The organism is Pseudomonas lactucae (genome assembly GCF_016937615.1).
GTDB classification, from domain to species: domain Bacteria; phylum Pseudomonadota; class Gammaproteobacteria; order Pseudomonadales; family Pseudomonadaceae; genus Aquipseudomonas; species Aquipseudomonas lactucae.
Genome location: NZ_JAFHKI010000099.1, coordinates 1 through 45,555, shown reverse-complemented (window position 1 = coordinate 45,555; position 45,555 = coordinate 1). Strand labels below are relative to the sequence as shown.

Genomic DNA, 45,555 nt, shown 5'->3' with positions numbered 1-45,555 from the left:
AGCGAACCACCTGGCACCATGAAGCCAAGCATCGCCGGTGTGACCGTCGGCGGTAGCGTCAATTTATCGGTTTTCATGGCGTATACCGCGATCACATAGTTGTGGGTTTGCCCTTCGGGAGGGCAGGCACCCAGATAGCCGGGCATACCGTTGTCACCGCGTATCTGCAGCGTACCGGCGGGTAATGTACCACCGACGCTACCTGTGCCTTCCTTCAGTTCATTCACCGTTGCAGGCACGTTAGCCAGCACCCAATGCCACCAGCCCGAGCCCGTCGGTGCGTCTGGATCATACAGGGTCACTACAAAGCTCTGGGTGTCCGGCGGGGCACCGCTCCAGGAAATTTCAGGGGAGAGGTTCTTGCCGGTGCAGCCGAACACATTGGCAAATTGACGCTGTTGAAAATGCCCGTCCTGGACACTGCTGCTTTGCACCGTGAACGACTGGGCTTGTGCAGTGGCAGCGATGAGTGAAAGGGCAAAAAGGCCCGCGGCGACACATGGGTTTTTCATACCGACTCCTCTTGGTTTGGAGTGGTTAGTCTGGCGTGCCTGGTCAGCCAAGACTGTTTGTCAGCGCTCGATTTTCGTCGCAATCCAGTCAATATGCCTGGATCGTATGGGGTTTCAAGGGTGGTCGAGCGCGTCATCATCCGCTACCTCCCTGCACAAAAACGGGCAGTCGTTGTGCCATTTGGTAGCACATGGCTCTATCTGCACCGCGTATCTCGTCTGCACGTAAACGAAAGATCACATTGGAATCAGCCAGTTAACCCTGAAACAAGCCCGTTGGCACACATTCTGCTTTGTTGCATTCGTGGATAATTGGATACAAAAATACAAAGAGGCTGCCAATGCAATTTGCTCCCGCTTACGTTGACCGCCAGCCCCTCACTGCCGAGGAGGAGGCCTACAATTTTCTGCTCGATGCCATCTGCGGCGGTCGCTACCGCAAAGGCGATCGCTTGATTGCCGAAGATATCGCCAGCGAGATCGGCATGAGCCGCATGCCGGTGCGCGAAGCGTTTCGCCGCCTGGATGCCCAGGGGTTGGTGACACTAAGGCCTAACCGTGGCGCAGTCGTGAGCGGTCTGGATATCGACGAGCTGCACGAGGTGTTCGAGATGCGTAGCGCGCTTGAGGGCCTGGCCGTGCGCGTCGCGGTCAGCCGCATCGGCGAGCGCCAGATGGCGGCTCTGGAGCGGCTGCTGGACGAGATGGATGACTACCGCGACGAGAGCGCCGCGTGGGTCCGTCGCCACCGCGCCTTTCATGAATACCTGTGCAGCCTCAGCGGTCGCCCGCGCTTGATGAAGCAGATTTCAGCGTTGTATTCGCTGGTGGAAGCGCCCATGCGCTTGTGGTTGCAGCACAGCGAAAAACCCCTCAGCGCGCGCCAGGAACACGCGGTGATCCTCGACGCGATCCGCGCCGGTGACGCCGCCCGTGCAGAGGCGGTGGTGCGCGAGCACATCGAAGGCACCGTACCGGCGTTGAGTCACTTTCTGCGCTCGAAAAAATAATAGAGACGGGTCCGAACCCGTCCATGTTTTGACTTTAGTCCTGCCCCGTTATTCAACGAAGTGGAGTGTCTGGTCATGCATAAACAACGCCGCGCCTTGCTGGTGGCTGTAACCCTGGGTCTGTGCACACAATGGGCGCTTGCCGCGCCCCAAGTGCCGGAGCGCCTGCAAAAGGTCGACAAACTCACCTACTGCTCGGGGATGGATTCACCGCCCCTGGTGTCCTTCGACGAAGCCCAGAAACCGCGCGGCCTCACCGTCGACCTGGGCCTGGAAATCGCCAAGCGTCTGGGCGACAAACAGGTGCAATGGCGGGTGATTCCGTTCTCCGGCCTGGTGCCGGCGCTGCTCGCCCAGCAGTGCGACATGATCGTCGACCAACTGTTCGACAAACCCGAGCGCCGCCAGGTGATCGACATCGTCAACTACATGTATTCCAGCCAGTCGGTGGTGGTGCCCAAGGGCAACCCTAAAGGCATCAAAACGTTGGATGACCTGTCCGCACACAAGGTCGCGGTACTTAACGGCTCCACCATCAAGACCCTGCTCGATACCCAGAACGAAAACCTCGCCAAGGTCGGCAAGCCCCCGATGAAACTGGTGGTTTACAACACCGACACCGATGCCTTCCAGGCCCTGCGCATCAGCCAGGTCGACGCCTACGGCACCACCGTGGAAACCGCCGGTTACTACGCTGCGATGGCGCCGGAGCTGTTCCAGGAAGGCGTCCCGGCATTCAACCGCATCCTTACCGGCCTGGGCATGCGCAAGGATGATCCGCAACTGACCGCCGCCGTGCAGCAGATCATCAGTGACATGCGCAGCGACGGCAGCTACGTGCAATTGCTCAACAAATGGCATGTCAGCAGCGACACACTCGACTGAGGCAAAACGGCGATGAATTTCAATTGGGATGTGTTCTGGCAGTACCTGCTGCAGCCCAGCGGGGTGTACCTCACCGGGCTTTGGCTGACCTGCCTGATCAGCGTGCTGGCGATGCTGCTCGGCTGTGCGCTGGGGTTGGCGGCGGCGCTGTTGCGTCTGTCGAAGAACCCGCTGCTGCACCTGCCTGTACGCTTTTACGTGTGGCTGATGCGCGGCACGCCGTTGCTGGTACAGATCGTGTTTCTGTACACCGCACTGGCGGCGGGCGGGATCTTTCGCTTCGAGGACATCGAGCTGTTCGGCCTGATCGTTCCCGGCAATATCCAGGCGGCGATCATAGCGCTGGGCCTGAATGAAGGTGCGTACATGGCCGAGATCATCCGCGCCGGTATCGGCGCGGTGGACAAGGGCCAGTACGAAGCCGGACGTTCCCTGGGCATGGGCTTCGGCAAGCTGATGCGGCGTATCGTGCTGCCCCAGGCGTTCCGGGTGATCGTGCCGCCGCTGGGCAATGAGTTCAACGTCATGCTCAAGAACACCACGCTGGTCAGCGTGATCGGGGTGCAGGAGCTGCTGCTCAGCACCCAGATGATTACGTCGGCGACCTTCCGCGTGTTCGAGCTGTACCTGGTGGTCGCCCTGTATTTTCTGACGCTGACTACCCTGTGGGGCTTTTTCCAACACTGGCTCGAAAACCGCTTTGGCCAGTCCGACCGGCCGTCGATGCCGCCGCCGGCCGCCAGCCGCATGTTCGGCCGCGGCACCCTGAAACTACTGAGGGGACGTTAACCATGGCGCACCAAAGTGAAGAACTGATCATCGAGGCGTTGGACGTCCAAAAATCGTTCGGCGCGTTGCAGATCCTCAAGGGCATCTCCCTGCAAGTGCGGCGCGGTGAAGTGGTGGTGCTGATCGGTGCTTCCGGCTCCGGCAAGACCACCTTTATCCGCTGCATCAACCTGCTCGAAGACATCCAGGGCGGACGCATCCGCGTCAACGGCCGCGCCATGGGCTATCGCGAACGCAGCGACGGCAGCCTGGTACGCGACTCGGAGCGCAACATCGCGCGTCAGCGCCGTGACATTGGCATGGTGTTCCAGCGCTTCAACCTGTTCCCCCATATGACCGCGTTGGAAAACATCATCGAAGCGCCGATCCAGGTACTCGGCGTTTCGCGTGCCGAAGCGCTGGAGCAGGCGCGTGGTTTGCTGGCGCGGGTCGGTCTGGCGGACAAGGCCGGCCACTACCCGTCGATGCTTTCCGGTGGACAGCAGCAACGGGTGGCGATTGCCCGTGCGCTGGCGATGAAGCCCCAGGCCATGCTGTTCGACGAACCCACCAGCGCCCTCGACCCGGAAACCGTCGGCGAGGTCCTGCAGGTGATGAAGGAATTGGCCGAGGAGGGCATGACCATGGTGGTGGTCACCCATGAAATGGGCTTTGCCCGCGAAGTGGCCGACCGCGTGGTGGTGCTCGATCAGGGCGAGTTGATCGAGCAGGGGCCGCCGGAGCAGATTTTCAGCCACCCCAGCCATCCACGTACCCGGGCGTTTCTCAGCCGCGTGCTATGACCTTTTTTGAAGAGCTTTTGCCATGTTGAAATTCTCCGCTCACGAGTACCCTTATCCGTCGCAACGCCAGAGCGTGTTCGCCCGTCGCGGCATGGTCGCCGCTTCGCAACCGCTGGCGGCCCAGGCCGGCATCCAGATCATGCAGAAGGGCGGCAATGCCATTGATGCCGCGATTGCCACGGCGGCGGCCCTCACTGTCGTAGAACCCACCGGCTGCGGCCTGGGCGGCGACGCGTTTGCCTTGGTGTGGTGCAGGGGCCAGTTGCATGGCCTGAATGGCAATGGCCATGCGCCGGCGGCCTTGAGTATCGAGGCGGTCAAGGCGGCGGGGCACCCACAGATGCCGCTGTACGGCTGGACCCCGGTCACGGTGCCGGGTTGCCCGTCGGCGTGGGCCGAGTTGTCGAAACGCTTCGGTAAATTGCCGTTTGCCGATGTGCTGCAACCGGCCATCAGCCTGGCGCGCGACGGGTTCCCGTTGTCGCCGGTGGTCGCCCATCAATGGCAGATATCCTTGAACGAATTCAGCCCGCACCGCGATGACGTGTTGCAGGCCTGGTTCGACACCTTCCTGATCGACGGCGCGCGCCTCAAGCGGGGGAGATCTTCCGCAACCCGGCACAGGCCCGCACGTTGGAAGAGCTGGCCGCCACCGGCTGCGAAAGCCTGTATCGCGGTGCCCTGGCCGAGCGCCTGGACGCGCATTCGCGCGCCAGCGGCGGCTACCTGCGCGCCAGTGATCTCAAGGATTACCGTGCGCAGTGGGTCGAGCCGATCCATATCAATTACCGTGGCGTGGATGTCTGGGAAATCCCGCCCAGCGGCCAGGGCCTGGTCGCCCTGATGGCGCTGAAGATTCTTGAGGGATTCAGCTTCGATCATCGCGACAGCCAGCAGACCTGGCACCGCCAGCTGGAGGCGATGAAGCTCGCCTACAGCGACGGCCTGCACTACATCACCGACCCGGCGCACATGCGCGTGGCAGTGGCCGACCTGCTCAGCGACGACTACAGTACCCGCCGCCGTGGCCAGATCGGCGAGCAGGCCCAGCCGCCCAAACCCGGCGATCCCCATGCCAGCGGTACGGTGTACCTGGCCACGGCGGACGCCGAAGGCAATATGGTTTCGTTTATCCAGAGCAACTATCACGGCTTCGGCTCCGGCGTGGTGCTGCCCGACAGCGGCATTGCCCTGCAAAATCGTGGGCAGGAATTCAGCCTCGATGAGGCCCACGCCAACTGCCTGGCACCGGGCAAGAAAACCTTCCACACCATCATCCCGGGTTTTCTCAGCAAAGATGGCAAGGCTCTTGGACCGTTCGGCGTGATGGGCGGCTATATGCAGCCCCAGGGTCACGTGCAGATGGTGATGAACCTGGTGGACTTCGGCCTCAACCCGCAGGCGGCGTTGGACGCGCCGCGCTGGCAATGGTTGGGCGACATGAAGGTCGGCATCGAACATGGCGCGTCACGGGACTTGGTCAATGCGTTGGCGCGGCGCGGGCACAAGGTGCGGACCGACAGCGACCTGACCGACTATGGGCGAGGGCAGATCATCCTGCGTGACCCGGTCACCGGTGTGTTGTGCGGCGGCACTGAGCCACGGGCGGATTCGCATATCGCGGCTTGGTAGGCGCCTGCCCATCCGAAGGCGATGGCCGCGCAGAGCGGCCATTCATTTTTACTTGTCAAACACGCCGAGGTTCGCCCTCGGCCATTTCGCGCATCAGGCTCAGGTAACGCCGCGCGCCCAGCCCTAGCGGACGGTTTTTTACCCAGATGATATCGACCCATAACCGCATCTGACTCGGCATGTAGTCAAACACCACCTCCGTCAATGCGCCCGACGTGAGAAGAGGTTGTACCAGCGGCTGTGGAAGATAAGCCCAACCCAATCCTTGCTGCACCAGGTCCAGAGTGGCCAGGTAATTGTCGCTGTGCCAGATCCGCCGCGACAGCACAACACGTGGGTCAGAGTCTGCTGGTCCTCCGGTCGCAACGATGATCTGCCGAACATTGACCAGTTGCTCCTCACTCAAGGGGCTTTTTTGGCCGGCGGCCGCGGGATGATCTGGAGCAGCCACCGCGACTAACAACTGGCTCCCCGCCTCAAGAAACGTCTCGCGCTCGTCAAGCCCTGGTCGTTCGAACCCAAGCGCCAATTGCACACGCCCTTCATGGAGCATGCGCATCGCCTCGGGGTGCGACGCGGAGCGAATCTCGATCTCCAGCGTGGGAAACTCCCTGGCGATAATGGACAGCGGACGATTCCAGATGCCTGTTTGCAACTCCGGCGCCATCGCAAGGACCAGGCGCCCCTCCAACCCCTGATGAAGCTGCAGCGCATGGGCGTCCAGCAGGTTCAACTGGCTGGCGACCTGTCGTGCCTGTGGCTCGAGTGCCTTGGCGGCTGGCGTAGGAATGGCTTTGCGGGTTGATCGGTCAAAAAGCAACAAATCCAGCTCGGCTTCAAGCTGCGACACCGCCATGTTGATGGCCGAGGGGACCCGGCCTAATTTTCGAGCCGCGGCGGAAAAAGAGCCGCTGTCCATGACGCAGAGGAAGAGCTTAAGGGACTCACTGGTAAACGCCATGGTGGTCGTCAGTTTTTCTGATAATGGTCGTCTTTATTTATCAGGTTTATTGGCCTAGTTTCCACTCTCTTTCAAATTAAATACGTGGGACACACCATGTTGGGTCAAGAATTGAAGGGGCATGTGGCACTTGTCAGTGGTGCCGGGAGTGACTCCGGGATCGGTATGGCTATTGCTCGCAGACTCGGTGCATCCGGGGCGAAGTTGATCATCACTGCCAGTAGCAAGCGCATCGCGGACCGGGTTGAAGAACTGCGTCATGAAGGGTTTGAAGTTGAAGGCCGGCCAACTGATCTCACCGATCAAAGTCAGGTGCGTGACTTCAGCCTATGGGCCGTGTCAGTCTGGGGGCGGGTCGATATTCTGGTGAACAATGCGGGCATGTCCATGCAGGGCAGCCCTGAGATTTTCTCGGAATTGGCGACGATGGAACTGCATGACTGGAACCTTTCACTGGCCAGAAACCTGACCACTGCCTTTCTGCTGACCCGAGCCGTGTTGCCCGGTATGAAGGCGCGAAATTATGGGCGCATCGTCAACATCAGTTCCACTACGGGAACCCGCGGCAGCAATCCAGGCGAAGCTGCTTACAGCGCCGCCAAGGCCGCAATGATAGGCATGAACATGGGGCTTGCACTGGAAGTCGCCAGGCAAGGGGTGACTGTAAACAGCGTGGCGCCCGGATGGATCACCACCGGCTCGACGACGCCCGTTGAAGCGCAGGCGGGGCGCTTCACGCCGATGGGGCGGGCGGGCAATCCTCGAGAAGTGGCCGCGGCGGTTGCCTTTTTGGCATCGCCTGAATCCAGTTACATCACCGGTGAAGTTATTGTGGTGGATGGCGGCAACTGCCTGATCGAGAACAAAGCCCCTCAAGCCGCCTATTAAGTTTGCATACGCACCCACACGATTAACGAAAGTTCCTGGCGAGGCGCGGCTATAACCACGCTTTATGAAAGTGCGACCTATCAAAAAATAGGTAAGTTCACTCAAGCGTATTCGGCTGCCCGTCAATCATCGATGTTTAATTGATTTGATAACTGACATAGGGTTTTGATCATGTTGAAAAGTGGAATTAGTGAATCAGCAATTGCTGCTTTTACCGCCTCCGAACGTGCCCGTTTTATACAAAACAACCCAACGTCCATGGCGCTGGCCAAGCGTGCGAAGACGAATCTGCTCAACGGTGTGCCCATGCACTGGATGAGCGATTGGTCGATGCCTTCGCCGCTCTTCGTCAAGCGTGCCAAAGGGGCACGCTTCACTGATGTTGACGGTCATGAATACATAGACTTTTGCCTGGGCGACACCGGCACCATGTTTGGCCATTCACCTGATCCTATCGTCCGCGCCATCACCGAACAGGCCAATAACGGCTTGACCACGATGCTGCCGGGCGAAGACGCGGTGGTCTGTGGCGAGTTGCTGGCGCAGCGATTCGAGCTGCCTTACTGGCAGGTGACCGCTACTGCGACTGATGCCAACCGTTATGTGTTGCGCTGGGCGCGGGCTATCACTCAACGCAATGTCTTGCTGGTGTTCGACGGCTGCTATCACGGCACCGTGGATGACGTCATGGTGCGCTGCCGCAACGGCAAAACAGTGCACCGTTCAGGCCTTGTGGGCCAAGCCTACGACTTGACCCAATACAGTCGATCCATCCCCTTCAACGATGTTGCCGCGCTGGAGGCTGCTCTAGCCCAGGGCGATGTATGCGCGCTGATGTGCGAGCCGGCGATGACGAACATTGGCATGGTCCTGCCCGATCCGGGTTTCATGCAAAAGTGCCGAGAGCTGACCCGTCAATATGGCAGCCTGCTGATCATTGATGAAACCCACACAATTTCCACCGGCATCGGTGGATGCACGCGCCAATGGGCGTTGGATCCCGACTTTTTCGTGGTGGGCAAGCCCATCGCAGGTGGCGTGCCTTGCGCTGTGTTCGGCATGACCGAGCACGTTGCCTCGGCCATGCAAGACGCGCAGAAGACCGTCAGCGCAGACGGCGGTGGGCATGGCCACAGCGGTATGGGAACGACGCTGTCCGCCAATGCACTGGCGATGCGTTGCATGCGCGCCAGCCTCGAAGAGGTCATGACAGCGTCGGCCTACCAGCACATGCTGCCCCTGGCCTCGCGCCTGGCGCAGGGGTTTCGAGCGCTGTTCCAACGGCACCAGTTGAACTGGTCCGTCACCGAGTTGGGCGCGCGTTGTGAGTTTCAATTCTGTGCCACTTCGCCCAGGACCGGTGCGCAAGCCGAGGCGGCGTTTCATGACAGCCTTCAAATGGCCCTGCATCTCTACTTGATCAATCGCGGCATCCTGATCACGCCTTTTCACAACATGACCCTGTGCTGTCCACAAACAAGTGATGCCGATATCGACAGGCTGATCGGTGAGTTGGATAGCGCGCTGACTGCGTTGCTTGCTCTACCGGGCGCTCGGCTTATCCCTTCTTGACTGGGCGTCTGACGCTCCCACCGTTCTCAAATACAACAAGTCGCTTGAATGAGCGCTAAGAGGTTTGACATGCAATTTGCCGATAAAAAAGAAGCCCAGGATTATCTGGCCGCCCACCCTGAAGTGCTGAGCATCGAGCTGTTCCTAATCGATGCGAACGGTGTTCCACGGGGCAAGCTGTTGCATCGCGACGAGCTACTGGCGATCTATGAGAATGGTCGGCCACTGCCAAGTTCCATTCTCGCCTTGACCGTGCAGGGCGAGGACGTAGACGAGACCGGCCTGGTCTGGGATGTCGCTGATGCGGATTGCTGGACTTACCCCTTGCCGGGAAGCCTGACCCTGCAACCCTGGCGCAGCCATCCCACCGGTCAGGTGCAGGTGAGCCTGCACCCGACCCAAGGTCTTCCCGCCGCGCCCGCCGACCCGCGCCATGTCCTGGTGAACACCATCGAGCGGCTGAAAGCCGATGGATTCCATCCGGTCATGGCGGTTGAGTTGGAGTTTTACCTGCTGGACCGGCAACGCGACGTCAACGGTCGGCCGCAGCCGGCGCTGCAAACCAATGGCGTTCGCCCGGTTGCTCCGCAGGTGTATGGCGTCTACGAACTGGAGCAGGTTCAACCGTTTCTTGATGACCTCTACGCGGCGTGCGCGCTGCAAGGGTTGCCGGTACGTACGGCGATCTCCGAGTACGCTCCGGGCCAGCTCGAGTTGACGCTGGAACATCGTTTCGATGCACTCCAGGCCATCGATGAAGGCGTACGCTACAAGCGCCTGGTCAAAGGGGTGGCCAACAAACATGGGCTGCAAGCGTGCTTCATGGCCAAGCCATTCAGCGATCAGGCCGGTAGCGGCATGCATCTGCACGTCAGCCTGGCGGACGAGGAGGGGAACAACCTGTATGCGAGCGAAGACCCACAGGGCACGCCGCTGTTGCGGCACTCCATCGGTGGGATGATGGCAACCTTGTTTGACGCGCTGGCGATATTTTGCCCGCATGCCAACTCCTATCGCCGGTTTCAGAGCGGCAGTTACGCGCCACTGGCCAAAAGTTGGGGCGTCAATAATCGTACGGTGTCGTTCCGTGTGCCCGGCGGCCCCGCGATCAGTCGGCATATCGAACACCGCATTTGCGGCGCCGATGCCAACCCCTATCTCGCCGCCGCCGCGGTGCTCGCGGGCATTCACCACGGAATCACTCATCAAAGCGATCCCGGCGCGGCGATTGAGGGCAATGGCTACGAACAGGCGACTGATTTCCTCCCCACCGACTGGCTGACAGCGTTGCAGGCACTGCAACGTTCAACCTGGGCACATGAGGCGCTGGGTGCCGAATTCCTGAAGGTGTTTTTGGCGATCAAGTGGCGCGAGTTCCGTCAGTTCAATGCTGAAGTCGGGGAGCAGGACTGGCGTTGGTATCTCACGCACGCATGAATGGTGGCCCGTCAGCGGGCGTTGAAATACACCGCTGACGGCACCGGCTGCTGTGTATTCGACATGATAACTCCGCAAAGATAAGCGACACGCTGCGGCTGTGAACAACATCCTGGGCAAGTGAGCAGGCAAGTAAGCTAGTCTGTTCGCGCGATAGGCCGTCGGTATTCGCCGGCTTGAAAACAAAGGCGTTATCAATGTCGAAGCATTTGCTGTTGGGTTGGACCCGTTCCTTGTGCGTGCTTGCTGCCTTGAGCGGCGCGGCCACCATGGCAGTTGCTGTTGCGCCTGAAAATACCGCTACGGCGGCATCGGACGCGCGATCGGTGTCCCTGGCAGGCGGCAAGCTGAAGTTCGTGCTGAAAGGCGTCGAGGCCCGTACCTTGAACAGCGAGCACGGCGGCACGATGTACTTCGATCCGACAAGCGAGCGGGCCATCATCGTTACCGAAGGTCCGGCAACGACTGCGGGCACCACCCCGGACGCCGCGTTTCGCCTTGCCGTGGATACCTTGAAGGAAAAGCAGCAGGCCGCGTCACCCAACTTTCGCATGACCGGAGAGAAGACCATTCAAGTGAACGGCTTGAAGATGTACCGCCTGGACGGCACCGACGATTTTAACGGCCTGAAACTACTGGTGGCCTCGTTGATGACGATGAGCGATCAGAACATCACCATCATCGAAGTGATGTCCAGCGTAAACGACCCGGCCGGCCATACCGCTGCGTTGAAAAACATTCTGGGCAAGTAAACCGCAGGTTTCCGGATAGTAGGCTGTCGGCTCCCGACGGTCTGTCCATCACAAGGAGCCGGCATGAGCTCGTGCAAAGCCCCGGAATCACTACGTGGACTACGCGTAAATCTGCGCGTGCCAAGATGAAGCAAACGGCGGCAACGGCGCCGTCAACATGTCGCGTCATCTGTCTGAGATCCAACCGCCAGACCAGGCAATTTCTGTCGAGTATTCGGAAAGCACAGTCATCGCGAAAAACTCCGGGATTCTGACAAATCAGTTGTGTGATTGAAGAGAGCTGAGCGCCAACGTTACGTTGTATTACTCAAGCTGAGCGGCACCGGAGTTTCGAAGCCTATCGAGGTATCCGGGTTGCATGCATGTCTTTCCCGCGAAAGCAGTGGCGATTGCATCCATGAATATCCGCGTCCGTTTGGCTACCAGTCTGGGCACCGAATATAGTAGGTGGACTTCAGCAGTGGGAAGCGGATGACAGGGAAGCAGCGCCTTCACGCGACCTGCGCGAAGATATTCTTCAAAGATCCAGACGGGAGCAAGGCCGATGCCGATACCCTGGCATACGGCGCTCACAATTGCCTCGTGGTTGTTGAGGCGGTACCGACCCGTTATGTTGATCTCGTTGCCAACGAAAGGCCAGAGACCTCCGTTGGGCAAACGGGTGTTGAGTATGCACTCATGGTTCATCAAGTCTTGTGGAGTGTGAGGCTCGCCATGACGTTCGAGGTATTCGGTGCTGGCGAAAACGGCGCGCTCGGATACGCCGACCTGTCGTGCAATGAGCATGTTGCTCTTCAGGTTACTCACGCGCACGGCCAAGTCGAAGCGCTCTGCGAGTAGATCGACGTATTTGTCGGACAGATGCAATTCAACATTCAGATGCGGGTACCGCTGCACATGCAGAAAACCGACGACCATCTAGCAATTCACGCGCATCAAATCACGGAGCTCGTTTTCGCCGGACCACCGATTCGGCCTCGTCGATGGCGTCAAGAACACGAAGGGCTTCGATGTAGTAGCGCTTCCCTTCGGTCGTCATCGATAGCTTGCCTGTAGTTCGGTGCAACAGGCGCAGGGCCATCTGTCGCAACCGGCGACACCAGGCCCAAAGCTTTCTTCAGTTCGGCATGATGTTGGTGCCGCTACTGAGGGTGGGGCCGGCGGAGTGTAAGCGTCCGGCCAAGTCATCTATCCAGACCCGCAGTCAATACGTGGGTTGAGATCTAGTCGCTGCGCCAAACAGCTCGTCATTGCCTAGATGGGGAAACCACATCTTGCCAGCCATCTATTAATTCCATATTTTGCGCAACGAGCCGGCAGGGATTGCCAGTCGCCTTGCGACAATTGCTAAGGGCCTGCTGTCGCGCTATTTGAGTGAGCGCGCGCCGTAGTACCAATAAATGCTGCTACTCTCCTTGGACATTGCCATGGCTTTCTCGGTAACGCTTTGAAGATAAGCCTCAGCGCCCGCACGGTCTTCGGGCACCAGCTTCGAAAGCAGCGGCATTAGTGCGCTGTCGTCCATGGCAGGAAACCAATTGCTAGCTACATGGCTTTGAAAATCCGTACGGTGACAGCAGCAGATGCAGAAGCCATACAGCGCATTTATGCCGTCATAGTTTCGAACACGGCGATCTCCTTCGAAGAGACCCCGCCAAGCGTTGAGGAGATTTCTCAGCGGATAGCGACGACACTTCAGACATATCCCTACCTTGTGGCTGAAGAGGGTGGTGAGATCAAGGGCTACGCATACGCAAGCCAGCATGTGCACGTGCAGCCTACCGATGGGCTGTTGACGTGACGGTGTACATAGCCGAATCGGTTCGCCATCAGGATGTTGGCCGCAAACTTTATAAGTCTCTGCTTCCGATACTTGAGAGTCAGCGGTTTCGCGCCGCTTACGCTGGAATTGCGCAGCCCAATGAAAGCAGCGTGGGGCTGCACGAATCGCTAGGGTTCACCCACATCGGCACATATCCAGAGGTAGGGTTCAAGCTTGGAAAATGGCACGACGTCGGCTACTGGCGGCTCGGCCTTTGCCAGGCGACTCTATTCTCTTCCCGAGCTTGGAGTCGCATCACTGTAGGCTCACTCGACTGTTCAGGGCGCGCTATCAGACTCCGCCTGTGAGATACGTTTGCACTTGCTTGACTACATCTCGAGCGGTGCGGGTTACTCCGATCAATGTCGCAGAGGCGAGCCCCGTCCAATCGCCGTATCCCAACAGCCACAGATTGGGTGAAGCAACACTCCGGTTTTCGTTCACAGCCACTTTGCCATCCTGGCCTACAATGCCCAGGCTGTTCAGGTGGTCGAGCGCTGGAGAAAACCCAGTGCACCAGATGACGACATCCACCGCTGTTTCGTCTCCTGATGACCAAACAACGCCTGTTGAAGTGAAGTGCGTGAATGGCCGTACTGCGCTCAATACACCGCGTTCACGAGCGTCCTTCACCGATGGCACCATTACGATGTCGCCCAGCCCCCCAGCGGGTTGTTCAGGCTCGACACCTTCCTGTTGCGCCTTCAATCGAGCAGTAGCTCGTTCGAACAGGACGCGCCCATCAACCTCATCAGGTAGAAACTTTGGGGCCTCTTGAGTTACCCAGATTGCCTGAGCCACTTTAGAAACCTCGGCGTAAATCTGGGCTCCCGAGTTGCCACCACCCACGACAAGGACGGTTTTCCCCTCAAACTCATCCGGCCCAACGTAATGAGCGGAATGAAGCTGCTGCCCTACGAACAACTCCTGTCCGGCATAGCTAGGGGTAAATGGCCGGCTCCAGGTGCCTGTTGCACTGATAACCGCCTTGGCATCCCAGTTTCCATCCCCGGAGACAACCCGTAATCCTTCTTCGATTTTTTCGACACGGGTCACCCTGGTGGATCGGATGATGGGGAAGTCATATCGACGCTCGTACAGAGTCAGATAGTCGATAACATCGTCACGGTGAGGCGTTTCTTCTGATACGGCAGGCATCGGCCAGCCCGCAATCGAGCTCCATGCCGATGGAGAGAAGAGTCGCAGCGAATCCCAGCCGTGCCGCCAGGCACCTCCTGGTGCAGACTCCGCATCGAGCAGCACGTAAGACAAGCCTGACCGCTTCAAAAAATAGGCGACTGTCAGCGCGGATTGTCCACCGCCAATGACCACAACATCAAGTTTCGAATTTTGACTCACCAGCATCCTCCAGGCTCAATTGCGGCATCTCACCGTTGTCGTATCAGACTCTGCGACCGTGCTCATCAATGACCACTTGGCCGTCCTCTTTGACGAAACTCCCACGCTGCTCTTGCGGTAACAACTCGAGCACAGCTTCTGACGGACGACACAAACGCGTCCCCAAAGGCGTCACGACGATGGGGCGATTGATTAGGATAGGGTGAGCCATCATGGCATCGATGAGCTGTTCGTTCGTCAGCGATGCATCGCCCAATCCCAGCTCTTCGTACGGAGTGCCTTTGATACGCAAAAGAGCCCGCACCCCGATACCCGTATCCCCGATGAGCCTGGCAAGTGTGGTGCGATCAGGCGGGGTCTTCAGGTACTCGATAACCGTCGGTTCTTCCCCGCTATTACGGATCAGCTCCAAGGTATTTCGAGAAGTGCTGCATTCGGGGTTGTGGTAAATCGTGATCTGGCTCATATCGCTTCCTCGTGCTGACGTTAGATGGAGCGCTGGTTGACGCGCTTGGAAAGCTCTTCGGCGGACTCTTTACGCTCGGAGTACCGATCAACCAAATAATCCTGGCGATCCCGCAACAGCAGCGTGAACTTCATCAACTCCTCCATCACGTCCACCAGTCGGTCGTAGTACGAGGACGGTTTCATACGGCCTGCTTCATCGAACTCGGTGAACGCCTTGGCCACGGAAGACTGGTTAGGGATGGTAAACATCCGCATCCACCGTCCAAGTACCCGCAGTTGGTTAACCACGTTGAAGGATTGGGAGCCGCCACAGACCTGCATCACAGCTAGGGTTTTGCCCTGCGTAGGTCGTACAGCACCTATCGCCAGCGGAACCCAGTCAATTTGGGCTTTGAATACTGCGCTCATGGAGCCGTGACGCTCAGGGGAGCACCACACCTGTCCCTCAGACCATTGCATCAGCTCGCGCAGCTCAGAGACCTTTGGATGTGTATCGGGAGCGTCATCCGGAAGCGGCAGACCCGATGGGTCAAAGATCTTGGTTTCAGCACCAAACTCATTCAACAGGCGTGCCGCCTCTTGCGTGACTAATCGGCTAAATGAGCGCTCTCGCGTTGATCCATACAGCAGAAGAATGCGAGGTTTATGGAGCGAAGGCGTGCGAGGCGACAGTTGCTCCAGCGACGGAATGTCGATCAGGTCGGCGTGTACGTTCGGCAATGCGTCTTGCATATAAACTCCTACGGCGGCGCCTGGTTGGGTGCCGCCTCGGTTGATCTTTAAAGCGAACCGATGCGGTTCAGTTCAGCTTTCAACTGTTCAGCGCTGATGGTCTTCAGTGGCAGCGCAAGAAATGCGCTCACGCGCTCGTGAATTTTGGCGAGTGTAGTTTTAAAAGCTGCGCTGATCTCGGCTTCCGAACCGCTAGCGTCAGACGGGTCGGCCAGACCCCAATGCGCCTTCAAAGCTGGCCCAAAGAAGATTGGGCATGCCTCACCCGCAGCCCGGTCACAGACAGTGATCACAATGTCGGGAGGCGAGCCTTCAAAAGCATCCGAAGCCTTGCTGCTCAAGCCCGCCGTGGAGATACCCGTCGCCTCCAGCGTTTGCAATGCCCGTTGATTCACCCGGCCACTGGGAAAGCTTCCTGAGCTGACGGCTTCTATACCCTCAGGCGCCAAGTGGTTGAAAAGCGCCTCGGACAGAATGCTGCGGCAGCTGTTGTGGGTGCACATGAACAAGACTTTCATCAGACGATTCCTTGATTCAAAAACTGAGGCGCAGTGCCAGGGCGGACAATGTGGCGACGAGGATGGGCACGGTCAGCACGATCCCGGTCTTGAAGTAGTAACTCCAGCTGATCGTTATATTTTTCCGGGCGAGCACGTGCAGCCACAACAGAGTTGCCAAGCTCCCAATTGGGGTGATCTTCGGGCCCAAATCGCAGCCGATGATGTTGGCGTAAATCATCGCTTGCTGGACTACACCATCGACTTCGGCGGCATGAATGGATAAGGCGCCTACCAGAACGGTGGGCATGTTGTTCATGATCGAAGACAGCAACGCTGTCAGCAGACCTGTACCAAGGGACGCACCCCAAACGCCATAACCGGCGAACACGTTCAGGATCTGCGCGATGTGGTCGGTCAGGCCGGCGTTCTTCAGGCCATAAACAACCAGGTACATACCCAAAGAAAAAATCACCACCTGCCATGGCGCCTCTTTGAGCACCTTGCCTGTGTTGATGGCGTGACCACGAGCCGCGATGACGTAAAGAATGAATGCACAGACCGCTGCAATGGCGCTGATTGGCACCCCCAATGGCTCAATGACAAAGAACCCGATCAGCAGTAGTGCCAGCACCCACCAACCAGCTACAAAAGTGGCCCGGTCGTGGATCGCCTCGTCCGGATTGTCCAGTTGGTTGAGGTCATAGGTCTTTGGTAAATCTTTGCGGAAAAACCACAGCAACATGGCTAATGTCGCCGCCACGCTGACGATGTTTACCGGCACCATGATCGAAGCATATTCGTTGAAGCCGATATCGAAGTAGTCGGCAGAAACGATGTTGACCAGGTTGGAAACCACCAGCGGTAAGCTCGCCGTATCGGCGATAAAACCGGCTGCCATAACGAACGCCAACGTAGCAGCAGGAGAAAAACGCAGCGCCAGCAACATCGCGATCACAATGGGTGTGAGGATCAATGCTGCTCCGTCATTGGCGAACAGGGCCGACACCACTGCGCCCAGCAGGACGATAAATGCGAACAGCTTGCGGGTGCTCCCGCCTCCCCATCGGGCCACATGCAACGCAGCCCATTTGAAAAAGCCTGCCTCATCAAGCAACAGACTAATAATAATGACCGCGATGAACGTTCCGGTAGCGTTCCAGACTATGCGCCAAACCTCTGGTATGTCGGCAAGAGTAACGACGCCTGCCAGCAACGCCACGATGGCACCCAACGTGGCACTCCAACCAACTCCGAGCCCCTTGGGCTGCCAGATAACGAGCACGATGGTGGCGATAAATATCAATACGGCAATCAGCATTTCGTTAATCCGGTTGGGCGTGAATCAGCTGCACACGGCCTGGTTGATCGGACGTTCGTTCATACCGCAGAGGCGTTTAGTCTCGGTTTCCAGCCATTGCTGATTGGCGTCTACGACTTCTTTCAAAACCGCAGTTACCCACGCAGGCAAATCGGGATTCAGGCGGTAGTACACCCACTGACCCTGGCGACGATCCATCAGCAAGCCTGCTGAACGAAGCAGCGCCAAGTGACGAGAAATTTTGGGCTGATTCATCTCAAGAGCGGCTGTCAGCTCGCAGACACATAACTCGCCTTCACTCACGACGAGCAGCGAAATTTTTGCTCGGGTGTCATCCGACAGGCACTTGAATAAAGTGGTGGGGTTCATGGGTTCTGTCATAGATCCTCCAGGTGTTTGGTCTTGACCAAAACGAAGAGCTTGATGCGCTCGTGGATGTCGTGGAGCGTATGGCGAAATGCGCCAGGATCATCGCTGGTTACTGGGTCAGGAAAATCCCAGGCAATGACTTCACCTGCGCTGGGCATTGGTAGGCATTCGCTTGCGGATTTATCACAAAGAGTGATTACGTAATCAAATCGATCAGCTTGAAACTCGCTGATGGACTTGCTGCGCAGGCCCGTTGCATCGACTCCAACCGCCTCCAATGCTTGAGTCGTGCGCAGATCAACCTCAGACGGTTCAGATCCTGCGCTGAAGGCCTCGAAGCGCGGGTCGGTGTGCCGCAGCAAAGCCTCTGCAAGCAGGGAGCGGGCTGAGTTGGCAACGCACACGAAAAGCACGTTGATAGCAGGGCTCATGGTGGAGCTCGATACATATGGAAAATCGAATATACGCTTTGGCGAATATTCGGTAAAGCGAATATGATGTCTGCTGTTTCGGCATGTGCCCTAACGCTCCATGCGTGTAGGCATAACGGAGATGAGAGGATGGAGGGGGATATGATGATCCAGGCAACGGAAATAGCCGGTGGGCAGTCGCAGCGCTTTCGCGATGCGCTGAAATCTGCTGACCTTCCAGCAGACGATATTGATCTTCCAGGCCGAACCTTTTTTGAGTTCACACTGGACAGTGAGACGGTCGCATGGGGAGGATTCGAAACGCATGGTACGGACGGGTTGTTGCGTTCTCTGGTCGTAGTGTCGACATACAGATCGAAGGGGGTCGGTGTCGCGGTGCTTCGGGTCATTGAAGCGAAAGCCGCCGAGCAGGGAATCGCTCGATTTCATTTGCTGACAACAACTGCGTCAGGCTTTTTTGAGCAGCAGGGCTATGCAGCAAATCAACGAGGCTCTGCGCCGCCTCTGATTTCTCAGACGGAGCAGTTCATGGGGCTTTGCCCTGGCTCGGCTTGCTACATGTGCAAGGCATTATCTGCGAATGCACGAAAGTAGCTGATCACCTTGGTGATGGCTTTTAGCCTCGATGCCAGCTAGATTTGGAGCTTTCTACGATCAAGGATGGATATGAAAAAGCTCATCGCAGTAATAGGGATCTGTGTCGCACTTGGCGGTTGCGCTACATCCCACTACACCGCAGGACGAGACTTTCCGTCGGCCAGTGTAGCGAGCATCACCAAAGGCAAAACGACGACTACTGAGTTGAAGTCCCTGTTTGGTGAGCCCTACGCCAAAAGCGCAGTCAGCGAGACTGACGAAAAGTGGATCTACACCTACACCAATGGCTCAGCCCATGCCCAAAGCTACGTTGTCACCATGAAGGTGACGACTACGGGCACTCAGAAAACTCTCGATGTCTTGATCCGAAATGACATAGTCATCAACTACACGTTCAGCGAAGGCCCCGCTCCAGGCACTACCACTGCGACGAACTAAGTTCAGACACACCGATGTCCTGAGCCAATTTGACCATCGGCGTTTCCCATACCTTTTAGAACAGTTCCGCAATGGTGAAGGTCACTAATGTGTACATGCAGTCTGCCATCCCAATCTATCGCGAGTTTAGGTTAACTCGGTCGGAGCGGATGTTAAATTTCAGAAAATTTTGGGCACAAGCAGTCCACTTGGCGGGCGTGTTGCGCTGGTGCTGAAAGGGCATCATCGACCAGGTCGACGTCTTCCCACCGCATCTGCACTAATTCACCAGGGCGGACCGGCAACATGACCAGCAGGCGCATCGCCGTAACAACGCTGCCGTTGCTGCATGCTGCATTCATCCAGTAGCAACAGGAACCTTCCCAGATCCGCGGGCCTTTCGATCGCTGGATTGCTGGTCACAATATGGCGGATCTTCAACTCTTCGATGTTGCTGAGCGCCACGTTGCGCGCCACCCAGCCTCGCCCTTCGGCAAAGCCCAGGACGGCACGGATGACGGTGCGCACGCGCCGCGCCATGGCCATGATGCGCTGGCGGCGCAGCTCGGTGATGATCGTGGTGATGTACTCCAGTTTGATCTCGCTGACGGGTTTTTTGCCAATGGCAGGCAAGATGTGGCTGTTAAGCGCTCCGCTAAACCCCGAGATTGATTTAGTCACCAGTTCGGCAGATTTGAACGCCAACCATTGCTCGGCCACGTACGCGAAGGTGCGCTCTTCATTGAGCAACTGTGCCTCGATCTTGGCGGTCTTTGCCTTTAGCGGGGCGGTGTGGTTAGCCACATCACGGCGTGCGCCGCGGGCAATGTCTCCATTGGATTTAGACGGACGGCTTTGGATTAAAAACAGAATAACCTATTGTTACTAAAAGCTTTTTTTGATTCTGTGGAATGCAGTTACAAACTATCGGGTCCCCGAAAAACATCTGAATCCGCGACCGCAACCACCGCTCTCCCGGGTCGTTGTCCTGCGACCCGCGCCAGGCCATGTGCAGCTCGAACGAGCGCACCGGTAAGGGTGGATCTTCCGCTCGCAAGCCGCCCGCTGAGGTCAATGCCTCGGCGGCATAGTCCGGCACGGTCGCAAGAATATCGGTGCCCGCCAGCAAGGTGCCGAGGCCGTTGAACTGCGGCACGGCCAGCACGACGTGGCGTTTGCGATCGAGCTTTTCCAGTTCTTCATCGATAAACCCGCTCAGGTCGCCGGCAAAGGACACCAAGGCATGGGGGCGGGCGCAGAAGTCGTCCAGGCTCAGGGAGCCCGGTACGCTGTCGGCGCGCAGCAATTTTGGCATGCTGCGGCGCAGCACTTTGCGTTTGGCGTTGGCCGGCAGGTCGGCGGTGTAGCTGACACCGATGGAGATTTCGCCGGAGGCCAGCAGGCCGGGCATCAGGATGTAGTTGACGCGGCGCACTACCAGCACGATGCCGGGGGCTTCGGCGCGCAGGCGTTTGAGCAGTTGCGGCAGCAAGGCGAATTCGACGTCGTCGGACAGGCCGATGCGGAACACGGCGGTGCTGGTCGCCGGGTCGAACTCGGCGGCGCGGCTGACCGCGGTGGAAATGGAATCCAGGGCCGGGGAGAGCAGGGCGAAGATCTCTACCGCACGGGCAGAGGGCTCCATGCTGCGACCGGTGCGCACGAACAGCGGGTCATCGAACAGCCCGCGCAGGCGCGACAGCGCCGCGCTGATCGCAGGCTGGCCGAGGAACAGCTTCTCGGCGGCGCGGGTCACGCTGCGCTCGTGCATCAAGGTTTCGAATACGATCAAGAGGTTAAGGTCGACACGACGCAGGTCGTTACGGTTCATCTTGTGTCCTGGAAGAGTCAGCAAACTTGACGAGAGCGGCCATATGAGAACAATGCCCGGCATGAATCTTACGGGGAAAGGCTGGTACTCTGCACAGGATAATTGAGTTTTCCTACAAGACTTGGTGTCTGTTCCTCAGAAGCTGAATCAATGACAGGCATGTCGACTATTAATGGTGACCGGTGGTCTTACCTGTAAAGCCCAGATAGAGTTCAGGGCATTAGAAGTTACTTTGACGAGGTTTGCGATGTCCCGCACGATCCGTTTTCACAAGTTTGGTCCGGCCGAGGTGCTCAAATGCGAAGAGCATGCAGCCGCGCAGCCCGCACCGGGCGAAGTGCAGGTGCGTGTCGAGGCGATTGGCATCAGTTGGTACGACATTTTGTGGCGCCAGAACCTGGCGTCCTCCCATGCGCGTTTGCCCTCAGGGCTGGGTCATGAGATGGCCGGCGTGGTCGTGGCCGTTGGCGACGGTGTGGATGATTTGGCCGTGGGCGACAAGGTGGCCAGTTTTCCGGCCGAGAGTCCCAACGATTACCCGGTATACGGCGAACGGATCGTATTGCCGCGTTCGGCGCTGACCCGTTACCCGGATGTCTTGAGCCCTATCGAAGCGAGTGTGCACTACACGCCGCTGCTGATCGCGTACTTTGCCTACATGGACCTTGCACGGGTCAAGCCTGGGCAATTTGCCCTGGTCACGGATGCCAGCCACTGCGCCGGTCCGTCCTTTGTCCAACTGGGCAAGGCCTTGGGTGTGCGGGTGATCGCGGCGACCAAGGACAGTACCGAGCGTGAGTACTTGCTGTCCCTCGGTGCCGAGAAGGTCATCGCTACCGAAGAGCAGGACTTGCTGATGCAGATCAACAAGATCACCGATAACCGCGGCGTCGATGTGGTGTTCGATGGTTTGGGTGGCCCGCAGATGTCGTTGCTCGGTGATGTGCTGGCCCCCCGTGGCAGCCTGGTGCTCTATGGCCTGCAGGGCGGCAACCAGACGCCATTCCCGGCGTGTGCGGCGTTTCAGAAAAACATTCAGTTCTTTGTGCACTGCATCGGCAACTTCACCGGCAAACCGGAACTGGGCATCATCCAGGACCATGTGGCCCTGCAGCGAGCATTGCGCGATATCAACCAGTTGACTGCCGACCGCGTGCTCGTGCCATTGAAAACCACGGTGTTCCCGTTCAACCAGTTCGTGGAAGCGCACCGCTATATGGACGAATGCCCGTGCCGCGAGCGTGTGGCCTTGCAGGTTGAAGCTGTTTAAGATGTAGGAATATTCGCAAACAAGTCGTTATAGCCCTTGGCGCATGAGGCAAATGCGCCATTTCACAGGGCTTAAACCGCGCGCGCCGTTGCGCGTCGACTGGGCTTCCGAGCCCCTGAAATCAGTACTTTCTCCCTGACGCCGCCCTGTATTGCAGTGCGGCGCAGTCGTGTGTGCGTCCTTTGCACAACCCGCTGTCGCTCATCTGCACTGCTTTCATGCGGGCTTCTGTATCTATGAATCATTATTCCAGCACTGATAATTACCGCTTCAACTTTCATCTCAAGGAACGAGCAATGATTGATTCTATGACGCAGCTGCCAATAGTTGACCCTGTCAGGCGCAAGTCCCTTGCGTGGGGGCGCGGCAATAGGCTCTGGCATAAAAAGTCGCTCTCCAATAAATTGGAAAGTTACTTAAGTTCATTTGTCAGACGCCTCCTTAAATGAGGGGTTAAGAATGTGTAGGAGTATGTCAGAACTATCCTAGGGCCGCCGCCTAGCCCCGCAATCCCTAGGATTTGAAGGGGGCATGCATATTTTATGGGCAGGATGCTCACCCCGACGACCCCTGCCATTTTGTTGCCCGATGCTAATGTCTATTTATTGACGCGCGGCACGGCGCGCAACTCTCCTGCACACGTAATAGGTCGAGCAAATACTCTCAGCAGTTGCTTGAAACTGATATTTCAACTTAGGTAGTAGAACGATGAGCACTATTCACGAACAAGCTATGAATCACGTTTATCAGCAAGTTCTGCAGCGTTTAGTTGGGCACTTCAGCCGCTCGGGGCGTACGGCACTCCAGCTATTGATCCAGCGTATCGTCGTGGCGGCCGGGGGCATGGAGCAGGTGGGAGAATACAAAGTGCTGGTCACCCATGGTGGCGGTGAGGTCAGCAGCTATACCCTGGCGTTGCTGCGTGCTGCCCAATTGACGATTGCCGGGCGTGCGCCGCGTACCTTTCACCTGCGCGTCGCCACACTGCGCTATGCGGGGATGACCGACGAGCAACTCGACACTCTGGATCGCGGCTACAGCCGACTGTTCCTGCATGATGATCCGCGCGTCGAGTTGTTGATGGTAGAGAACCAGGAGATACAACCTTTCAACCACTTGCGTTCGTCGTCGCTGGTCGCTCGTGAAAAGAGCCAGCGCAACCGGCTGATGGTGGTCACGTGACCTCCGGCGACTGCCGAGAAACACTCTGCAATGACACGTACCTGGCCCTGGGTGACTTCTACCAGCGTGTCACCACCTGCAACGGTGGTGTGCATGCGCTGGTCACCGGAGATTCACCGCGCAAGCAAAGCCAGTTTCTCGCCTGGGTCAAGAAAACCGCCCAGGGCGCTGGCATTCCTATCGCCAGAGCCCGGCCGCTGATGCTGCACGAGTTGTTTGCGCGCATGGACGAATGGAGCGCCGGGTACTACCGCGATGTGTATGGCGAACACTATGTGGCCGACGACAACCCCAGCAAGGCCGGCCATCGCCATCTGGCCTATATCGGCATCGCGGACCTGCTGGAAGATGTCGACCTCGCATCATCGTCCCTGCTGAGCGAGTTCATGGCCTATGCGCCTGATCCGCTGGGCTTTCACTTCAGCCACCCGGCGTACTCCTACCCGCTGCTGATGGCGCACTTGCGCGGCCTGCAGGCTGAATGCCTGCGCGAGCTGGACTACGAAGACGGTGTCGATAGCTTTATCCAGCAAGCCAGCCAGTACCTGCATCACTTGCGGATGCCGGAAGAACTGCTCACGCGAGCCACGACCCAGGAAGGGCGCATTCAGGCGAGTATCCGGGCCCAGCAGTTTTTTGGTCTGGATGAAACACAGTTGACCTGCCTGTTGTTTTCGCCGTTTATCCACCATGGCGAACGACTCGAAGGCTTTTTGCGCCAATGCCACCCGGGCATGCTGGTGGCCTTGCCCGAATTGCACAAGGCGCTCCAGGGCAAACCCTCGGCCGAGATGCTGCAGCAGTGGGTGATGGACATCAGCGGGCTGTCGATGCCGTTGCTCCAGCACTTGTATAAACGGCGGCCGCTGCTGCCGCGCCGCGCCAGGCTGCGCACGGCCTGCGCCGCGGACGACGGTGCCGCGCAGGCCTTTCAATTGTCCGAGCGATGACCCTGCGCGGCGAGCGGCAGGCGGACTTTGCGTATCAGGCGGTCTATCGCTACATGATCTGCCTGATCAATGAAGTCAGTACCGACACTCGGGTAAAGCTGCCTTCCTTGCGCCAGTTGGCCGAGCGCCTGAATGTGTCGATCTCGACGATCCAGTACGCCTATTCGTTGCTGGAAAAGGAGGGCCGGGTCTATTCAGTCGCCAAGTCGGGTTATTACGCCTGGCCGGTCTCGACCAACGCACTGGCGTGGAGCGGCGGGGATCTGCTCGATCGGCTCTACGCCGCGGCGAGACGTCCCGGCATGGTGGTGCTCAGTGGTGACGAACCGGCACTGCTGGCCTCCCTGGATGGCACCTTGTTGCGACTGGAGCGTGAACTGGTGCGCCAGTATCCCGGGCATCTCCAACCCTGGTCGCAGCCTTGCGGCGTGTGGGAGCTGCGTACGGCGCTGGCGGCACGCTATACCTCATCGCCTACGCGCTGCTGGCACGCGGATGATGTGTATGTCGGCGCGACTTGCGCGGCGTGCTGGACATTCTGATCGACGTGCTGGCCCTTAGGGGGACCACGATGATCGTCGAGTCGCCCTGCGACTGGTTGATCCTGCGCTTGCTGCAGGACGTCGGGGTGCGCATTCTCGAACTGCCCTGGACAGCGGAAGGCGGCCTGGACCGCGACAGCCTGGAGCGGCTGTTGCGTGATGAACCCGTGCGCCTGGTCTTGCTGTCATCGGCGGTGAGTTTGCCGGCGGGCGTGTGCATGTCGGCCCACGAGCGCCTGGAGTTGGCGCGCCTGCTGGAGCGCTACGGCTGCTGGCTGCTGGAAAACGACACCTTCGGCGACTTGAGTTTCGAGGCCACGCACGCGGCGTTGCGTGAACTGGTGAATCCGGAGCGGCTGGTGGTGTTTTCATCGTTCGAGAAAATACTGGGACAGGAAGCGCCCTATGGCTACCTGCTGTGTCGGCGCATGAGCGGTGAGCTGCAGCGTCAGTTCCTGCTGCGCTCATTCCGCCTATCGTCGATTCGCCAACGCGCCATCGCGCGGTTGTACCAGAGCGGCCGGGTTGACCAGCACCTGCACGCGCTGCGCGATCAGTTAAGTGAACAAGCGGCGCGCATGGACCAGCGTCTGGCCCAGCACCTGGAGGGGCAGGTGACGTATCGAATGCCGGCGGCCGGAGCGACATTCTGGCTCAGGTCCACGCACGCGGTGGATATGCGCCAGGCTTTCCAGCGCTTGTTGGCGCGCCAGGTGGTGGTGGCACCGGGTGAATTGTTCAGTGCCAGCGGCTTGCATCACCAGAACCTGCGCTTGAGTCATACCTTCCATGGGCAACCCAACCTGGACGTCGCGCTCGCAGCCTTGAGCGAGGCATTGCGCCAGGCTGAGACCGGGTGAGATTTCTCTTAGTGTTGTAGGATTTATAACGTCGCGCAGTAGTCCAACTCTCAGTAAACTGCCACTTTTCCGAATCCTTCTTCTTGAGGTTTATGCATGACAATCAGTCCTTTTGCGGGCAAACCGGCGCCGGCACACCTGCTGGTGGATATCCCGCGACTGGTCACGGCCTATTACACCGGCCAGCCTGATGCAGCGATCTCCACCCAGCGCGTGGCCTTCGGTACCTCCGGGCATCGTGGCAGTTCGTTCGAGCTGAGTTTCAACGAATGGCACGTGCTCGCCATCAGCCAGGCCATCTGCCTGTACCGCGAAGCCAAAGGCATTGACGGTCCGCTGTTTGTCGGCCTGGACACCCACGCACTGTCGACGCCTGCCGGCGCCAGCGCCCTGGAAGTGCTGGCCGCCAATGGCGTGCATGTCATGCTTGCCGAAGGCGATGAGTACACGCCAACCCCAGCGATTTCCCACGCCATCATCTGCTACAACCGCGGTCGCACCAGCGGCCTGGCCGACGGTATCGTCATCACGCCGTCCCACAACCCACCGCAAAGCGGCGGCTATAAATACAACCCGCCCAACGGCGGCCCGGCCGACACCGATGTCACCAAGTGGATCGAAGCCAAGGCCAACGAACTGCTGGCCAACAAACTGGCCGGGGTCAAGCGCATCAGCCATGCCCAGGCGCTCAAGGCTGACACCACACACCGTCACGACTATTTGAACACCTACGTGGCCGACCTGATCAATGTGATCGACATGGACGCCATTCGCAGCGCCGGCTTGCGCCTGGGCGTTGATCCGCTGGGTGGAGCAGGGGTGCGCTACTGGTCGGCGATTGCCGAGCACTATCGCCTGAACCTGGACGTGGTGAACACCGAAGTCGATTCCACCTTTCGCTTCATGAGCGTCGACTGGGATGGCCAGATCCGTATGGACCCGTCCTCCAGCTACGCCATGCAAGGTTTGATCGGCCTCAAGGAACGCTTCGATGTGGCCTTCGCCTGCGACCCGGACCACGACCGCCACGGCATCGTCACCCCGTCCGGCGGCCTGTTGGCGCCGAATAACTACCTGGCGGTGTCCATCGATTACCTGTTCCAGAACCGTGCCGACTGGCGCGCCGATGCGGCCGTGGGCAAGACCGTTGTCAGCAGCGGCCTGATTGACCGCGTCGCCGCGCGCATTGGCCGTCGCCTGTACGAAGTACCGGTGGGGTTCAAGTGGTTTGCCGATGGCCTGTTCGACGGCTCGCTGGGCTTCGGCGGCGAGGAGAGCGCCGGCGCCTCGTTCCTGCGCAAGGACGGCAGTGTATGGAGCACCGACAAGGATGGCCTTATCCCGGCCTTGCTGGCGGCGGAAATGACGTCGCGCAAAGGCCAGGACCCGAGCCAGCTCTACCGCGGCCTCACCGATGCACTGGGCGAACCGTTCGCCATCCGTGTCGACGCCAAGGCCACGCCGGCGCAGAAGGCATTGCTGGGCAAACTGTCGCCGCAGCAGGTGACCTCCACGGAACTTGCCGGTGAGCGCATCCAGCAAGTCCTCAGCCATGCGCCGGGCAACAACCAGGCGATCGGCGGGCTCAAGGTCATGACCGAAAACGGCTGGTTCGCCGCACGGCCATCGGGCACCGAGGACATCTACAAGATCTACGCCGAGAGCTTTATCGGTGAAGACCACCTCAAGCAGTTGGTGGAAGAGGCGCAAGTGCTGGTGGACGGCGCAATCAGCTCCAACTGACACCCTGCTGTAAAAATGTGGGAGGGAGCAAGCCCCTCCCACATTTCGATCAGGCCAAATCGACCAACACGATCTCGCTGTCCTCAACGGCCGTGACGCGCAACACCTGCTCATTCTCAACCGCCACACCGTCTCGCGCCTGCGCACGCAGGCCATTGACTTCAATCACCCCCGTGGCCGGCACCAGATACGCCCGGCGTCCGTGATCCAGCCGGTATTCGGCACTTTCCCCGGCTTTCAGGTTGGCCGCTACCAGGCGTGCATCGGCGCGAATGCGCAGGCTCTCGCTGTCCCCGGCTTTGCCGCTGGCCAGGGTCACAAAGCCCTCGCGGTTGCCCTGGGGAAACGGTTTGGCGCCCCAGGAAGGCGGCAGGCCGGCTTCATTCGGGATGATCCAGATCTGGAAAATCTTGGTCGGCGTCGCTTCCAGATTGTACTCGCTGTGGGCTATCCCGGTGCCGGCACTCATCACCTGTACATCGCCAGCCTCGGTGCGGCCTTTGTTGCCCAGGTTATCGGCATGGCTGATCGCACCTTCGCGCACATAGGTGATGATTTCCATATCGCGGTGCGGGTGCTGCGGGAAGCCCGTGCCCGGCGCGATGATGTCGTCGTTCCACACCCGCAGGTTGCCCCAGTGCATACGTTTGGGGTCGTGGTACTCGGCGAACGAGAAGTGGTGGTGAGCGTCAAGCCAGCCATGATGGCGCCGCCCAGGGAATTGAAAGGTCGAAGTTCAAGCATGATTGCCTCCTGTTGATGGCCCTATCATCCGACAGCTCATCATCGATAAAAAGCGTAAAAAGTGCCTGATTCCTATCGGTTAGCTTGATGTGTTATTGAGGTTTTGACTTTCACTTCATCGCCTAACCGCATGACTGCGCAGCAATTGGCTGGAACTGAGGGGCGTTTCCGGCGACCATGGCGCACTTGTCAAAGCCAAGCTCATCGCAGGAGTCCGCGTGCCGCAACGAAAGCCTGATCTGCCCCCTGAACTGCGCCCACTGGCCGAGATGCCGCTGTTGAAACGCCTGGCTGCGCGCCTGTTTGGCCATGGGTTGACCCGCCTGCGTGCGCAGCACCGGTTTTCCTGGTTGCATGGGCAAGCCGATGGCTTTCGCAGCGGGCATGAGGCGGGCGTGGAGTACGGTTACCGCGAAGGCAAGGCCGAGGGTATCGAAGAAGGGCGTCAGGTCCTGTTGATTCGCGATTTCCGTGCGGATGGACACCGTGCTCCCGGCGTTGACGACAGCCTGTTCGACGACTGGCGGCTGCCTCTGACCGCCGACCTGAAAAAGCGTATCAAGGCCGATGTCGCCCGTTTGCTACCGGCCCATGCCCAGCCGAGTGCGGCGCAATGGAAGATGATCTTCAGCGATACGCCGTCGACGTCGGTGATTGCAGGTGCAGGGGCGGGTAAATCCACCTCGCTGGTGCTGCGCATTTTGCTGCTCACCCATTACCTGGGCTTTGAACTGAGCTCGATGACGGTGGTGACGTTCACCCGTGAATCGCGCAAAGACTTCATCAGCAAGCTCATGGAAATCCTCAACCTGTGGGGCCAACCCCTTGCTCTTAAAGAGGCTGAGGCGGTGGTGCGGACCTTCCACTCACGCATCCTGCCGATGGTGCGCAGCCTGCCGGGCTTTGAGCGCCTGCAAGCGTTCGAGAACCTGAACTCGGGTTTTGAAGGTACCGACAGCAACCCGTTCGACCTGCGTATCAATGACGCCCAGCGCCAGCAGATGAACGCCTGCTATCACCGACTGCACGGCCGTCATCCACGCTTTCGCGAGTTGATCGCGCCATTGGCCCGTCATGGCTTGCAGCTCAAGGAGCTGGAACGTGACCATCCGGATGTGCAGAAACGTGTGGCGGTCACCGAATTGGCCGCCAAACGCGATGAAGAGCTGTGCGATGTGATCGAAGACCTGTGGTTTCGCGCGGGGGCCTGGCCGATCAAGGGCATCGAGCCCAATCGTCAGACCGTGGAGATCAACGGCGCGCTGTTTCATTGCCACGGCTATATCGCGGAACTGGATGCCTGGGTAGTGCTCGGCTTCGACCCGCGGGAAAACGCCCAGCTCAGCCGGCCCAACGCCAAGTTGTCGGTCCGGGCGGAATGGGCGGTGAAGCGCACACTGTTTCAAGCTTTCTGTCGTAAGCCTTTGATTTGGCTGGATAGCTATGAGTCTTCCAAGCGTCTCCTGAGCAGCCTGGCGGGTGACGCTACAGCCGGCCCCGGCTTTGATTACAGGGTCAAGGGTGAGCTGGCCTCGGCGCCGCTGCTGGACAGTTTTGTCATGGCTGCGGGCTTTATCGAGAACCTCGGCCTGGACGTACCGGCCGCCGTGGGCCAGATGAGCTTTGCCAAGGATGATCCGGACCGTTTCTTCTTTGAAGCCTTGAGCATTTTCTGGAGGGCTCTGGAAGACCACTTGCTCGAACAATCGCCACCGATCATGACGTATAACCGTATGTTCTCGTTGTTTGGCGAAAACACCCCGGAAAACCTCAAATTACTCAGCGATCCGTTGCTGCGACCCCTGTCGCACCTGATGATCGATGAATTCCAGGACGTTTCGCCGCAAATCGTCTCGTGGATCCGCGCCAGCCTGCGCGAAATCCGCAGCCGAGGCCCGGCCATGCACGTCGGGCGTGGTGCACAGCGTTCTTCACTGTTGTGTGTGGGCGATGACTGGCAGTCGATCTATGGCTGGCGCGGCAGTTCGCCGATGTACTTCATGGAGTTCAATCAGCAGTTCCCTTCACCGAGCACCACCCGAGTCATGCTGGGCGAGAACTACCGCAGCCACCAGCACATCATCGACGCGGCCGAACACATCGTGCGCGCCGCGCCAGCGATTCCCGGCAAGAAGGCCAAGGCCAGCGGCGCGCCCAAGGTACTGGAGCCGGTCAAGGTATTGGCACGCGACGATGCTGCGCTGGGACGTCAATTGGCTGCGCACTATCAGAAAGGCGAGTCCATATTAATGCTCTATCGAAAAGGCAGCGATAAGCTACTGATTCAGGAGCATATTCAGGCGGTAGTTAATGTGGATTCTAGCTTGCCGCCAGCGGCTCGCCGGTTGAAGCAACTGACCTATCACAGCGCCAAGGGCCTGCAGGCCGATGCGGTATTTCTGCTCGGGGATTGCCAGCATGTGACCAGCTCGCCCTATAAGAACCAGGTATATCGCATGGCGGGTCTGGGCAAGGACGGTGATAGCGAACCCTATGACACCGCGCAAAAGGACGAGGTGCTGCGCCTGGCCTACGTCGGCATTACCCGGGCCATCAGCCATTGCTACTGGTATGTGGAAAAGCCCGAAGGCCAGGCCGTGAATGTGCCCAGGGCCTCGGAGCGGGTGGATGGGAAAAAGGCTTTTTTTGACGACCAGCGCGATAGACCAGGATTCACGCCCGCAACGACAGCGGCGGCACAAAAGACGCCAGTTCATCCTCCACGGCCTCGATAATCCGTTCCACATCGGCGGCATTCATCACCGTGGCGCATGGGATGCCGGCAATGGCGATCAGGGTTTCGCCGCTGGCGCGATCGAACAGGCGGGCGACCATACTGCCAGGCGCGTCCATGCTTCCCTCGAAGCCCATCGGATGGAAATGCCAGCGCATCAACTGGCAGGCGTTGGGGAACGTCACTTTATTCATGTTGCCCACCTTGTTCATTGAGCGCTTCCTTTAGCTCGCGGCAGGGGCCATGACCGTCATTGGGCATGGCGTCGGAGCATTAAAAATAGCATTCGTTCGCAACGGCAAAGTGAATTTTTTCGCTCCGTTCGGCGGTTGTTTTGCATCGGGTTGACGTGGGTCATGTCTTGCTCAAGATTTGGCGAAATGCCATCAGTCAGGAGCTGCACCAAGCCATTGAACACCTCGACCGCGGCCTGGACGCGCTTCCGTTCGCATGGGGCGCTGATTGGTCATATTTCGCGGCTCTTTGGATTCGCTGCCTAGACGTATTTATCTGTAACTTCCTCATCTCCTTTCAATGGGACGGGGCAAGGAATGCTCACATCTAACAAGGCCGGGCGATTGCGCATAGGCAGGGTTTCACAAGTGGGCGGCGTGTATTTGTTGACCGCCGTGGTAGACCGACGGGAGCCGATCTTCGACGATTGGCGTCTTGGGCGACTGGTGGTGAAGCAGTTTCGCGAGGCGCACGAGGATAAGTGGGTTAACTCTTTGGCATTTGTCGTCATGCCAGACCATGTGCATTGGCTGGTCCAACTCCAGAACAAGACGTTGGCAGAGCTGATGTGCCGGCTTAAATCGCGCAGCAGCCTGGCGGTCAACGGGGCCATGGGTCGTAAGGGGCGGCTATGGCAGAAGGGCTACCATGATCGTGGCGTACGGCATGAAGAGGACTTGAAAGACTTCGCGCGTTACGTGGTGTTGAACCCCGTTCGTGCAGGGTTGGTAAAACGTGTTCACGATTACCCGCTTTGGGATGTGTGGTGGCTGTGAGGCCGCCACGCAGCCTCGCTTGCGCTCGACAGCTGCTACGTGCGACACCCCCTCGGCCCCCGTAGCAGCTGCCGAGCGCAAGCGAGGCTGCGTCGGCCACACCGCCGATCTCGAAGAACGCCTACGGTTTTTCCAAGTCATGCCCCAACGACTGGATAAACAACGAGAACAGCTCCGGCTGTGACGATATGTCCAGCTTCGCGTACAGATGCCGACGGTGCACTTTCACGGTGTCCGGCGATATGTTCAGGCGCTCGGCCATGGCTTTTGAGGAAAACCCGCGCAGCACCAGGCGGGCAATTTCCAGTTCGCGCTCCGACAGCACGCCGCTGCCGAACTGGCTCAAAGCATCCCGTATCTGGCTGTCCATGGCCGGCACGCGTTGAGTGCTCTGTTGCCAATGCTGCTGCATCAGCGGTAACACCCAGGCCGCCAGCGTGGTCATCAACCCGGTCTCGTCCGCGCTGAAGCGCCGCTGCATGCCCAGCGACAGTGACAATGTGCCCGCACCCGGCAGTTGCAGGATGAACTGCACTTCGTCTTCCAGCACGTTGTCGTGGAAATAGTTGAGGAAGTATTCGCTCTGGCGAAAATGGTCCGGCGCGACTTCCTCCAGGCGGTACACGCCGCTGGCATAACCTTCGCGACAGGCTTGGAAAAACGGGTCGAGCAGGTACAGACCATTGAGGTACGCCAGCATCGAGGCCGGTTTGCTGCTGGGCTGGGCGTCGTATTCCTCCAGGGCTTGGGGTGGTCCTTCCAAAGGATAGAAAATCGCCAGGGCGTTATCGAAAGGCAGGCACTGGTGCAGCAACAGCACCAACTGTTTCCAGAACCGCTCGGTGCCGAGGTGTGCGACGGCGCGGCCCAGGCCGGCGTGCATGGCAACTTCGCGAAACAGGCGCATAGGGCAGGCTCCCGCCATCCAAAGATCGGCCAAGGGTTCGGTTTTTGCTGAGTATCGTCAAGGGGAGTACGCCAATAGGGGAATAGGCCGACAACCGCGGGTTCGATAACGTCGCTTTCATCCAACGGGAAACATATCCCGGAAAAACAGCATTTTTCGTTTCTGCCTCACACCAAGAACAACGACAGAGGATAACGATATGAGCACTTCCCCCAGGCCCGACGGCGTGTTGAAACCCACCCTGAGCGTGTTCGATGTAGTGGCCATCACCGTCTCCGCCGTGACGCCCGCAAGCTCCGTGTTCGTGATCGCGCCCTTTGCCATCCAGCAAGCCGGCAGCGGTGTGTTCCTGGCGTTTGTGATGGCCGGCCTGCTCGCGCTGATGTTCGCCTTCTGCTACGCCGAACTGGGCCGCGCCCACAACAGCGCCGGCGGCGAATATGTGTACGCCAAGCGTGTGTTCGGCGGCATGGCCGGCTACGCGACCTTCCTCACGGTGCTGGTGATGTTGCTGTTTATCCCGCCGGTACTGGCGACCGGTGCCGCGACCTACCTCAATAACGCCTTGGGCACGACGTTCGATTCGCAAACCGTCGCCCTGGTGATCGTGGTGTGCAGCTACGCCCTGGGCATCCTCAATATCAAGCTCAACGCCTGGATCACCGGCACCTGCCTGCTCCTTGAAGTGGCGGCTTTGCTGGTGATCGTGTTTATCGGTTTCGGCCATCCGGTGCAGCCCGCCAGCGTGTTGTTCCAGCCGCAGATCGTCGAAAACGGCGTGCTGCACCTGGCGCCCTGGGCCTTGGTGGTCGGCGCGGTGGGTATCGGGCTGTTTTCCTACAACGGCTATGGTCCGGCGGTGTTGCTCGCCGAAGACATGAAATGCGGCGGCAAGGGTGTGCACAAGGCGGTGCTGTGGTCCCTGGGACTGGTGGTCATTATCGAACTGGTGCCGATCACCGCGCTGTTGATAGGCGCACCGTCCCTGAGCGCGATGATCAGCAGCCCCGACCCCATCGGCTACCTGCTGACCAGCCACGGCAATGAAACCCTGTCACGCCTGGTCAGCGCGGGGATTTTCCTGTCGGTGTTCAATGCCATCGTCGCCATCGTCATCCAGATCGGCCGCGTCGTGTTCAGCAGCGGGCGCGATGCGCTGTGGACGCCGGGCATCAACACACTGTTCACGCGCATTCACCCACGCTGGGATTCCCCCTGGTTGGCTACGCTGTTCCTGGCCGTCCCTTCGGCGCTGCTGAGCTTCAGCTCCAACCTGGCCGACCTGACGTCGTTCAGCGTGCTGTTGATCATCCTGGTGTACCTGGTGGTGGCATTGAGCGCGTTGATGAGCCGCGTGCGGTTGCGCGACCGCGAACATCCCTACCGCATGCCGCTGTGGCCGTTGCCGGCGTTGCTGGCGGTACTGGGCGCGGGGTACCTGTTGATCACGTTGATCATTGCAGCCTCGGTGCGCGACATCCTGGTCATCCTCGGCTTGCTGACTCTGTCGGTGATTTTCTATTGCATCAGCGGCCGGACGAGTCCGGTCTTCCAAAAACTGTAAGGAGAGGTTATGCGCGCACGCCAATTGGGCATTACGTTGGGGCTGGGCACGCCCGGCGAGTTGAATGCCATCACCGATGTGCCCGGTGTTCGGGTCGGTCACAGCACACTCAAGGCCCGCATTGACGGCAAACAGGTGCGCACCGGCGTCAGCGTGATCCAGCCACGCGCCGTGGAGGCGCGCCAGCAACCGTGCTTCGCCGGTTACCACGTACTCAACGGTAATGGCGATGCCACCGGCCTGGAGTGGATCAACGAGTCGGGCCTGTTGACCACGCCGCTGGCGATCACCAACACCCACAGCATCGGTATCGTGCGCGACACCTTGATTGCCCTGGAACGCGAGCGCCTGGCCGACCCGGCGGTGTACTGGTGCATGCCGGTGGTGATGGAAACCTATGACGGCCTGCTCAACGATATCTGGGGCCAGCACGTGCGCCCTGAGCATGTGCGCGAAGCTGTCGACAACGCGCAAACCGGCCCGGTGCAGGAAGGAGCGGTGGGCGGCGGCACCGGGATGATCTGCCATGAGTTCAAGGGCGGCATCGGCACCGCGTCGCGGCGCTTGCCGGCGGAGCAGGGCGGCTGGACCGTCGGTGTGCTCGTGCAGGCCAACCACGGCAAGCGCCAGGAGCTGCGAGTCGACGGCTACCCGGTGGGCCGCCGGCTCATGGACATTCCCTCGCCATTCGCCGAGCGCGGCACGCCAGGCATGGGCTCGATCGTGGTGATCCTCGCCACGGATGCGCCGCTGTTGCCGCACCAATGCCAACGCCTGGCGCAACGCGCGTCCATCGGCATCGCCCGTACCGGCGGCGGTACCGAGGACTCCAGCGGTGACCTGTTCCTGGCCTTCGCCACTGGCAACCAGGACCTGCCACCTGCGGATTACGGGCGCAAGGGCCTGCCGTTTTGCAGCACGTTGCGGATGGTCAACAACGATCATATTTCGCCACTGTTCAGCGCAGCGGCGGAAGCGGTGGAAGAGGCGATCATCAACGCAATCCTGGCCGGGGAGGACATGGCCACCGACGACGGTGTGCAGGTGCCGGGTCTGGCCGGCGAAACCCTGGTGCAGGCGTTGCAGGCTACGGGCTGGCGGGTGTGCCGAGAGTGAGGCGAGGTTAATGCTTAGTTGAAGTAGTGGCTGTTTAATGTCGCCAATGCCACCGTGGCAATATATTGGATCCATTTATCAAGTGCGCCGCTGAAGTTGAGCGGCGTTAGCGCTATTTAATATTTAAATAAGAGCGGCCTGCTTTTTGTCCGACAAGCTCACACCGCCCCAATAAATACGGTATGAACTAGCGTTAGTTGCCAAATCGAAGATTTTTCACCCTGGAAATAGAGGTAGACGAAAGATTTCAAGTTGTGTCAGTTTCATGACGCCTTCAAAAGAGGCGAGTGATAGGACGATCTCGCCAGCGGGGTTCCTATCGAACAAAGACTGATGCACTTGCACACAAGGAAGTACGTTTATGTCCAAAGTAAAAGACAAGGCTATCGTGTCAGCGGCGCAAGCCAGCACCGCTTACTCGCAAATCGATAGCTTCAGCCATCTGTATGACCGTGGCGGCAACCTCACGGTTAATGGCAAACCCTCCTACACCGTTGACCAGGCAGCCACCCAGCTGCTGCGCGACGGCGCCGCATACCGGGACTTTGACGGCAACGGCAAGATCGATCTGACGTACACCTTCCTCACCTCGGCGTCCTCGGCCACCCTGAACAAACATGGCATCTCCGGGTTCAGCCAGTTCAACGCACAGCAAAAAGCACAGGCCGTACTGGCCATGCAATCCTGGGCGGACGTGGCCAACGTGGCGTTCACCGAGAAAGCCACCGGCGGTGATGGCCACATGACTTTCGGCAACTACAGCAGCGGCCAGGACGGCGCCGCGGCCTTCGCCTACCTGCCCGGCACCGGTGCAGGCTACGACGGCACCTCGTGGTACCTGACCAACAACAGCTACACGCCGAACAAGACCCCGGACCTGAACAACTATGGCCGGCAGACCCTCACCCACGAAATCGGCCACACCCTGGGCCTGGCTCACCCCGGCGACTACAACGCCGGCGAAGGCGCGCCCACCTACAACGACGCGACCTATGGACAGGACACGCGCGGCTACAGCCTCATGAGTTACTGGAGCGAGAGCAACACCAACCAGAACTTCAGCAAAGGCGGGGTCGAAGCCTATGCCTCCGGCCCGCTGATCGACGACATCGCCGCGATCCAGAAGCTCTACGGCGCCAACTACAACACCCGCGCCGGCGACACCACCTACGGTTTCAACTCCAACACCGGGCGTGATTTCCTCAGCGCCGGTTCCAATGCCGACAAGCTGGTGTTTTCGGTATGGGACGGTGGCGGCAACGACACCCTGGACTTCTCCGGTTTCACCCAGAACCAGAAGATCAACCTCAATGAAACCTCGTTCTCCGACGTAGGCGGCCTGGTGGGCAACGTGTCCATCGCCAAGGGCGTGACCGTCGAGAACGCGTTCGGCGGCGCCGGTAATGACCTGATCATCGGCAACAACGCCGCCAATGTCATCAAGGGTGGGGCCGGCAACGACCTGATCTATGGCGGCGGCGGGGCGGACCAACTGTGGGGCGGCACGGGCAGTGACACCTTTGTGTTCGGCGCCAGTTCCGACTCCAGGCCAGGGGCGGCGGACAAGCTCTTGGACTTTACGTCGGGCTCGGACAAGATCGACCTCAGCGGCATCACCAAAGGCGCCGGCCTGAGCTTCGTCAACGCATTTACCGGGCATGCCGGCGATGCGGTGTTGAGCTACGCCGCAGGCACCAACCTGGGCACCTTGGCGGTAGACTTCTCCGGGCACGGCGTGGCGGATTTCCTCGTCACCACGGTCGGCCAGGCAGCGCTCAGTGACATCGTAGCGTGATACAAGGGCGCGGCGTTTCGACGTCGCGCCTGCCCGAGGGAGCGTGAAAATGCAGCGTTTTTTCAATGTGATCGCCTGCGGGTTGCAGGTGATGTTCGTGTCGGCAGGAGCCCACGCAATGGCGAGCAGTCTTGTATTACCCACCACGGCCCAGTTGGCCGGGCATTGGCAGTTGCACCAGCAGGATCAGGTGTGTGCCCTGGACCTGTTCGAACAGGCGAATGCGCTGGGCGGCGATGTGGCCTGTGCCGAGCAATGGCTGGGAGAAAAACCCCTGACCTGGTCGCCGACACCTGACGGCATCTGGCTGTTCAATGCCGAGGGCAGCGGCATTGCACACTTGAATCGCCAGAAGAGTGGCGACTATCAGGCCCGCACCAAAACCGGCGCCGTCATTGAACTAAAACGAACGCCTTAGTTATCGCTATAAGCTTATTACTGGATTTTATTAGTTGTTTGGCCTGTATCAGGGGCTCGGGCAGCTTATGCGCGCAATTTGGTTCAAGGAAGATAAAAAACATATGGCCAAACCCCCTGTTGTTGCGCCGTTATTCAAAGCGTTGGGTGAATACAAGAGTATCTTGATCAGTATTGGCTGCTTCACCGCCTTGATTAACGTGTTGATGCTGGTGCCGTCGATTTACATGCTGCAAGTGTATGACCGTGTGCTGTCCTCCCAGAACGAAACCACCCTGGTGATGTTGACGCTGATGGTCGTGGGCTTCTTTGCGTTTATTGGCACCCTGGAAGCGATCCGCAGTTTTATCGTGATCCGCATCGGCAGCCAGCTGGAGCAGCGTTTCAACCTGCGCGTGTACAAGGCCGCGTTCGAACGCAACCTGCAACGCGGCGAGGGGCATGCCGGGCAATCCCTGGGCGACCTGACCCATATCCGCCAATTCATCACCGGGCCGGCCTGTTCGCGTTCTTCGATGCGCCGTGGTTTCCCATCTACCTGTTTGTGATTTTCCTGTTCAACCTGTGGCTTGGCATACTGGCCAGCGCCGGCGCGCTGCTGCTGATCGGCCTGGCGTGCCTGAACGAATACCTGACCAAGAAGCCTTTGGGTGCGGCCAGCGGTTTTTCCCAGCAATCGGCCCAGTTGGCCACCAGCCATTTGCACAACGCCGAAACCATCCAGGCCATGGGCATGCTCGGTGCGTTGCGCAAACGCTGGTTTGCCGTGCATACGCAGTTCCTGGGCTTGCAGAACACCGCCAGTGACACCGGTTCGGTGGTCACCTCATTGAGCAAATCCCTGCGTCTGTGCCTGCAGTCCCTGGTACTGGGCCTGGGCGCGTTGCTGGTGATCCGTGGCGAGATGACAGCGGGGATGATGATCGCCGGTTCAATCCTGATGGGCCGGGTACTCAGCCCTATCGACCAACTGATCGCCGTATGGAAGCAATGGAGTTCGGCCAAGCTGGCCTACCAGCGCCTGGATGACTTGCTGCGCGAATTCCCGCCGCACGTGGAGCAGATGGCGTTGCCCGCGCCCAAGGGCCAGGTGAGTTTCGAGCAGGTGAGCGCAGGCCCGCCGGGGCGGCGTCTGGCGACCTTGCAGCAGGTCAGCTTCAACCTCGCCGCCGGCGAAGTGCTCGGCGTGCTCGGCGCCTCGGGGTCCGGCAAATCCACCCTGGCCCGCGTACTGGTGGGGGTATGGCCAACGCTGGCCGGCACCGTGCGCCTGGACGGTGCGGATATCCATCGCTGGGACCGCGACGACCTTGGCCCGCACATCGGCTATCTGCCTCAGGACATCGAACTGTTCAGCGGCAGCATCGCCGACAACATTGCGCGCTTTCGCGAGGCCGACCCGGAGCAGGTGGTGAAGGCCGCTCGGCAGGCCGGCGTGCACGAGCTGATCCTGCGTTTGCCCCAAGGCTACGACACCGTCTTGGGCGACAACGGCGGCGGTCTGTCCGGCGGCCAGAAACAACGCGTGGCCCTGGCCCGTGCACTGTACGGCGGGCCGCGCTTGATCGTGCTGGATGAACCCAACTCCAATCTCGACACCGTCGGCGAAGCCGCGCTGGCCAGTGCCATCGTGCAGATGAAAGCCCAGGGCAGCAGCGTGGTGCTGGTCACCCATCGCTCCTCGGCGCTGGCCCAGGCCGACAAGTTGCTGGTGTTGAGCGATGGGCATTTGCAAGCCTTCGGGCCGAGCCAGGAAGTGCTGCGTGCCTTGTCCGGCCAGCAGGAAGCACCCAAGGAAAAACCGGGCGTCAGTTTCAGTCGTCAGTATCAAGCCGGAAGGAATCCAGGCGCATGAGCAGCCTTACATTTGCACAACGTGACGCGCGGTTTTTCGTACGCGTAGGCTGGTGGCTGACCGTGGTCGGCGCCGGCGGTTTTTTCCTCTGGGCCAGCCTGGCGCCCCTGGACCAGGGCATTCCGGTCCAGGGCACAGTGGTGGTGTCCGGCAAGCGCAAGGCTGTGCAAACCCTCAGCCCCGGCGTGGTCAGCCGCATTCTGGTGCGCGAGGGTGAGCAGGTGAAGCAGGGCCAGCCGCTGTTTCGTCTCGACCAGACCCAGAACCAGGCCGATGTGCAGTCGTTGCAGGCCCAGTACCGTATGGCCTGGGCCAGTGTGGCACGCTGGCAGAGTGAGCGTGACAACCAGGCCGGCGTGACCTTTCCGGCCGAGCTGAGCGCCAGCCCCGATCCGGCCCTGGCGTTGGTGCTGGAAGGCCAGCGCCAACTGTTCAGCAGCCGCCGGGAAGCCTTTGCCCGTGAACAAGCCGGTATTCGCGCGAATATCGACGGCGCCTCGGCGCAGTTGAATGGCATGCGTCGCGCCCGCAGTGACCTGACCGCCCAGGCGCAATCCTTGCGTGACCAACTGAATAACCTGCAACCCTTGGCCGACAACGGCTATATCCCGCGCAATCGCTTGATGGAATACCAGCGCCAGTTGTCCCAGGTGCAACAGGACTTGGCGCAGAACACCGGAGAAAGCGGCCGGGTAGAGCAGGGCATCCTCGAGTCGCGGCTCAAGTTGCAGCAGCACAGCGAGGAATATCAGAAGGAAGTGCGCAGCCAACTGGCCGATGCACAACTGCGCAGCCTGACCCTGGAGCAGCAACTGACCTCGCCGGGTTCGACCTGCAGCACAGTGAAATCAACGCCCCGGCCGACGGTATCGCCGTCAACCTCGGTGTGCACACCGAAGGCGCCGTGGTGCGTGCCGGCGAAACCCTGCTGGAAATCGTGCCCCAGGGCACACGCCTGGAAGTCGAAGGGCACCTGCCGGTGCATCTGGTGGACAAGGTCGGCACGCACCTGCCGGTCGACATCCTCTTCACCGCCTTCAACCAGAGCCGCACACCAAGGGTGCCGGGGGAGGTCAGCCTGATTTCCGCCGACCAGATGCTCGACGACAAAACCGGCGCGCCGTATTACGTGCTGCGCACCACGGTCAGCGACGCCGCCCTGGAGAAACTCCACGGCCTGGTGATCAAGCCCGGCATGCCCGCCGAGATGTTCGTGCGTACCGGCGAGCGCTCGCTGCTCAATTACCTGTTCAAGCCGCTGCTCGACCGCGCCGGCTCCGCGTTGACCGAGGAATGAGCATGAAACCTGTGTTCATTGCCCTGCTGTTCAGTTGTGCCAGCGCCCAGGCTGCCATGGGCCCCTTCGATGTGTACGAGCAAGCCCTGCGCAACGATCCGGTGTTCCTCGGGGCCATCAAGGAGCGCGATGCCGGTCTAGAAAACCGCACCATCGGTCGCGCCGGTCTGCTGCCCAAGCTGTCGTACAACTACAACAAGGGTCGCAACAACTCCGAGGCGCACTTGCCGGACGGGCGCGGCGGCAGCTACCGCGACGACCGCAACTACAACAGCTACGGCTCCACCTTCAGCCTGCAACAGCCGTTGTTCGACTACGAAGCCTACGCCAACTACCGCAAGGGCGTGGCCCAGGCGCTGTTTGCCGACGAGAGTTTTCGCGACAAGAGCCAGGCCCTGCTGGTGCGCGTGCTGACCTATTACACCCAGGCGCTGTTTGCCCAGGACCAGATCGACATCGCCCGCGCCAAGAAGAAAGCCTTCGAGCAGCAATTCCAGCAGAACCAGCACTTGTTCCAGCAAGGCGAGGGCACCCGCACCGATATTCTCGAAGCCGAGTCGCGCTATGAGCTGGCCACCGCCGAAGAGATCCAGGCGCTGGATGAGCAGGACGCATCGTTAAGAGAGCTGGGCGCGTTGATCGGCGTGCAGAGCGTCAACATCCACGACCTGGCACCCCTCAACCAGGGCTTTGCGGCGTTTACGCTGAGCCCGGCCAACTACGACAGCTGGCATGAACTGGCGCTCAGCAGCAACCCCACGCTTGCATCCCAACGCCAGGCCCTGGAAGTGGCGCGCTATGAGGTGGAACGCAACCGCGCCGGGCACCTGCCCAAGGTCACGGCCTACGCCAGTTCGCGCCAGCAGGAGTCCGACAGCGGCAACACCTACAACCAGCGCTACGACACCAACACCATCGGCGTGGAAGTGAGTGTGCCGCTGTATGCCGGTGGAGGCGTCTCGGCCGCAACCCGCCAGGCCAGCCGCGCCATGGAACAGGCCGAGTATGAGCTGGAGGGCAAGACCCGCGAAACCCTGATCGAACTGCGTCGGCAGTTCAGCGCTTGCCTGTCCGGTGTGAGCAAGTTGCGCGCTTACCAGAAGGCACTGACCTCGGCCGAAGCGCTGGTGGTGTCGACCCAGCAAAGCATCCTCGGCGGCGAGCGGGTCAACCTCGATGCGCTCAACGCCGAGCAGCAGCTGTACAGCACCCGTCGCGACCTGGCGCAGGCGCGTTATGACTACCTGATGGCCTGGACCAAATTGCACTACTACGCGGGCAACCTGCGTGAGACCGACCTGGCAAAGGTGGACGAGGCCTTTGGCCCCATGAGCACGCCCATAACAACAAACGGAGGTTTTGATGAGCACTGATGTGTCGCGTTTCAAGCCGTTTACCGCAGGTTACTTGTTGCTCTTGTCCGTGACGGCACAGGCGCAATACACCGAGACCGGCCAACCCGGTAACCCCGCCAGTTGGCGCTCCACCGAGTACCTGAGCGACTGGGGCCTGGACCGCATGCAGGCCAACCAGGCCTACGCCGCCGGGATCAGCGGCAGTGGGGTCAACATCGGTGCGCTGGACTCGGGCTTCGATGCCAGCCACCCCGAGGCGTCCAGGGACCGCTTCCACCCGGTCACCGCCACCGGCACTTACCTGGACGGCAGCCCGTTCAGTACCACGGGCGCACTCAACCCGAATAACGACTCCCACGGCACCCACGTCACCGGCACCCTGGGCGCCGCGCGTGATGGCGTCGGCATGCACGGCGTGGCTTATAACGCGCAGGTCTATGTGGGCAACACCAACGCCAACGACAGCTTCCTGTTCGGCCCCACCCCGGACCCCAAGTATTTCCAGGCGGTGTACGGCGCCCTGGTGGATTCCGGCGTGCGCGCCATCAACAACAGTTGGGGCAGCCAGCCCAAGGATGTCAGCTACCAGACCCTCGGCGACCTGCATGCCGCCTATGCCCAGCACTACAACCGTGGCACTTGGCTGGACGCAGCGGCGCAAGTGGCCAAGGCCGGTGTGATCAATGTGTTCAGCGCCGGCAACAGTGGCTATGCGAATGCCAGCGTACGTTCGGCGCTGCCGTATTTCCAGCCGGAGCTGGAAGGGCACTGGCTGGCGGTGTCGGGGCTGGATAAAGCCAATAACCAGAAATACAACAAGTGCGGTATCGCCAAGTACTGGTGCATTTCCACCCCGGGTGCATTGATCAACAGCACCATTCCCAATGGCGATTATGGGGTGAAATCCGGCACCTCGATGTCGGCGCCCCATGCCACGGGGGCCTTGGCGCTGGTCATGGAACGCTACCCCTATATGACCAACGAGCAGGCCTTGCAGGTGCTGCTGACCACCGCCACCCAGCTCGACGGTTCGACCACCCTGGCTCCCAATACCAGCGTGGGCTGGGGCGTGCCCGACCTGGGCCGGGCGATGCACGGGCCGGGGCAATTGCTCGGCGCGATGAACGTGAATCTGGCTGCCGGGAGCGGCGATCTGTGGAGCAACGGCATTTCTGATCAGGCCCTGATCCAACGCCAGGCCGAGGATACGGCCGAGCACGCCGCCTGGCAGCAAACCCTGATCGACAAAGGCTGGCAAAACGGCGTGAGCGTTAGCGCCAGCCAGCAGGACCAGACGGACTATGCCGTGGGGACAGCCCGTGACCGCGCTGCGGCGAATCGGGTCTACGTCGGCAGCCTGGTCAAGTCCGGCGCGGGCACCCTGGTACTCAGCGGCGACAGCACCTATCGCGGCGCCACCACCGTCAACGGTGGGTTGCTGGCCGTCAACGGTTCGCTGGCCTCGGCGGTAACCGTGAACGACAACGGCACCTTAGGCGGTTCCGGGCGGATTGCCGGGTTGTCGGTGAACAGTGGCGGGCGCGTCGCACCGGGCAATTCCGTGGGCACCTTGCAGGTGGCGGGGGATGTGAACCTCGGCGCGGGCTCGACCTACGCCGTGGAACTGAACCCCACTGGCAGTGACCGGATTGTCGCCGGCGGCCAGGTCATCCTCGGCGGCGGCAACGTCACCCTGGCCCTGGAAAACAGCCCGACGTTGCTCAGCGCGGCGCAGGCGCACAGTCTGATCGGTCGCCAGTACAGCATTCTCCAGGCGGCGGGCGGTATCCAGGGGCAATTTGGCCAGGTACTGCCCGATTACCTGTTCCTGGGTGGCCGCCTCGATTACGCAGGCAATGCCGTGCAGCTGGACGTGGTGCGCAATCAGGCGAGTTTCGCCAGCGTCGCGGCCAACCGCAATCAGCGTGCGGTGGCCGATGCCGCCGAACAACTCGGCGCGGGCAACCCGGTGTATGAAAGCCTGCTGCGCTCCGACTCCCTGGCCACTGCGCGGCAAGGCCTGCAGCAACTGTCCGGCGAGATCTACCCGGCACTGGGTGCCCAACTGATCAACGACAGCCGCCAACTGCGCGATGCGCTGGGTGAGCGGCTGCATGACGAAGCGGCGACGGCGCAGAGCAACCTGTGGCTCAAGGCACTCGGTGCCTGGGGCAAGACCGACAGCCGCAGCGAAACCGCCGGTTCCACCGCCTCCCTCGGCGGCCTGCTGCTGGGCGTGGACGGTGCGCTGGATGAGCAGACCCGTGTCGGCGTAGTCGCAGGCTACAGCGACAGTTCGCTGAACATGGGCAGCAGTACCCATTCGCGGGCCGCCGTCGACAGCTACCACTTCGGCGCCTATGCCGGGCGCGAAATCGGCGCCTGGCGTCTGAGCGGCGGCGCCACTTATAGCTGGCACCGCGCCGACGTTAAGCGCGACCTGCAATACGGCGAGGTCAGCGGCAAGCAAAAGGCCAAGCTGGACGCGCGCAGTGCGCAGCTGTTTACCGAAGCCGCCTACCGCCTCGCGCTGCAACCCCTGACGCTGGAGCCGTTTGCCAACCTGGCCTACGTGCACCTGGAGACTGATGCATTCCACGAAAAGGGCGATGCCGCCGCCTTGCAACGCGGCAGTGAGCAACGCGATGCCGTGCTCGGCACCCTCGGCCTGCGCGCGTTGAAGACCCTGGCGCTCAACGATCACCAACAACTGGAACTGTCTGGTTCGCTGGGGTGGCAACACAGCCTGGGCGCCGTGGAGTCCGAAGAACATCTGGCGTTTGTCGGCGGCGGTTCTTCATTCGCCGTGCGCAGCGCGCCGTTGCTGCGGGATGCAGCGCTGGTGGGCGTGCAGGCGAGCCTGGCGCTGAGCCCGGCGACGCGGGTCAACCTTGATTACAACGGGCAGTTGGGCGGACGCGCGAAAACCCAAGGCGTGGGCTTGAGCCTGAACTGGCAGTTCTAAAGCCACGCCACAGACCCAAATGTGGGAGGGGCGGTGCGACGATTCGACTTGCCCCCGATGGCGGCCTGACAGCTGACCAGGATGTTGGATCAGACCGAGTACATATCCGTTTCTGCGGTAACGGCTGCAATTGGTTCCGCTTTTACAGCGGGTCACTTTTGGAAGAGCGCCAAAAGTAACCAAAA

General features: G+C 59.9%; 34 protein-coding genes and 9 pseudogenes. 26 read left to right on the top strand and 17 right to left on the bottom strand.

Annotation, left to right across the window (positions count from 1 at the left end; all coding sequences use genetic code 11):
* Positions 1 to 512: YbhB/YbcL family Raf kinase inhibitor-like protein (locus tag JWR98_RS18515; RefSeq protein WP_205490765.1), on the bottom strand; the 512-nt coding region annotated here is incomplete at its 3' end.
* 341 nt (positions 513 to 853) lie between these two features.
* Here JWR98_RS18515 and JWR98_RS18510 point away from each other — a divergent pair.
* The 5 genes and pseudogenes from JWR98_RS18510 to JWR98_RS18490 all read left to right on the top strand — a co-directional run bounded on the left by JWR98_RS18510 (position 854) and on the right by JWR98_RS18490 (position 5,610).
* On the top strand, positions 854 to 1,522 hold the full coding sequence (locus JWR98_RS18510; RefSeq protein WP_003174044.1) for a GntR family transcriptional regulator: 669 nt from the start codon (positions 854 to 856) through the stop codon (positions 1,520 to 1,522).
* A gap of 75 nt (positions 1,523 to 1,597) precedes the next feature.
* The gene (locus JWR98_RS18505) at positions 1,598 to 2,407 is read left to right on the top strand and encodes an ABC transporter substrate-binding protein (protein ID WP_205490763.1); all 810 of its coding nucleotides are present in this window, start codon (positions 1,598 to 1,600) and stop codon (positions 2,405 to 2,407) included.
* 12 nt (positions 2,408 to 2,419) lie between these two features.
* The gene (locus tag JWR98_RS18500) at positions 2,420 to 3,196 is read left to right on the top strand and encodes an amino acid ABC transporter permease (protein ID WP_205490761.1); all 777 of its coding nucleotides are present in this window, start codon (positions 2,420 to 2,422) and stop codon (positions 3,194 to 3,196) included.
* 2 nt (positions 3,197 to 3,198) lie between these two features.
* Complete coding sequence (locus JWR98_RS18495; RefSeq protein ID WP_078733327.1) at positions 3,199 to 3,978, top strand: amino acid ABC transporter ATP-binding protein; 780 nt, start codon at positions 3,199 to 3,201, stop codon at positions 3,976 to 3,978.
* A 22-nt stretch (positions 3,979 to 4,000) separates the two neighbouring features.
* Positions 4,001 to 5,610: pseudogene (locus tag JWR98_RS18490) on the top strand (gamma-glutamyltransferase family protein).
* A gap of 55 nt (positions 5,611 to 5,665) precedes the next feature.
* Here JWR98_RS18490 and JWR98_RS18485 read toward each other — a convergent pair.
* On the bottom strand, positions 5,666 to 6,571 hold the full coding sequence (locus tag JWR98_RS18485) for a LysR family transcriptional regulator (protein ID WP_078733325.1): 906 nt from the start codon (positions 6,569 to 6,571) through the stop codon (positions 5,666 to 5,668).
* Positions 6,572 to 6,667: 96 nt separating this feature from the next.
* On the opposite strand from JWR98_RS18485, the gene JWR98_RS18480 reads away from it, so the two are divergent.
* The 4 genes from JWR98_RS18480 (at position 6,668) to JWR98_RS18465 (ending at position 11,220) form a co-directional block, all read left to right on the top strand.
* On the top strand, positions 6,668 to 7,459 hold the full coding sequence (locus JWR98_RS18480; protein ID WP_205490759.1) for an SDR family NAD(P)-dependent oxidoreductase: 792 nt from the start codon (positions 6,668 to 6,670) through the stop codon (positions 7,457 to 7,459).
* Between the two features lie 171 nt (positions 7,460 to 7,630).
* Positions 7,631 to 9,031, top strand: coding sequence for an aspartate aminotransferase family protein (locus JWR98_RS18475; protein WP_205490757.1), 1,401 nt, complete (start codon positions 7,631 to 7,633; stop codon positions 9,029 to 9,031).
* A gap of 69 nt (positions 9,032 to 9,100) precedes the next feature.
* The gene (locus JWR98_RS18470; RefSeq protein WP_078733323.1) at positions 9,101 to 10,468 is read left to right on the top strand and encodes a glutamine synthetase family protein; all 1,368 of its coding nucleotides are present in this window, start codon (positions 9,101 to 9,103) and stop codon (positions 10,466 to 10,468) included.
* A 197-nt stretch (positions 10,469 to 10,665) separates the two neighbouring features.
* The gene (locus tag JWR98_RS18465) at positions 10,666 to 11,220 is read left to right on the top strand and encodes a DcrB/PsbP domain-containing protein (RefSeq protein WP_078733322.1); all 555 of its coding nucleotides are present in this window, start codon (positions 10,666 to 10,668) and stop codon (positions 11,218 to 11,220) included.
* Between the two features lie 303 nt (positions 11,221 to 11,523).
* Here JWR98_RS18465 and JWR98_RS18460 read toward each other — a convergent pair whose 3' ends face one another.
* The 3 genes from JWR98_RS18460 to JWR98_RS29525 form a co-directional block, all read right to left on the bottom strand.
* On the bottom strand, positions 11,524 to 12,138 hold the full coding sequence (locus tag JWR98_RS18460) for a substrate binding domain-containing protein (protein ID WP_078733320.1): 615 nt from the start codon (positions 12,136 to 12,138) through the stop codon (positions 11,524 to 11,526).
* A gap of 22 nt (positions 12,139 to 12,160) precedes the next feature.
* Positions 12,161 to 12,301 carry a LysR family transcriptional regulator gene (locus JWR98_RS18455; protein WP_143480868.1) on the bottom strand — a complete coding sequence of 47 codons (141 nt, stop codon included), beginning with the start codon at positions 12,299 to 12,301 and terminating at the stop codon, positions 12,161 to 12,163.
* Between the two features lie 285 nt (positions 12,302 to 12,586).
* Positions 12,587 to 12,745 (bottom strand): hypothetical protein, encoded by a 159-nt coding sequence (locus JWR98_RS29525; protein ID WP_225908775.1) that lies wholly within the window; start codon positions 12,743 to 12,745, stop codon positions 12,587 to 12,589.
* A 24-nt stretch (positions 12,746 to 12,769) separates the two neighbouring features.
* Between JWR98_RS29525 and JWR98_RS18445 the strand changes: the two are divergent.
* Positions 12,770 to 13,350 (top strand): annotated as a pseudogene (locus tag JWR98_RS18445) (arsinothricin resistance N-acetyltransferase ArsN1 family B).
* On the opposite strand, the gene JWR98_RS18440 reads toward JWR98_RS18445, so the two are convergent.
* From JWR98_RS18440 to JWR98_RS18410, 7 genes are read right to left on the bottom strand one after another with little or no spacing between them, the layout of a single operon-like run.
* Positions 13,334 to 14,407 carry an ArsO family NAD(P)H-dependent flavin-containing monooxygenase gene (locus JWR98_RS18440; RefSeq protein ID WP_078733319.1) on the bottom strand — a complete coding sequence of 358 codons (1,074 nt, stop codon included), beginning with the start codon at positions 14,405 to 14,407 and terminating at the stop codon, positions 13,334 to 13,336. The pseudogene JWR98_RS18445 and the gene JWR98_RS18440 overlap by 17 nt on opposite strands.
* Before the next feature lie 37 nt (positions 14,408 to 14,444).
* A complete protein-coding gene (gene arsC, locus JWR98_RS18435) occupies positions 14,445 to 14,867 on the bottom strand; it encodes an arsenate reductase (glutaredoxin) (RefSeq protein ID WP_205490755.1) in 423 nt (140 codons plus the stop codon).
* A gap of 20 nt (positions 14,868 to 14,887) precedes the next feature.
* The gene (gene arsH, locus JWR98_RS18430) at positions 14,888 to 15,601 is read right to left on the bottom strand and encodes an arsenical resistance protein ArsH (protein ID WP_078733317.1); all 714 of its coding nucleotides are present in this window, start codon (positions 15,599 to 15,601) and stop codon (positions 14,888 to 14,890) included.
* A gap of 47 nt (positions 15,602 to 15,648) precedes the next feature.
* A complete protein-coding gene (locus tag JWR98_RS18425; protein WP_078733316.1) occupies positions 15,649 to 16,119 on the bottom strand; it encodes an arsenate reductase ArsC in 471 nt (156 codons plus the stop codon).
* Positions 16,120 to 16,135: 16 nt separating this feature from the next.
* A complete protein-coding gene (locus tag JWR98_RS18420; protein ID WP_078733315.1) occupies positions 16,136 to 17,419 on the bottom strand; it encodes an arsenic transporter in 1,284 nt (427 codons plus the stop codon).
* 24 nt (positions 17,420 to 17,443) lie between these two features.
* The gene (locus tag JWR98_RS18415) at positions 17,444 to 17,800 is read right to left on the bottom strand and encodes a metalloregulator ArsR/SmtB family transcription factor (RefSeq protein ID WP_078733314.1); all 357 of its coding nucleotides are present in this window, start codon (positions 17,798 to 17,800) and stop codon (positions 17,444 to 17,446) included.
* On the bottom strand, positions 17,797 to 18,219 hold the full coding sequence (locus JWR98_RS18410) for an arsenate reductase ArsC (RefSeq protein WP_205490754.1): 423 nt from the start codon (positions 18,217 to 18,219) through the stop codon (positions 17,797 to 17,799). The genes JWR98_RS18415 and JWR98_RS18410 overlap by 4 nt, the downstream gene beginning before the upstream one ends.
* Positions 18,220 to 18,360: 141 nt before the next feature.
* Between JWR98_RS18410 and arsN2 the strand changes: the two genes are divergently transcribed.
* Positions 18,361 to 18,813 (top strand): arsenic resistance N-acetyltransferase ArsN2, encoded by a 453-nt coding sequence (arsN2, locus tag JWR98_RS18405; RefSeq protein WP_225908774.1) that lies wholly within the window; start codon positions 18,361 to 18,363, stop codon positions 18,811 to 18,813.
* Positions 18,814 to 18,885: 72 nt separating this feature from the next.
* A complete protein-coding gene (locus JWR98_RS18400) occupies positions 18,886 to 19,254 on the top strand; it encodes a hypothetical protein (protein WP_078733312.1) in 369 nt (122 codons plus the stop codon).
* Positions 19,255 to 19,481: 227 nt separating this feature from the next.
* On the opposite strand, the pseudogene JWR98_RS18395 reads toward JWR98_RS18400, so the two are convergent.
* Positions 19,482 to 20,058 (bottom strand): annotated as a pseudogene (locus JWR98_RS18395) (tyrosine-type recombinase/integrase); the annotation flags it as partial.
* Between the two features lie 103 nt (positions 20,059 to 20,161).
* Positions 20,162 to 21,064, bottom strand: a pseudogene (locus JWR98_RS18390) (LysR family transcriptional regulator); the annotation flags it as partial.
* Positions 21,065 to 21,311: 247 nt separating this feature from the next.
* On the opposite strand from JWR98_RS18390, the gene JWR98_RS18385 reads away from it, so the two are divergent.
* The 4 genes and pseudogenes from JWR98_RS18385 (at position 21,312) to pgm (ending at position 27,611) form a co-directional block, all read left to right on the top strand.
* Positions 21,312 to 22,334 carry a zinc-dependent alcohol dehydrogenase family protein gene (locus JWR98_RS18385; protein ID WP_205490753.1) on the top strand — a complete coding sequence of 341 codons (1,023 nt, stop codon included), beginning with the start codon at positions 21,312 to 21,314 and terminating at the stop codon, positions 22,332 to 22,334.
* Positions 22,335 to 23,042: 708 nt separating this feature from the next.
* Positions 23,043 to 24,466: pseudogene (locus JWR98_RS18380) on the top strand (hypothetical protein).
* Positions 24,463 to 25,868, top strand: a pseudogene (locus tag JWR98_RS18375) (aminotransferase-like domain-containing protein). Before JWR98_RS18380 ends, JWR98_RS18375 begins: the two co-directional pseudogenes overlap by 4 nt.
* A 96-nt stretch (positions 25,869 to 25,964) precedes the next feature.
* Entirely contained in the window at positions 25,965 to 27,611 is a 1,647-nt protein-coding gene (gene pgm, locus JWR98_RS18370) for a phosphoglucomutase (alpha-D-glucose-1,6-bisphosphate-dependent) (RefSeq protein WP_078733290.1), read from the top strand.
* 49 nt (positions 27,612 to 27,660) lie between these two features.
* On the opposite strand, the pseudogene JWR98_RS18365 reads toward pgm, so the two are convergent.
* Positions 27,661 to 28,355 (bottom strand): annotated as a pseudogene (locus JWR98_RS18365) (pirin family protein).
* Between the two features lie 218 nt (positions 28,356 to 28,573).
* On the opposite strand from JWR98_RS18365, the gene JWR98_RS18360 reads away from it, so the two are divergent.
* Positions 28,574 to 31,090: a UvrD-helicase domain-containing protein gene (locus JWR98_RS18360; protein ID WP_341869732.1), complete on the top strand. Its 2,517-nt coding sequence runs from the start codon at positions 28,574 to 28,576 to the stop codon at positions 31,088 to 31,090.
* On the opposite strand, the gene JWR98_RS18355 is transcribed toward JWR98_RS18360, so the two are convergent.
* Entirely contained in the window at positions 31,029 to 31,301 is a 273-nt protein-coding gene (locus tag JWR98_RS18355; protein ID WP_003174017.1) for a DUF1652 domain-containing protein, read from the bottom strand. The genes JWR98_RS18360 and JWR98_RS18355 overlap by 62 nt on opposite strands.
* 339 nt (positions 31,302 to 31,640) lie before the next feature.
* Between JWR98_RS18355 and JWR98_RS18350 the strand changes: the two genes are divergently transcribed.
* Positions 31,641 to 32,099, top strand: a complete 459-nt coding sequence (locus JWR98_RS18350; protein ID WP_078733288.1) for an REP-associated tyrosine transposase — start codon at positions 31,641 to 31,643, stop codon at positions 32,097 to 32,099.
* A gap of 121 nt (positions 32,100 to 32,220) precedes the next feature.
* Here the strand turns inward: JWR98_RS18350 and JWR98_RS18345 are convergent, their stop codons facing one another.
* The gene (locus JWR98_RS18345) at positions 32,221 to 33,006 is read right to left on the bottom strand and encodes a helix-turn-helix transcriptional regulator (protein WP_078733287.1); all 786 of its coding nucleotides are present in this window, start codon (positions 33,004 to 33,006) and stop codon (positions 32,221 to 32,223) included.
* Positions 33,007 to 33,205: 199 nt separating this feature from the next.
* Between JWR98_RS18345 and JWR98_RS18340 the strand changes: the two genes are divergently transcribed.
* The 8 genes and pseudogenes from JWR98_RS18340 (at position 33,206) to eprS (ending at position 45,370) form a co-directional block, all read left to right on the top strand.
* A complete protein-coding gene (locus tag JWR98_RS18340) occupies positions 33,206 to 34,570 on the top strand; it encodes an APC family permease (RefSeq protein WP_205490751.1) in 1,365 nt (454 codons plus the stop codon).
* A gap of 9 nt (positions 34,571 to 34,579) precedes the next feature.
* Positions 34,580 to 35,686, top strand: a complete 1,107-nt coding sequence (locus JWR98_RS18335; RefSeq protein ID WP_205490749.1) for a DmpA family aminopeptidase — start codon at positions 34,580 to 34,582, stop codon at positions 35,684 to 35,686.
* Between the two features lie 361 nt (positions 35,687 to 36,047).
* Positions 36,048 to 37,481, top strand: a complete 1,434-nt coding sequence (locus JWR98_RS18330) for a serralysin family metalloprotease (RefSeq protein ID WP_205490747.1) — start codon at positions 36,048 to 36,050, stop codon at positions 37,479 to 37,481.
* Between the two features lie 49 nt (positions 37,482 to 37,530).
* Positions 37,531 to 37,899, top strand: coding sequence for an AprI/Inh family metalloprotease inhibitor (locus tag JWR98_RS18325; RefSeq protein ID WP_078733283.1), 369 nt, complete (start codon positions 37,531 to 37,533; stop codon positions 37,897 to 37,899).
* Between the two features lie 103 nt (positions 37,900 to 38,002).
* Positions 38,003 to 39,753 (top strand): annotated as a pseudogene (locus JWR98_RS18320) (type I secretion system permease/ATPase).
* A pseudogene (locus JWR98_RS18315) lies at positions 39,750 to 41,050 on the top strand (HlyD family type I secretion periplasmic adaptor subunit). The pseudogenes JWR98_RS18320 and JWR98_RS18315 overlap by 4 nt, the downstream one beginning before the upstream one ends.
* Positions 41,051 to 41,052: 2 nt before the next feature.
* On the top strand, positions 41,053 to 42,423 hold the full coding sequence (locus JWR98_RS18310) for a TolC family outer membrane protein (RefSeq protein ID WP_205490745.1): 1,371 nt from the start codon (positions 41,053 to 41,055) through the stop codon (positions 42,421 to 42,423).
* Entirely contained in the window at positions 42,413 to 45,370 is a 2,958-nt protein-coding gene (eprS, locus tag JWR98_RS18305; RefSeq protein ID WP_205490742.1) for an autotransporter serine peptidase EprS, read from the top strand. Before JWR98_RS18310 ends, eprS begins: the two co-directional genes overlap by 11 nt.
* The last annotated feature ends 185 nt before the right edge of the window (positions 45,371 to 45,555 follow it).

What these genes read in the sequence shown, in the direction of transcription:
- JWR98_RS18510 (WP_003174044.1), top strand. Translation starts at nt 854, where the DNA reads ATGCAATTTGCTCCCGCTTACGTTGACCGCCAGCCCCTCACTGCCGAG.
- JWR98_RS18505 (WP_205490763.1), top strand. Translation starts at nt 1,598, where the DNA reads ATGCATAAACAACGCCGCGCCTTGCTGGTGGCTGTAACCCTGGGTCTG.
- JWR98_RS18500 (WP_205490761.1), top strand. Translation starts at nt 2,420, where the DNA reads ATGAATTTCAATTGGGATGTGTTCTGGCAGTACCTGCTGCAGCCCAGC.
- JWR98_RS18495 (WP_078733327.1), top strand. Translation starts at nt 3,199, where the DNA reads ATGGCGCACCAAAGTGAAGAACTGATCATCGAGGCGTTGGACGTCCAA.
- JWR98_RS18485 (WP_078733325.1), bottom strand. Translation starts at nt 6,571, where the DNA reads ATGGCGTTTACCAGTGAGTCCCTTAAGCTCTTCCTCTGCGTCATGGAC.
- JWR98_RS18480 (WP_205490759.1), top strand. Translation starts at nt 6,668, where the DNA reads ATGTTGGGTCAAGAATTGAAGGGGCATGTGGCACTTGTCAGTGGTGCC.
- JWR98_RS18475 (WP_205490757.1), top strand. Translation starts at nt 7,631, where the DNA reads ATGTTGAAAAGTGGAATTAGTGAATCAGCAATTGCTGCTTTTACCGCC.
- JWR98_RS18470 (WP_078733323.1), top strand. Translation starts at nt 9,101, where the DNA reads ATGCAATTTGCCGATAAAAAAGAAGCCCAGGATTATCTGGCCGCCCAC.
- JWR98_RS18465 (WP_078733322.1), top strand. Translation starts at nt 10,666, where the DNA reads ATGTCGAAGCATTTGCTGTTGGGTTGGACCCGTTCCTTGTGCGTGCTT.
- JWR98_RS18460 (WP_078733320.1), bottom strand. Translation starts at nt 12,138, where the DNA reads ATGGTCGTCGGTTTTCTGCATGTGCAGCGGTACCCGCATCTGAATGTT.
- JWR98_RS18455 (WP_143480868.1), bottom strand. Translation starts at nt 12,301, where the DNA reads ATGGCCCTGCGCCTGTTGCACCGAACTACAGGCAAGCTATCGATGACG.
- JWR98_RS29525 (WP_225908775.1), bottom strand. Translation starts at nt 12,745, where the DNA reads ATGGACGACAGCGCACTAATGCCGCTGCTTTCGAAGCTGGTGCCCGAA.
- JWR98_RS18440 (WP_078733319.1), bottom strand. Translation starts at nt 14,407, where the DNA reads ATGCTGGTGAGTCAAAATTCGAAACTTGATGTTGTGGTCATTGGCGGT.
- arsC (WP_205490755.1), bottom strand. Translation starts at nt 14,867, where the DNA reads ATGAGCCAGATCACGATTTACCACAACCCCGAATGCAGCACTTCTCGA.
- arsH (WP_078733317.1), bottom strand. Translation starts at nt 15,601, where the DNA reads ATGCAAGACGCATTGCCGAACGTACACGCCGACCTGATCGACATTCCG.
- JWR98_RS18425 (WP_078733316.1), bottom strand. Translation starts at nt 16,119, where the DNA reads ATGAAAGTCTTGTTCATGTGCACCCACAACAGCTGCCGCAGCATTCTG.
- JWR98_RS18420 (WP_078733315.1), bottom strand. Translation starts at nt 17,419, where the DNA reads ATGCTGATTGCCGTATTGATATTTATCGCCACCATCGTGCTCGTTATC.
- JWR98_RS18415 (WP_078733314.1), bottom strand. Translation starts at nt 17,800, where the DNA reads ATGACAGAACCCATGAACCCCACCACTTTATTCAAGTGCCTGTCGGAT.
- JWR98_RS18410 (WP_205490754.1), bottom strand. Translation starts at nt 18,219, where the DNA reads ATGAGCCCTGCTATCAACGTGCTTTTCGTGTGCGTTGCCAACTCAGCC.
- arsN2 (WP_225908774.1), top strand. Translation starts at nt 18,361, where the DNA reads ATGATGATCCAGGCAACGGAAATAGCCGGTGGGCAGTCGCAGCGCTTT.
- JWR98_RS18400 (WP_078733312.1), top strand. Translation starts at nt 18,886, where the DNA reads ATGAAAAAGCTCATCGCAGTAATAGGGATCTGTGTCGCACTTGGCGGT.
- JWR98_RS18385 (WP_205490753.1), top strand. Translation starts at nt 21,312, where the DNA reads ATGTCCCGCACGATCCGTTTTCACAAGTTTGGTCCGGCCGAGGTGCTC.
- pgm (WP_078733290.1), top strand. Translation starts at nt 25,965, where the DNA reads ATGACAATCAGTCCTTTTGCGGGCAAACCGGCGCCGGCACACCTGCTG.
- JWR98_RS18355 (WP_003174017.1), bottom strand. Translation starts at nt 31,301, where the DNA reads ATGAACAAGGTGGGCAACATGAATAAAGTGACGTTCCCCAACGCCTGC.
- JWR98_RS18350 (WP_078733288.1), top strand. Translation starts at nt 31,641, where the DNA reads ATGCTCACATCTAACAAGGCCGGGCGATTGCGCATAGGCAGGGTTTCA.
- JWR98_RS18345 (WP_078733287.1), bottom strand. Translation starts at nt 33,006, where the DNA reads ATGCGCCTGTTTCGCGAAGTTGCCATGCACGCCGGCCTGGGCCGCGCC.
- JWR98_RS18340 (WP_205490751.1), top strand. Translation starts at nt 33,206, where the DNA reads ATGAGCACTTCCCCCAGGCCCGACGGCGTGTTGAAACCCACCCTGAGC.
- JWR98_RS18335 (WP_205490749.1), top strand. Translation starts at nt 34,580, where the DNA reads ATGCGCGCACGCCAATTGGGCATTACGTTGGGGCTGGGCACGCCCGGC.
- JWR98_RS18330 (WP_205490747.1), top strand. Translation starts at nt 36,048, where the DNA reads ATGTCCAAAGTAAAAGACAAGGCTATCGTGTCAGCGGCGCAAGCCAGC.
- JWR98_RS18325 (WP_078733283.1), top strand. Translation starts at nt 37,531, where the DNA reads ATGCAGCGTTTTTTCAATGTGATCGCCTGCGGGTTGCAGGTGATGTTC.
- JWR98_RS18310 (WP_205490745.1), top strand. Translation starts at nt 41,053, where the DNA reads ATGAAACCTGTGTTCATTGCCCTGCTGTTCAGTTGTGCCAGCGCCCAG.
- eprS (WP_205490742.1), top strand. Translation starts at nt 42,413, where the DNA reads ATGAGCACTGATGTGTCGCGTTTCAAGCCGTTTACCGCAGGTTACTTG.